The 51,184-nt window shown below is 71.5% G+C and carries 47 protein-coding genes and 1 pseudogene; 26 read left to right on the top strand and 22 right to left on the bottom strand.

Going from position 1 to position 51,184, the window contains the following annotated elements; translation table 11 throughout:
* Nucleotides 1-481, bottom strand: a 481-nt coding sequence (gene zapE / locus AIIKEEIJ_RS17125) for an AFG1/ZapE family ATPase (protein ID WP_161996214.1), incomplete at its 3' end; no start/stop codon positions are given.
* A gap of 153 nt (nt 482-634) precedes the next feature.
* On the opposite strand from zapE, the gene AIIKEEIJ_RS17120 reads away from it, so the two are divergent.
* From AIIKEEIJ_RS17120 to msrB, 3 genes are read left to right on the top strand one after another with little or no spacing between them, the layout of a single operon-like run.
* A complete protein-coding gene (locus AIIKEEIJ_RS17120; RefSeq protein WP_202917158.1) occupies nt 635-2,191 on the top strand; it encodes an alpha/beta fold hydrolase in 1,557 nt (518 codons plus the stop codon).
* A gap of 46 nt (nt 2,192-2,237) precedes the next feature.
* On the top strand, nt 2,238-3,545 hold the full coding sequence (locus tag AIIKEEIJ_RS17115) for a glycosyltransferase 87 family protein (protein WP_161996213.1): 1,308 nt from the start codon (nt 2,238-2,240) through the stop codon (nt 3,543-3,545).
* Between the two features lie 10 nt (nt 3,546-3,555).
* Nucleotides 3,556-3,984 carry a peptide-methionine (R)-S-oxide reductase MsrB gene (gene msrB / locus AIIKEEIJ_RS17110; protein ID WP_161996212.1) on the top strand — a complete coding sequence of 143 codons (429 nt, stop codon included), beginning with the start codon at nt 3,556-3,558 and terminating at the stop codon, nt 3,982-3,984.
* Here msrB and AIIKEEIJ_RS17105 read toward each other — a convergent pair.
* Nucleotides 3,947-4,672: an HAD family hydrolase gene (locus AIIKEEIJ_RS17105; protein WP_006938076.1), complete on the bottom strand. Its 726-nt coding sequence runs from the start codon at nt 4,670-4,672 to the stop codon at nt 3,947-3,949. The genes msrB and AIIKEEIJ_RS17105 overlap by 38 nt on opposite strands.
* A 66-nt stretch (nt 4,673-4,738) precedes the next feature.
* On the opposite strand from AIIKEEIJ_RS17105, the gene AIIKEEIJ_RS17100 reads away from it, so the two are divergent.
* Nucleotides 4,739-5,704 carry an L-lactate dehydrogenase gene (locus tag AIIKEEIJ_RS17100; protein WP_202917157.1) on the top strand — a complete coding sequence of 322 codons (966 nt, stop codon included), beginning with the start codon at nt 4,739-4,741 and terminating at the stop codon, nt 5,702-5,704.
* 90 nt (nt 5,705-5,794) lie between these two features.
* On the opposite strand, the gene AIIKEEIJ_RS17095 is transcribed toward AIIKEEIJ_RS17100, so the two are convergent.
* Nucleotides 5,795-8,080 carry a molybdopterin-dependent oxidoreductase gene (locus AIIKEEIJ_RS17095; RefSeq protein ID WP_161996216.1) on the bottom strand — a complete coding sequence of 762 codons (2,286 nt, stop codon included), beginning with the start codon at nt 8,078-8,080 and terminating at the stop codon, nt 5,795-5,797.
* A 147-nt stretch (nt 8,081-8,227) separates the two neighbouring features.
* On the opposite strand from AIIKEEIJ_RS17095, the gene AIIKEEIJ_RS17090 reads away from it, so the two are divergent.
* On the top strand, nt 8,228-9,172 hold the full coding sequence (locus tag AIIKEEIJ_RS17090; RefSeq protein ID WP_161996211.1) for a lactate/malate family dehydrogenase: 945 nt from the start codon (nt 8,228-8,230) through the stop codon (nt 9,170-9,172).
* 49 nt (nt 9,173-9,221) lie between these two features.
* On the opposite strand, the gene hemQ is transcribed toward AIIKEEIJ_RS17090, so the two are convergent.
* The 3 genes from hemQ to hemE are packed head-to-tail and all read right to left on the bottom strand — an operon-like array spanning nt 9,222 to nt 12,381.
* Entirely contained in the window at nt 9,222-9,917 is a 696-nt protein-coding gene (gene hemQ, locus AIIKEEIJ_RS17085) for a hydrogen peroxide-dependent heme synthase (RefSeq protein WP_006938082.1), read from the bottom strand.
* A 5-nt stretch (nt 9,918-9,922) separates the two neighbouring features.
* Entirely contained in the window at nt 9,923-11,287 is a 1,365-nt protein-coding gene (locus AIIKEEIJ_RS17080; protein WP_102799922.1) for a protoporphyrinogen oxidase, read from the bottom strand.
* The gene (gene hemE, locus AIIKEEIJ_RS17075; RefSeq protein ID WP_043798170.1) at nt 11,284-12,381 is read right to left on the bottom strand and encodes a uroporphyrinogen decarboxylase; all 1,098 of its coding nucleotides are present in this window, start codon (nt 12,379-12,381) and stop codon (nt 11,284-11,286) included. The genes AIIKEEIJ_RS17080 and hemE overlap by 4 nt, the downstream gene beginning before the upstream one ends.
* Nucleotides 12,382-12,497: 116 nt before the next feature.
* Here hemE and AIIKEEIJ_RS17070 point away from each other — a divergent pair, with 116 nt between their 5' ends.
* The 7 genes from AIIKEEIJ_RS17070 to AIIKEEIJ_RS17040 all read left to right on the top strand — a co-directional run bounded on the left by AIIKEEIJ_RS17070 (nt 12,498) and on the right by AIIKEEIJ_RS17040 (nt 22,686).
* Nucleotides 12,498-13,073, top strand: a complete 576-nt coding sequence (locus tag AIIKEEIJ_RS17070; RefSeq protein ID WP_006938090.1) for a DUF3000 domain-containing protein — start codon at nt 12,498-12,500, stop codon at nt 13,071-13,073.
* A 76-nt stretch (nt 13,074-13,149) separates the two neighbouring features.
* Entirely contained in the window at nt 13,150-14,562 is a 1,413-nt protein-coding gene (locus AIIKEEIJ_RS17065; protein WP_029543440.1) for a WS/DGAT/MGAT family O-acyltransferase, read from the top strand.
* Nucleotides 14,563-14,681: 119 nt separating this feature from the next.
* Nucleotides 14,682-16,058 (top strand): wax ester/triacylglycerol synthase family O-acyltransferase, encoded by a 1,377-nt coding sequence (locus AIIKEEIJ_RS17060; protein WP_161996210.1) that lies wholly within the window; start codon nt 14,682-14,684, stop codon nt 16,056-16,058.
* Nucleotides 16,059-16,177: 119 nt separating this feature from the next.
* Nucleotides 16,178-17,416 (top strand): HRDC domain-containing protein, encoded by a 1,239-nt coding sequence (locus AIIKEEIJ_RS17055; RefSeq protein WP_161996209.1) that lies wholly within the window; start codon nt 16,178-16,180, stop codon nt 17,414-17,416.
* Between the two features lie 375 nt (nt 17,417-17,791).
* Nucleotides 17,792-19,000: an acetyl-CoA C-acyltransferase gene (locus AIIKEEIJ_RS17050; protein ID WP_161996208.1), complete on the top strand. Its 1,209-nt coding sequence runs from the start codon at nt 17,792-17,794 to the stop codon at nt 18,998-19,000.
* A gap of 2 nt (nt 19,001-19,002) precedes the next feature.
* Nucleotides 19,003-21,108, top strand: a complete 2,106-nt coding sequence (locus AIIKEEIJ_RS17045) for a 3-hydroxyacyl-CoA dehydrogenase NAD-binding domain-containing protein (protein WP_006938096.1) — start codon at nt 19,003-19,005, stop codon at nt 21,106-21,108.
* Nucleotides 21,109-21,246: 138 nt separating this feature from the next.
* Complete coding sequence (locus AIIKEEIJ_RS17040; RefSeq protein WP_161996207.1) at nt 21,247-22,686, top strand: sugar porter family MFS transporter; 1,440 nt, start codon at nt 21,247-21,249, stop codon at nt 22,684-22,686.
* On the opposite strand, the gene dxs is transcribed toward AIIKEEIJ_RS17040, so the two are convergent.
* Complete coding sequence (dxs, locus tag AIIKEEIJ_RS17035) at nt 22,599-24,638, bottom strand: 1-deoxy-D-xylulose-5-phosphate synthase (RefSeq protein WP_238406445.1); 2,040 nt, start codon at nt 24,636-24,638, stop codon at nt 22,599-22,601. The genes AIIKEEIJ_RS17040 and dxs overlap by 88 nt on opposite strands.
* Nucleotides 24,639-24,921: 283 nt before the next feature.
* Here dxs and AIIKEEIJ_RS17030 point away from each other — a divergent pair, with 283 nt between their 5' ends.
* Together AIIKEEIJ_RS17030 and AIIKEEIJ_RS17025 are read left to right on the top strand one after the other, a co-directional pair.
* Complete coding sequence (locus AIIKEEIJ_RS17030) at nt 24,922-25,896, top strand: daunorubicin resistance protein DrrA family ABC transporter ATP-binding protein (RefSeq protein ID WP_029543429.1); 975 nt, start codon at nt 24,922-24,924, stop codon at nt 25,894-25,896.
* Nucleotides 25,893-26,732, top strand: a complete 840-nt coding sequence (locus AIIKEEIJ_RS17025; RefSeq protein WP_006938118.1) for an ABC transporter permease — start codon at nt 25,893-25,895, stop codon at nt 26,730-26,732. Before AIIKEEIJ_RS17030 ends, AIIKEEIJ_RS17025 begins: the two co-directional genes overlap by 4 nt.
* Here the strand turns inward: AIIKEEIJ_RS17025 and AIIKEEIJ_RS17020 are convergent, their stop codons facing one another.
* From AIIKEEIJ_RS17020 to AIIKEEIJ_RS17005, 4 genes are all read right to left on the bottom strand, one after another.
* Complete coding sequence (locus AIIKEEIJ_RS17020) at nt 26,733-28,268, bottom strand: MFS transporter (RefSeq protein ID WP_161996215.1); 1,536 nt, start codon at nt 28,266-28,268, stop codon at nt 26,733-26,735.
* Nucleotides 28,269-28,327: 59 nt separating this feature from the next.
* Nucleotides 28,328-28,786, bottom strand: coding sequence for a MarR family winged helix-turn-helix transcriptional regulator (locus AIIKEEIJ_RS17015; RefSeq protein ID WP_006938121.1), 459 nt, complete (start codon nt 28,784-28,786; stop codon nt 28,328-28,330).
* 114 nt (nt 28,787-28,900) lie between these two features.
* Nucleotides 28,901-30,169, bottom strand: coding sequence for a TRAM domain-containing protein (locus tag AIIKEEIJ_RS17010; RefSeq protein WP_161996206.1), 1,269 nt, complete (start codon nt 30,167-30,169; stop codon nt 28,901-28,903).
* A complete protein-coding gene (locus tag AIIKEEIJ_RS17005; RefSeq protein ID WP_006938123.1) occupies nt 30,166-32,160 on the bottom strand; it encodes an APC family permease in 1,995 nt (664 codons plus the stop codon). Before AIIKEEIJ_RS17005 ends, AIIKEEIJ_RS17010 begins: the two co-directional genes overlap by 4 nt.
* A 185-nt stretch (nt 32,161-32,345) precedes the next feature.
* Here AIIKEEIJ_RS17005 and AIIKEEIJ_RS17000 point away from each other — a divergent pair, with 185 nt between their 5' ends.
* Nucleotides 32,346-33,011: a potassium channel family protein gene (locus AIIKEEIJ_RS17000; RefSeq protein ID WP_006938124.1), complete on the top strand. Its 666-nt coding sequence runs from the start codon at nt 32,346-32,348 to the stop codon at nt 33,009-33,011.
* A gap of 61 nt (nt 33,012-33,072) precedes the next feature.
* Nucleotides 33,073-33,726: a potassium channel family protein gene (locus tag AIIKEEIJ_RS16995; protein ID WP_006938125.1), complete on the top strand. Its 654-nt coding sequence runs from the start codon at nt 33,073-33,075 to the stop codon at nt 33,724-33,726.
* A gap of 4 nt (nt 33,727-33,730) precedes the next feature.
* On the opposite strand, the gene AIIKEEIJ_RS16990 is transcribed toward AIIKEEIJ_RS16995, so the two are convergent.
* The gene (locus AIIKEEIJ_RS16990; RefSeq protein ID WP_006938132.1) at nt 33,731-34,411 is read right to left on the bottom strand and encodes a DUF3159 domain-containing protein; all 681 of its coding nucleotides are present in this window, start codon (nt 34,409-34,411) and stop codon (nt 33,731-33,733) included.
* Nucleotides 34,412-34,480: 69 nt separating this feature from the next.
* A complete protein-coding gene (locus AIIKEEIJ_RS16985; protein ID WP_006938133.1) occupies nt 34,481-34,858 on the bottom strand; it encodes an OB-fold nucleic acid binding domain-containing protein in 378 nt (125 codons plus the stop codon).
* A 135-nt stretch (nt 34,859-34,993) separates the two neighbouring features.
* Between AIIKEEIJ_RS16985 and AIIKEEIJ_RS16980 the strand changes: the two genes are divergently transcribed.
* The gene (locus AIIKEEIJ_RS16980) at nt 34,994-35,722 is read left to right on the top strand and encodes an alpha/beta fold hydrolase (RefSeq protein WP_006938136.1); all 729 of its coding nucleotides are present in this window, start codon (nt 34,994-34,996) and stop codon (nt 35,720-35,722) included.
* 18 nt (nt 35,723-35,740) lie between these two features.
* Here AIIKEEIJ_RS16980 and AIIKEEIJ_RS16975 read toward each other — a convergent pair whose 3' ends face one another.
* Complete coding sequence (locus tag AIIKEEIJ_RS16975) at nt 35,741-36,559, bottom strand: DUF3710 domain-containing protein (protein ID WP_161996205.1); 819 nt, start codon at nt 36,557-36,559, stop codon at nt 35,741-35,743.
* A gap of 1 nt (nt 36,560) precedes the next feature.
* Nucleotides 36,561-37,037, bottom strand: coding sequence for a dUTP diphosphatase (gene dut, locus AIIKEEIJ_RS16970; protein WP_443217113.1), 477 nt, complete (start codon nt 37,035-37,037; stop codon nt 36,561-36,563).
* 13 nt (nt 37,038-37,050) lie between these two features.
* Here dut and AIIKEEIJ_RS16965 point away from each other — a divergent pair, with 13 nt between their 5' ends.
* Nucleotides 37,051-37,560: a DUF3093 domain-containing protein gene (locus AIIKEEIJ_RS16965; protein WP_006938139.1), complete on the top strand. Its 510-nt coding sequence runs from the start codon at nt 37,051-37,053 to the stop codon at nt 37,558-37,560.
* Nucleotides 37,561-37,696: 136 nt separating this feature from the next.
* On the opposite strand, the gene AIIKEEIJ_RS16960 is transcribed toward AIIKEEIJ_RS16965, so the two are convergent.
* Nucleotides 37,697-37,999, bottom strand: coding sequence for a DUF4193 domain-containing protein (locus tag AIIKEEIJ_RS16960; protein ID WP_029543409.1), 303 nt, complete (start codon nt 37,997-37,999; stop codon nt 37,697-37,699).
* Nucleotides 38,000-38,366: 367 nt separating this feature from the next.
* Here AIIKEEIJ_RS16960 and cei point away from each other — a divergent pair, with 367 nt between their 5' ends.
* On the top strand, nt 38,367-39,050 hold the full coding sequence (cei, locus tag AIIKEEIJ_RS16955; RefSeq protein ID WP_006938142.1) for an envelope integrity protein Cei: 684 nt from the start codon (nt 38,367-38,369) through the stop codon (nt 39,048-39,050).
* 15 nt (nt 39,051-39,065) lie between these two features.
* Here the strand turns inward: cei and AIIKEEIJ_RS16950 are convergent, their stop codons facing one another.
* Nucleotides 39,066-39,962: an inositol monophosphatase family protein gene (locus tag AIIKEEIJ_RS16950; protein WP_161996203.1), complete on the bottom strand. Its 897-nt coding sequence runs from the start codon at nt 39,960-39,962 to the stop codon at nt 39,066-39,068.
* A 122-nt stretch (nt 39,963-40,084) separates the two neighbouring features.
* On the opposite strand from AIIKEEIJ_RS16950, the gene ppgK reads away from it, so the two are divergent.
* Together ppgK and AIIKEEIJ_RS16940 are read left to right on the top strand one after the other, a co-directional pair.
* Nucleotides 40,085-40,870 (top strand): polyphosphate--glucose phosphotransferase, encoded by a 786-nt coding sequence (gene ppgK, locus AIIKEEIJ_RS16945; protein ID WP_161996202.1) that lies wholly within the window; start codon nt 40,085-40,087, stop codon nt 40,868-40,870.
* Nucleotides 40,871-41,004: 134 nt separating this feature from the next.
* Complete coding sequence (locus AIIKEEIJ_RS16940; protein WP_006938149.1) at nt 41,005-42,363, top strand: RNA polymerase sigma factor; 1,359 nt, start codon at nt 41,005-41,007, stop codon at nt 42,361-42,363.
* Between the two features lie 10 nt (nt 42,364-42,373).
* Here the strand turns inward: AIIKEEIJ_RS16940 and AIIKEEIJ_RS16935 are convergent, their stop codons facing one another.
* The 3 genes from AIIKEEIJ_RS16935 to AIIKEEIJ_RS16925 are packed head-to-tail and all read right to left on the bottom strand — an operon-like array spanning nt 42,374 to nt 44,470.
* Nucleotides 42,374-43,594, bottom strand: a complete 1,221-nt coding sequence (locus AIIKEEIJ_RS16935; protein WP_029543404.1) for a cation:proton antiporter — start codon at nt 43,592-43,594, stop codon at nt 42,374-42,376.
* Nucleotides 43,595-43,597: 3 nt separating this feature from the next.
* Entirely contained in the window at nt 43,598-44,080 is a 483-nt protein-coding gene (locus tag AIIKEEIJ_RS16930; RefSeq protein WP_029543402.1) for a cation:proton antiporter regulatory subunit, read from the bottom strand.
* 45 nt (nt 44,081-44,125) lie between these two features.
* Complete coding sequence (locus tag AIIKEEIJ_RS16925; protein ID WP_006938152.1) at nt 44,126-44,470, bottom strand: DUF952 domain-containing protein; 345 nt, start codon at nt 44,468-44,470, stop codon at nt 44,126-44,128.
* 255 nt (nt 44,471-44,725) lie between these two features.
* On the opposite strand from AIIKEEIJ_RS16925, the gene AIIKEEIJ_RS16920 reads away from it, so the two are divergent.
* Complete coding sequence (locus AIIKEEIJ_RS16920) at nt 44,726-44,926, top strand: DUF7455 domain-containing protein (RefSeq protein ID WP_003935586.1); 201 nt, start codon at nt 44,726-44,728, stop codon at nt 44,924-44,926.
* A 118-nt stretch (nt 44,927-45,044) separates the two neighbouring features.
* Here AIIKEEIJ_RS16920 and AIIKEEIJ_RS16915 read toward each other — a convergent pair whose 3' ends face one another.
* The gene (locus AIIKEEIJ_RS16915; protein WP_029543398.1) at nt 45,045-46,769 is read right to left on the bottom strand and encodes a DEAD/DEAH box helicase; all 1,725 of its coding nucleotides are present in this window, start codon (nt 46,767-46,769) and stop codon (nt 45,045-45,047) included.
* A 257-nt stretch (nt 46,770-47,026) separates the two neighbouring features.
* Here AIIKEEIJ_RS16915 and AIIKEEIJ_RS16910 point away from each other — a divergent pair, with 257 nt between their 5' ends.
* The gene (locus tag AIIKEEIJ_RS16910) at nt 47,027-48,208 is read left to right on the top strand and encodes a YihY/virulence factor BrkB family protein (RefSeq protein WP_006934997.1); all 1,182 of its coding nucleotides are present in this window, start codon (nt 47,027-47,029) and stop codon (nt 48,206-48,208) included.
* On the opposite strand, the gene AIIKEEIJ_RS16905 is transcribed toward AIIKEEIJ_RS16910, so the two are convergent.
* Nucleotides 48,181-48,417, bottom strand: coding sequence for a DUF3039 domain-containing protein (locus AIIKEEIJ_RS16905; RefSeq protein WP_003935590.1), 237 nt, complete (start codon nt 48,415-48,417; stop codon nt 48,181-48,183). The two genes, AIIKEEIJ_RS16910 and AIIKEEIJ_RS16905, sit on opposite strands and share 28 nt — an antisense overlap.
* A gap of 72 nt (nt 48,418-48,489) precedes the next feature.
* Here AIIKEEIJ_RS16905 and AIIKEEIJ_RS16900 point away from each other — a divergent pair, with 72 nt between their 5' ends.
* The 3 genes and pseudogenes from AIIKEEIJ_RS16900 to AIIKEEIJ_RS16890 form a co-directional block, all read left to right on the top strand.
* Nucleotides 48,490-48,849: a DUF3099 domain-containing protein gene (locus AIIKEEIJ_RS16900; protein ID WP_006935000.1), complete on the top strand. Its 360-nt coding sequence runs from the start codon at nt 48,490-48,492 to the stop codon at nt 48,847-48,849.
* A gap of 54 nt (nt 48,850-48,903) precedes the next feature.
* Nucleotides 48,904-50,385: a DUF7782 domain-containing protein gene (locus tag AIIKEEIJ_RS16895; RefSeq protein ID WP_161996201.1), complete on the top strand. Its 1,482-nt coding sequence runs from the start codon at nt 48,904-48,906 to the stop codon at nt 50,383-50,385.
* Nucleotides 50,386-50,566: 181 nt separating this feature from the next.
* Nucleotides 50,567-51,079: pseudogene (locus AIIKEEIJ_RS16890) on the top strand (sigma-70 family RNA polymerase sigma factor); the annotation flags it as partial.
* Nucleotides 51,080-51,184 lie beyond the last annotated feature (105 nt).

Here is a 51,184-nt window from a genome sequence, read left to right as displayed (position 1 = left end):
CGGACAGCTCGGTCAGCAGCCGGGACACCAGCATCGTGTCGCCCGGGTCGTCGAGCTCGAACTCGTCGATGCACAGCACGCTGTGGTTCGACAGCTCCTCGACGGCCTTGTTGAAGCCGAGAGCGCCGACCACATGGGTCAGCTCCACGAACGTGCCGAACGCCTTCGGCGACGGCGCCGCGTGGAAGATCGAGGCCAGCAGGTGGGTCTTGCCGACGCCGAAGCCGCCGTCGAGGTAGAGACCGGCGCCGGTGGACGGCGCCTTGCGGCCGAACAGGCCGCGCCGGCCACCGCCCCGGATCTTGGCGATCTTGTGGGCGAACTCCTCCGCCGTCCGGACGGCGGTCGCCTGGCTCGGCTCGTTCGGATCGGGAATGTAGGACGCGAAGCTCACGTCGTCGAACATCGCGGGCGGAACCATCTGGGCCACCAGTTGGTCGGACGGCACCACGGGATTGCGATCGACGAGACGTTCGTGCATTTCTCCAGGGTAGGGCCGGAGCTCGAGGCGACCGGTACACCGAGGGCAGATTGCGACCTACTTCACATCACGTACACCTGATCGTCACGTCCGGCGGATCGGACGATCCGGTCACGTGCGCGGCCCGCCGCACCGACCTGGCAGGCTGTGCCCATGCGCAGAACCGGTGTGCTCACGATGGGCATCGTCGTGCTCGGAGCGATGACCGCCGCGTGCGGGGCGGGCCCCTCGGTGCGTCCCGACGTCGCCGTGGTGCAGGAGGCGGACGGCCGGGCCACCCCCACCGGCGAGGACCCGGCCGCCGCGCCCGAGTTGCCGGTGCCCGCCCGGGACCTGGACTGGCGCGACTGCACCGCCGACACCCTCGCCGCGCAGGCCCTGCCGCCGGGCCCGACGGGTCTCGTCCTCGAGTGCGCCCAGATTCCGGCCGCGATCGACGCCGCGGGCACCGTGCCGGGCTCGTTCCCCCTCGACGTGCTGCGTGCCCGACTGGCGCAGACCCCCGCCGATGCGGCCCCGCTCGTCATGACGACAGGGGCGGACCTGCCCTCCACCCGGGCGCTGGCCGCGCTGTCGACCGGCTCGCTCGCCGAGCTCGTGGCCTCCCGGCCGGTCGTCGCGGTGGATCGGCGCGGCCTCGGTGCGTCCCAGCCGATCGAGTGCATCTTCGGAGCGGACCGACGCGCCCTGGCCGACCACGGACAGTTCGGTCGTACCGGCGACGGACCCGACCGGGTCGCCGAGCTCGGCCGGCAGGCCACCATCGCATGCACCGACTACCTGCAGCCGCAGGAACTGCTGTTCGGGGCCGCCCACGCCGCCGACGATCTCGAGCAGCTGCGCACCACGTGGGGGGTCGAGCGGATCGGTGTGCTCGGCATCGGCAACGGCGCCACGGTCGCCCTGGCCTACGCGTCGAAGTACCCGACGACCCTCGGCCGTCTCGTCCTCGACTCCCCCGCCGCGGCCACCGCCGACGCCGAGATGCTCGCCGAGAGCCGGGTGCGCGGCGCAGAGTCGGCGGTCGACGCATTCGCCCGCCAGTGCGTTGCGCTGGCGTGCTCGCTGGGCCCGGATCCGCGGGCCGCGCTCGAGGATCTGCACGCCCGGGCCGCGGCCGGCACGCTCGCCCCGCTGTCGTCGAACTCCCTGCTCACCGCGGTGACGTGGTTCCTGGGGACTCCCCGCAGCGACGCGCCGACCCGGGTCCGCGAGCTGTCCGACGCGCTGTCCGCGGCCGGCGCGGGCGACGTGACGCCGATGCTCGAGCTCGTCGGCGCCGCCGAGGCCGTGCTGTTGTCCGACGGGCAGTTCGTCTCCCGCTGCAGCGACGGGCAGCGGTGGCCCACGACGGCACGGGCCGCCGAACTGCAGCGGACGTGGTCGGCGAACTACCCACTGTTCGGTGGCGACGCGGCGATCGGTATCACCGCGTGCAGCGCCTGGCCGAGCATGCCGACCCCGCCGCTGCCGGCGGAAGTCCGCGTGCCCGTGCTGGTGACGACGGGCGCCGCCGACCCGCTCGTCGGCAGCGCGGGGCTCGACTCGGTCACCGGAGCCCTCACCGCCGTCTCGGCGCGGTGGGCGGCGCTGTCGTGGCAGGGCGCCGGATACTCCGCGGCCCTGCACTCCGGCTGCATCCAGACACGGGTGGCGGAGTATCTCGACACCGGTGCGCTACCGCCGAACGGCAGCCTGTGCCCGGCGTGACCCCGCGTCCGACGTGGCCCGGGCCCGGCGCCGCGAGGAGGGGACGGTGGGTGGCCACCACCGGCTCCCGGTGTACCGTGCCGTAGTGTTCCTCAGCCGCCTCGAGCCCCGCACCGCCCGCACCACCGCGGAGGTGGTCAAGTGCGTTGTGTGGCCGTTGGCCGTGCTCACGGTGCTGCACCGTGTGGCGGTCAAGGCCGTCAACGGATTCCGCACCGACGATTTCACCCCCGTCTACAACGCGGCCCTGGCGTTTCTCAACCGCCGGCCCGTGTACACCGCGAACTTCGAGTGGGTGGACCCGCACTACCTGTACCCGCCGTCCGGGACCCTGCTGATCTCCCCGATCGCGGTGATCGACCCGGAGCGATCGCGGTGGCTGTTCATCATCGCCAACGCGATCGCGATCATCGTGGCGCTGTACCTGCTGCTGCGGATGTTCGGCTACGGCCTCGACTCGGTGCTCGCGCCGATCCTGCTGCTCGCGGCGTTCAGCTCCGAGACGGTGACGAACACCCTGGTGTTCACCAACATCAACGGCCTCGTCCTGCTCGGCGAGGTCACCTTCCTGGCGCTGCTGCTCCGGCGGCGCGACCTGTGGGCGGGCGTCGCGATCGGGCTGACGTTCGCGGTCAAACCGATCCTCGCGCCGCTGCTGCTGATTCCGTTCGTGCGGCGGCAGTGGAAGGTGTTCGCCACCGCCGCGGCGGTCCCCCTCGGACTGACGCTCGTCGCGTGGCCGCTCTCGGTGGATGCGTGGGCGTTCGTCGAGCGCACCACGCCGTACCTGTTCGAGGCGCGCGACTACTTCAACAGCGCGATCGTCGGCAACGGCATGTACTACGGCCTGCCGGCGTGGTTGATCCTCGCGCTGCGCGTCGTGCTGGGTGTCATGGTCGTCGTCTCGCTGTGGCTGCTGTACCGGTACTGCCGCCACGACGAGCTGTTCTTCGTCGGCACGAGCACCGGGGTGCTGCTCACCGCGTCGTTCCTGCTCGGTTCGCTCGGCCAGATGTACTACTCGATGATGCTGTTCCCGCTGCTGATGACGGTGGTGCTGCCCAACTCGGTGGTGCGGAACTGGCCGGCGTGGCTCGCGGTCTACGGCTTCATGAGCTACGACAGCTGGCTGTCTGGGCGGTGGCCGGAGGCCGGCCGCGCCGCCGAGTACATGAAGACGACGTTCGGCTGGTCGCTGCTGCTCATCGTGATCTTCGCGGTGCTGCTCGACCGGTACCTGGCCGCCCGGCGGGAGGGCCGGCTGGCGGACGGCATCGAGCCGTCGTTCCTGTTGCCGGAACGCAAGACCGCGCCGCAGGCCGAGCTCGTGGCGACGAACCGTGGTGAGGGCTAGCGTGGAGCGCATGGCTGACCCTGTCCCGACCGAACCCGCGCCGAAGGTGTCCCTGAGCGACGACGAATGGCGCGCGCGCCTCACCCCCGAGGAGTACACGGTGCTGCGGCAGGCCGGCACCGAGCGGCCCTTCGTCGGCGAGTACACCGACACGGAGACCGAGGGCGTGTACGAGTGCCGCGCCTGCGGGACCGAACTGTTCCGCAGCACCGAGAAGTTCCATTCGCACTGCGGGTGGCCCTCCTTCTTCGATCCGGCGACGAGCGACGCGGTGATCCTGCGGTCCGACGACTCCCTCGGCATGCGCCGGGTGGAGGTACTGTGCGCGTCCTGCCACAGCCACCTCGGGCACGTGTTCGAGGGCGAGGGGTACCCGACCCCGACCGATCAGCGGTACTGCATCAACTCGATCTCCCTGCGCCTGGTTCCGAAGGACTGAGGCCGGCCGCGAACAGGGCCCGCCACAACCCCCGGCGACGCTCGGCGGTGGGCAGCGGCTCCACGAGGGCGAACGAGCAGCCGATGCGTCGGGCCGCGCCGTCGGCCTCCTCGCTGTCGCCCACCATCAGCGTGCGCTCCGGGGACACACCGAGCGCATCGACGGCGTGGCGGAAGATCTCCGGCTCCGGCTTGACCGCGCCGACCTCGAAGGACAACACGAACTCCGACACCAGGTCGTCGATGCCGAGCGCCGCGAACGCCGGCCGGATGTCGAAAGCGATGTTGCTCAGCACCGCCACGGCGAGGCCCTCGCCGGCGAGGGCCTCGATCACCGGGACCGTGTCCGGGTACACCGTCCAGCACCGCGGATCGGTCAGCTTCGCGTACAGGCCGAGGGCCTGCTCCTCGTCGGCGACCCCGGAGCGGCGCAGCACCGTGAGGTAGGCGTCGCGGTGCCAGCGGGGATCCCGGTCGCGGTTGATCCAGGCGTGATGCTCGGCGGCATCCATCTCGACGGGCTGGCCGGTCGGGGCGGTCATCCGGCGCATCAGCTCGGCCTGCCGGTGCACGTCGAACGGTCGGCCCCGGTCGTCGGTGACGTCGGCCAGCCAGGATTCGTCCTCCTCGAGCCGGAACAACGTGCCGGAGAAGTCGAACAGCACGGCGTCGAACGGTGGAACGCTCATGGTTCGAAGGCTAGCGGCCGCGGGGTCGGGCTGCGGATCGAGCGCGGAGCGACGACGATCGAGTCCATGTCGACGACCCGTGCGTCCCGCAAGTCCAAGGTTTCGATCGTCGGTGCCGGCAGCGTCGGCACCGCCGTCGCCTACGCGTGCCTGATCCGTGGCTCCGCGGATTCGCTGGCCCTGTTCGATCCGAACACCGACAAGGTGCGGGCCGAGGTGCTCGACCTGAACCACGGCACCCAGTTCGCCCCGGCGTGCCGCATCGACGGCGCCGACGACCTCGCCGTCACCGCCGGCTCCGACCTGATCGTCGTGACGGCGGGCGCCAAGCAGAAGCCGGGCCAGTCACGGCTCGAGCTGGCGGCGGCGAACGTGCGCATCGTGCAGGAGCTCACGCCCGCCCTCCTCGCGCTCTCCCCCGACGCCGTGGTGCTGTTCGTCAGCAACCCGGTCGACGTGGTGACGTATGCGGCAATCCGCGCGACCGACGCCCCCGCCGGACAGATCCTCGGGTCCGGCACGGTTCTCGACTCCGGACGGTTGCGCTTCCTCGTCGCGCAGCACGTCGGCATCGCGGTGGAGAACGTGCACGCCCTCATCGTCGGCGAGCACGGCGACTCCGAGATCACGCTGTGGTCGAGCGCGACGGTGGGCGGGGTGCCGGCCACGGAGTACCGGGACGAGAACGGTGCGCCGGCGTTCGACGCGGCGATCCGGGAGCAGATCTCCACGCGGGTGGTCCGCAGCGCCTACGAGATCATCCTGGGCAAGGGGGCCACCAACCTGGCCATCGGCCTGTCCACCGCCCGGATCGTGGAGGCGGTGCTGAGGGACCAGCACCGGGTGCTGCCGGTCTCGACGCTGCAGCGCGGCGTGCACGGGATCGACGGGGTGTGCCTGTCGCTGCCGACGATCGTCGACGGCCGCGGGGCCGGCCGGGTGCTCGAGATCCCGCTGTCGCCCGACGAGGCCGCCGGGCTGCGGGCGTCGGCGCAGACGCTGCGGGAGGTGCAGCGCTCGCTGGGGCTGTGACCGCCGGGCCCGGCTCCGAGCGAATGTATCGTCGATCTCCGTAGCGGTAGCGAGCGATACATTCGCTCGGCGCACGGGAAGCCGGGAGGGTCAGCGCGTGCGGATCACCGGCGGGTCGAAGGCCCGGACCGGCGGCAGTTCCCCGTCGAAGCGCTCGATCTGCACGAGCACGTGCTGGCCCGTGCAACCGCGTGCGAGACGCGACGTGCCGATGTCGGCGGTGAGCACGTTGGGGTTGCCGTGCACGCACATCGAGCCGGGGTCGGCCGGGTCGAGGGGGTCGTACCAGGCGCCGGTGCCCAGCTGCACCACGCCGGGCAGCAGGCCGTCGTCGAGGACGGCGCCGGCCAGGCAGGCGCCCCGATCGTTGAAGACCCGCACAACGTCGTCGGCCGCCACGCCGCGTGCCGCCGCGTCGTCCGGGTGCATCCGGATCGGCTCACGCCCGCGGATCTTCGAGGCCTGGCTGGTGGCGCCGTGGTCGAGCTGGCTGTGCAGGCGGGTCTTCGGCTGGTTCGCGATCAGGTGCAGCGGGTAATGCTGCGCCCGCGGGCCCCCGAGCCACTCCTCCGGCTCGAACCAGGCGGGATGCCCGGCGCAGTCGTCGTATCCGAAGCCGTCGATATCGGCGGAGAAGATCTCGATGCGCCCGCTGGGGGTGCCCAGCGGATTGCGCTGCGGGTCGGCACGGAACTCCTCGAACAGGGTGAGCCCGTCCTCGCTGCGCATCCGCACGTGGCCGCGCCGCCAGAACTCGTCGAACTCGGGCGGTGTCTCGACGCGGTTCTCGTCGGCGAGAACGAAGCCACGCCACTGCCCGTACAGGTGCTCGAGCCACTCGCGGGCGCTGCGACCCTCCGTGAACCGCTCACCGAAGCCGAGCCGGTGCGCCAGGGCGGCGAACGTGTCGTAGTCGTCGCGGGCGTCGGCGAATCGGGGGGCGGCGGCGTGCATCGCGACGAGCAGCGGGTCGTTGCGGGTGCAGCTGAGATCCTCGCGTTCGAGAGACGTGGTGGACGGCACCACGATGTCGGCGTGCTTGGCCGTCGCGGTCCAGTAGGGGTCGTGCACGACGATCGTGTCCGGCCGGGTCAGAGCGTGGCGCAGCCGGCCCAGGTCCTGGTGGTGGTGGAACGGGTTGCCGCCGGCCCAGTACACGAGCCGGATGTCGGGGTACGTCAGGCGCCGGCCGTCGAAGTCGTACTCCTGCCCCGGCCGCAGCAGCAGGTCGGAGATCGCGGCCACCGGGATCAGGTCGTCGACCGGGTTGTTGCCCTGGAACAGGGTCGGCAGCGGATACGGGACGGGCGCGATGCCGGGTTCGTTCATCGAGCCGTAGCCGTGCCCGAAGCCGCCGCCGGGCAGACCGATCTGGCCGAGCATCGCGGCGAGGGTCACCCCCGCCCACGGCGCCTGCTCGCCGTGCCGGACCCGCTGCAGCGACCAGGTGACCGTGATCAGGGTGCGGCCCGCGGCCATGCGCCGGGCCAGCGCGGCGATGGCCTCGGCGGGCAGGCCGGACAGGCCGGCTGCCCACCGCGGGGTCTTGGCGACGCCGTCGGTGCGGCCGAGGAGATAGTCCTCGAACCGGTCGTAGCCGACGCAGTAGCGGTCGAGGAAGTCGCGGTCGGCGAGGTCCTCGGTGGCGAGCACGTAGGCGAGGGCGAGCATGACCGCGACGTCCGTGCCGGGCCGGGGCGCGAGCCGCTCGGCGGCGCCGTGCAGGTCGTCGTGCAGGGGGCTGATCGACACCACGGTCCCGCCGCGGGCGCGCAGGGCGTCGAGCGCGCCGCGGGTGGGGTGGTGGCTGGTGCCGCCGTCGTTGACCGCCGTGTTCTTCAGCGGCACCCCACCGAAGCACACCATCAGGTCGGTCTCGCGGGCGATGACGTCCCAGTTCGTGGCGCGGGCGAACAGCTTCCAGTGCGTGCCGACCACGCGCGGCATGATCACGCCGGTCGCGCCGAGCGAATAGCTGTGCACCGATCGGGTGTAACCGCCGAGCATCTTCAGGAACCGGTGGACCTGGCTCTGCGCGTGGTGGAACCGGCCCGGCGACGACCAGCCGTACGAGCCGCCGAAGATCGCCCGGTTGCCGTGCGTGTCGACCACGCGCCGCAGCTCACCGGCGAGCAGCTCGGTCAGCTCGTCCCAGGACACCGCGACGAACTCGTCGACCCCACGTCGGTCGCTGGGGCCCGGTCCTGCTTCGAGCCAGCCCCGGCGCACCGCAGGTCCGGCCACGCGCGACCGGTGCCGCACCGAGCCGACGGCGTTGGCGAGAATCGGCGACGGATCGGTGTCGCCTTCGAAGGGGTGCACGGCGGTGACGTCGCCCTCGTCCGTCTCGACCTCGAACATCCCCCAGTGCGCCATGTGCTGGTGTCGCACGGCTCGAGAACTCATGGGGCACAGTCTGCCAGTGGGCGCGCAGCGTCCGATCGGCGAGCCGAGCGGCGCCCGGGGACCTAGCGTGGGCATCGACGGACGGCGACAGCCGTACCCGACGAGAGGGAGGCGTTGATGGCGGAAGGTGTCGAATCCGGCGGGGCCCCGGCCCGCGCGGTGGTGGTCGGAGCCGGGCACGTCGGCATGATCTCGGCGATGCGCCTGGCCGACGCGGACGTGTTCGACGAGGTCGTGCTCGTCGACGTCGAACCCGGCCTGGCGGCGGGGATCGCTCTGGACCTGACCCACACCGGCGCGCTGACGGGCTCCGGGACGCGGGTACGGGGGGCGGTGTCGCTGGAGGAGGCCGGTCCCGCGGACTACGTGATCATCACCGCCGGCAAGGCCCGCCGGCCGGGGATGAGTCGCAGCGACCTCACCGCGACGAACGCCCGGATCGTCGGCGACGTGGCCGGGCGCGCGGCGGCGGTCTCCCCCGACGTGGTGCTCGTCGTGGTGACGAACCCGTTGGACGAGATGACGTACCAGGCGTGGCGCAGCTCGGGGTTGCCGGCGGAGCAGGTGCTGGGCATGGCCGGGCTGCTCGACGCGGGGCGGTTCCGGGCGCTGGCCGCCGCGGACGGGGCCGGGGCGGCGCGGGAGCTCGGCGCCGTGGCGCTCGGGAGCCACGGCGAGGAGATGGTGATCCCGCTGTCGCAGGCACCGGAGATCGCCGCGCGTCTCGACGCCGCGCGCCTCGACGAGCTGGTCGACCGCACCCGCACCTCGGGCGCGGAGGTTCTGGGGCTGCTGAAGTCCGGCAGCACGTTCTTCGGTCCCGGCACCGCCGCCGCGCACATGGTGCTGGCGATGGTCGCCGACTCGGGAACGGTCGTGTCGGCGACGGTGCGCCCGAACGGCGAGTACGGCATCGGCGACGTGTTCGTCGGTCTCCCGGTGGTCCTGGGGCGCCGCGGCGTGCGGCGCATCGTCGAGCTGGACCTGACACCGGAGGAACTGGAACTGCTGCGCGAGGCGGCGAAACGGATCGGTGAGCGGATCGCGGGGCTGCCCGCCTGAGCACGCCCGGGCTGCGGCGCCGTCCCCGGTGGCGGCGCCGCGGCGCGGGTCAGGGCAGCGCGGTGATCAGCTTCTCGACGTCGACGCGAGGACCGGTGAAGAACGGGGTCTCCTCCCGGACGTGCATGCGGGCCTCGGTGGCGCGCAGGTCACGCATGAGATCGACGATGCGGTCCAGTTCGGGCGCCTCGAACGCCAGGATCCACTCGTAGTCGCCGAGCGCGAACGCGGGGACGGTATTGGCGCGCACGTCCGGGTAGCCACGGCCGGCCTTGCCGTGGTCGGCGAGCATCTTGCGGCGCTCGGCGTCGGGCAGCAGGTACCACTCGTACGACCGCACGAAGGGGTAGACGCAGATGTAGTTGCCGGGGTCCTCGCCGGCGATGAAGGCCGGGACGTGGCTCTTGTTGAACTCCGCCGGCCGGTGCAGCGCGACGTTCGACCAGACCGGAGCGCTGGCGCGGCCGAGGACGGTGGTGCGCCGGAAATCGGAGTAGAGCTTCTGCAGATCCTCGAGCCGCTCGGCGTGGGTCCAGATCATGAAGTCGGCGTCGGCGCGGACGCCGGCGACGTCGTAGATGCCGCGGACGATCACATCGGTGTTCTCGAAGGACGCGAAGAACTTCTGCGCGTCCTCGATCGCCGCGGTGCGGTCCTCGCCGAGGACACCGGGCCGGACCTGGAACACCGAGAACATCGCGTAGCGGAGGGTGGAGTTGAGCTTGTCGAAGTCGAGACGTGCCATGCCGCTCATCCTGCCACTCGCGTAGCGAGCCGCGTCGCGGCCGTCGTGCCTGATGCGACACAGGCGGGGACTCCGACGCCGTGAAGCATCGCGCCGGCGACCTCGAGGCCGTCGACGGTAGCGATCGCGTCCTCGAGGACGGCGACCACGTCGAGGTGCCCGGCCCGGTACTGGGGCAGGCCGCCGTGCCAGCGCTGGACGAACGTGGCCACGGGCTCGTCGGTGACCCCGGTGACGGTGGCGAGGTCGGCGCGAGCGCGGGCGATCAGCTCGTCGTCGGGGGCGTCGACGATCGCGGCTTCGCCGTAACGGCCGAACGACGCGCGGGCCAGCGCGACGTCGCGCCCGGCCAGGTGGGGCCACTTGCGGCTCGACAGGGTGAACGCCTTGGCGGACAGGTCCTCACCGGTGGCGACGAGGATCCCGGAGTTCTGCGGCAACGCGGCACCGCTCGGCAGTGCCAGCGCCACCACCGCGGACGAGGCGAGCGGGATCCGGGACGCCTGCGCGGCCGCCGCCGGGACGGCGTCGGCGAGCAGCTCGGCGGCACGGTCGGCCGGCACCGCGAGTACGACACCGTCGACGGGTCCGATCGGGTCGAGGTTCCAGCGGCCGCCGGCGCGGCGCAGACCGCTCGCGGCGGCGTGCCGGATCTCGGCGTCGGCGGCCTTCTCCAGCGCGTCGAGCAGCGTGCCGTAGCCGTCGCGCAGGGTGCCGAACACCGGCGCGTCCGAGGGCTCCGGCAGCGCACGGGTGACCGCCTCGCTCAGGCTCGGGGCACCCGCGTCGAGGGCTGCGGCCAGGGTCGGCAGGGTGGCCCGCACGCCCGCGGTGTCGGAGAGCCCGGAGTAGACGCCGCCGAGAAGGGGGTCGACGGAGCGGCGCACCACCTGCTCGCCGAACCGGTCGGCGACCAGGTCGGCCACCGAGACGTCGCCGGCGCGGTCCCAGTACAGCGGGACGGTGGGCTCGGCCGCTATCCGCGCAAGGGTGTCGGCGTCGACGAGACCGGTCAGCGACCCGGCGTCGGCGGGGATCCCCATCAAGGTGCCGCTGGGCAGCGGATGCAGCGCGGCACCGGCGTAGATCAGCGGCCGGGCCCCGGACGGGTGCACGAGCTGGTCACTCAGGCCCAGCTCCTCGAGCAGCGCGGGGACCTCGGGGCGGCGGCCGATGAACGCCTCCGCCCCCACATCGACCGGATCCCCGGCGAGCGGCACGGTGCGCAGCTTCCCGCCGAGCCGCTCGGAGCCCTCGAGGAGGACGATCCGGGCGTGCGCGCCGAGCAGGCGACGCAACCGGTACGCCGCGACGAGCCCGGTGATGCCGCCGCCGACGACGGCGACGCTCGGTGCTCCTGCACCGCTCACAGCGAGTGCACCAGTTCGACGACGGCGGTGAGGACGTCCGGATCGGTGTCGGGCAGGACGCCGTGCCCGAGGTTGAAGATGTGCCCGGTCGCCCCCGCGGCGCGGGCGCGGTCACCCTCGGCGACGATGCGGCGCACCTCGGCCTGGACCACCTCGGGTCCGGCGAACAGGATCGCGGGATCGAGATTGCCTTGCAACGCTTTTCCGGCCCCCACCCGGGTGACGGCGACGTCGAGCGGCACCCGCCAGTCCACGCCGACCACATCGGCGCCGGCCTCGCCCATGGCGCCGAGCAGTTCGCCGGTGCCGACACCGAAGTGGATGCGCGGCACGCCGGCGGACTCGACCTCGGCGAACACGCGTTCCGAATGGGGCAGCACGAATTCGCGGTAGTCGGCCAGCGACAGCGCGCCGGCCCACGAGTCGAACAGCTGGATCGCGTCGACGCCGGAGTGCAGCTGAGCCTGCAGGAACGCGATCGTGATGTCGGCGAGCCGCCCCAGCAGGGCGTGCCAGGTGCGCGGATCGGCGTGCATGAGGGCCTTGGTGCGCTCGTGGTTGCGGCTGGGTCCGCCCTCGACGAGGTAGGAGGCGAGGGTGAACGGCGCCCCGGCGAAGCCGATGAGCGGGACGTCGCCGAGTTCGCGAGTGAGCAGCCCCACCGCCCGTGCGACGGCACCGACCTCGTCGTGTTCGAGGGTGGGCAGCTTCGCGACGTCCGCCGCGGTGCGCACGGGGTTCGCGATCACCGGTCCGGTCCCGGCCACGATGTCGAGGTCGATCCCGGCGGCCTTGAGCGGAACGACGATGTCCGAGAACAGGATCGCGGCGTCCACCCGGTGCCGGCGCACCGGCTGCAGGGTGATCTCGCAGACCAGTTCGGGATCGAAGCAGGACTCGAGCATGCCGATGTTCGCCCGGATCTCGCGGTACTCCGGCAGCGACCGGCCGGCCTGCCGCATGAACCACACGGGCCGGTGCGCCGGCTCGAGTCCCCGCGCGGCGGCGAGCAGGGGCGCCTGCGGGAGCTGGCGCCGCGTCGGGTAATCCACACGCGGGGTGGAGCCGACGTTCGTGTTCTCCAGGCCGGTCATTGATCCTCGTTCGTCCAAGGGCACGGGTCGCTGCCCATGCTGCCACGCCCGGCCACCCCTCCGGAATCGGCGCGCCTCCCGCGTGGTCCCGGTCACCCGGTCTAACGTCCGCTGTCGTGACCACCTCGCCCGCCGAGCCGGCCCAGTTCCGCGCTGCCATCGACTCGATGAACGCGGCCACCGTGCGGCCGGAGATCGAGGTGGGTCCGATCCGGCCGCCGCAGCGGCTGGCTCCGTACAGCTATGCGCTGGGCGCGGAGGTGCTCCATCCGGACACCGACCTGGTGCCCGAGCAATCGGAGGGCGACGCGTTCGGCAGGCTGATCCTGCTGTACGACCCGGAGGGCGACGAGGCCTGGAACGGCACCATGCGGCTCGTCGCCTACATCCAGGCCGACGTGGACGCCACCCTGGCTGCCGATCCGCTGCTGCCGGAGGTGGCCTGGAGCTGGCTGGTCGATGCGCTCGACGCGCACGGCGAGCCGCTGACGGCGCTCGGCGGCACCGTGACGTCGACGAGTTCGGTGCGCTTCGGCGACATCGCCGGCCCGGCGCGGGCGCATCAGCTGGAGCTACGGGCGTCGTGGACCGCACAGTCCGGCGAGCTCGGACCGCACGTGGAGGCGTTCTGCGAGGTGCTCGCGTATGCGGCGGGCCTGCCCCCGGCGGGCGTGACGCGCCTGCAGCACTGAGCCGTCGCCGAGTCCCGAGTCGCCGACGGCACGGAGAGCGGTGCACCGGCGCACCCCGCGGTCCTATGATCGAGGCATGCGTCGGCTCAGCGGGCTCGACGCCGCGCTCCTCTACACCGACTCGCCGGGGCTGCCCGTGCAGATCGGCGGCTTGGCCCTGCTCGACGTCTCGACCGTGCCGGGCGGCTACTCCTTCGAACGGCTCGGCTCCGACCTGGAGGCGCGCGTTGCGGCGGTGCCGCTGCTGCGCCGGCGAGTGGTCGACTCCCGGCTCAATCCCGGCCATCCCGTGTGGGTGGACGACCCCGATTTCGACGTCGGCCGGCACGTGCGCCGGTTCACCGTGCCGCCCCCGGGCACCGCGGCCGAACTGGCCGTGCTCTGTGGGCAGCGTTTCGCCCAGCGGTTCGACCGGTCCGGGCCGCTGTGGGAGACCGCGGTGTTCGAGGGACTGGCCGACGGCTCGGTCGCGGTGCTGACGCGCATCCACCACGCCGTCGTGGACGGCCTCGCCGGGGCGACCCTGCTGGCGCAGCTGTGCGACCGCGAACCCGGCGCCCCGCCACCGCGGCCCGAGTCGCCCGGCGTCGGTGGGGCGAACCGCCTGACCGTCGCCGCGGGCGGCGTTGCCGATCTCGCCACCCGGCCGCTGGACCTCGCCCGCGCGGTGCGGTCCAGCGCGGCCATGGTGCCCCGGTGGGTGGGCCGGGCGCGGCGAGGGGAGGCGATGGCGGTGCCGCTCACGGCGCCGCGGACGTCGTTCAACCGCCGCGTCACCGGCCGTCGCAACGTCGCGTTCGTGACGCTGGATTTCGCGGCCGTGAAGGCGGTCAAGCGCGCGTTCGGCGTCACGGTCAACGATGTCGTGCTGGCCCTGTGCGCCTCGGTTCTGCGCCGATATCTCGCCGCCCGCGGCGAACTGCCGGCCTCTCCCCTGGTGGCCGCCGTCCCGGTCTCGGTGCACGGACGCGCCCGGGGGGACGCCGGCAACCAGATTTCGGTGCTGATGGGGCGGCTGCACACCGAGATCGCCGATCCCGTCGTGCGGCTGCACGCCGTCGCGGCGGACGAGACTGCGGCCAAGGCCCACCACGCCACCTTCGACCCCGACCTGCTCGGCAGCTGGGGCCAGGTGGCTCCGGGCGCGGCGTTCGGGGCGGCCCTGCGGTTGTATTCGGCGCTGCGGCTGCCCAACGTGCTCCCGGTGCTGAACAATCTCGTGGTCTCCGACATCCCCGGGCCGACGGACACGCTGTACTACCTCGGCGCGCGGATCACCGCGCTGTACCCGTTCGGGCCGATCTACCACGGCGCGGGCCTGAACATCACCGTCCTGTCGCTCGACGGCGGCCTGCACTTCGGTCTGCAGTCGTGCCCCGACCTGCTGCCGGACCTGTGGCGGCTGGCCGACGGCTTCCCGGCCGCTCTCGCGGAGCTGGCCGACCGGGTGCCGGGCGCTCCGCCGGCCCCGCTCGCCGCGCCGAGCTGACCGGCGCCCGTCGCGGCGCCCGGGGAACGGGTTCCGGACCGCCGGGGCGACGAAGACCCGCTCGGGCAGGTGGACCAGGCTTCCCCCGCCGATACTAGAACCTGTTCTAGAATGTGGCCATGCATCGACTCAGCGGCCTCGACGCCGGATTCCTGTACCTCGAGACGCCGACGCAGCTGCTGCACGTGTGCGGACTGATCGTCCTCGACACGACGACCGTTCCGGACGGGTACCGCTACGAGGCACTGCGCGCGGAACTCGCGGCCCGCCTCACGGCCGTACCGTTGTTCCGCCAGAAGATCGCCGACAGCCCGTTCAACCTCGACCATCCGGTATGGGTGGACGATCCGGACTTCGACCTCGACCGCCACCTGCACCGGGTCGCGGTCCCGGCGCCCGGGCGCCGGGAGGAGCTCGCGGACCTGTGCGGGCACATCGCCGCACAGCCGCTCGACCGCTCCCGGCCGCTGTGGGAGATGGTGGTGATCGAGGGCCTCGAGGACGGATCGGTCGCGGTGATGACGAAGATCCACCACGCCGGCGCCGACGGCGTCACCGGCGCGGACCTCGTGGCGCAGCTGTGCAGCCTCGAACCGGACGCGCCACGGCCCGAGCCCGTCACCGACGGGGCCGGCGGCGGCTCGGCGCTCGGGATCGCCCTCGGCGGCCTGTTCAACGTCGCCACCCGCCCGCTGGAGCTGGTGCGGGCGCTGCCCAAGACCGTGGAGCTGGTGCCCCGGTGGATCACCCGGGCCCGTCGCGGCGAGGCCATGCCGGCACCGTTCACCGCTCCGCGCACCTCCTTCAACGGCACGATCACCGGCCACCGCAGCGTCGGATTCGCGCAGTTCGACCTGGGCCGGGTCAAGTCCGTGAAGGACGAGCACGGGGTGAAGGTCAACGACGTGGTCATGGCCGTGTGCGCCGGTGCGCTGCGCCGTTACCTCGCCGACCGCGACGAGCTCCCCGACTCCCCGCTGATCGGCATGGTCCCGGTGTCGGTGCACGGCAAGTCGGACCGGCCCGGACGCAACCAGGTCTCGCCGATGTTCGCGAGCCTGCACACCCACATCGCCGATCCGATCGAGCGACTGCACGCGATCGCGGATGCGAATGCCTGTGCCAAAGAACATAATTCGGCCCTGGGCGCAAGCCTGCTGCAGGACTGGACGCAGTTCATGGCGCCCGCGGTGTTCGGCGCAGCGATGCGCACGTACGCGTCGCTGCGGCTCGCGGAACGCCACCCCGTGGTCCACAACCTGGTGGTCTCGAACGTGCCCGGCCCTGCGATGCCCCTGTACTTCCTCGGGGCCCGGATCCGGGCCATGTACCCGCTGGGACCGATCTTCCACGGGGTCGGACTCAACATCACCGTGATGTCGTTGGACGGCGCGCTCGATGTCGGCGTGCTCACGTGCCCCGAACTTGTTCCCGACGTCTGGGCGCTCGTCGACGCCTTCCCTTCGGCGCTCGACGAACTCGACACCGCACCGTAGAATCCGCGCAGCAGCCCGCGCGGTCGTGTGCCACTCGTCACACCGGGAATCGGCACGTCGACCGCGCGGTTGACCGGGTCGACGCCCAGACCACCGCCACCCGGATAGAGTCACGAACCATGTCGGTAGCCAACGAACACGAGCCCGCAGGGGCGACGGTCCCGCTGCTGACCCCGCGTGACGGCGTCCCCGAGGTCGTCACCACGGCAGCCGGGGTGGCCGCGGCGGCGGAAGCGCTCGCCGCGGGCAGCGGGCCGCTCGCCGTCGACGCCGAGCGGGCTTCGGGCTTCCGGTACTCCGCGCGCGCCTATCTGGTGCAGCTGCGTCGCGCCGGCGCCGGCACGGTGCTGCTCGACCCGATCCCGACGGCCGACGCGCTCGCGCCGCTCGCGGCGGCGATCAACGATCTCGAGTGGGTGCTGCACTCCGCCGACCAGGACCTGCCCGGCCTCGACGAGCTGGGCCTGCGGCCCGCGGTGCTCTACGACACCGAACTGGCCGGGCGTCTCGCCGGCTTCGATCGGGTGGGGCTGGCCGCCATCGTCGAACGCACCCTCGGTTTCGAGCTGCGCAAGGGCCACGGGGCGGCCGACTGGTCCACCCGGCCGCTCCCCGACGCCTGGCTGAACTATGCGGCTCTCGACGTCGAGATCCTCGTCGAGCTGCGGGACGCGATGGCGGCCGAGCTCGAGCAGCAGGGTAAGTCGGAGTGGGCCGCGCAGGAGTTCGAGCACATCCGTCGCGCCGGGCCTCCGGCCCCCAAGCCCGACCGCTGGCGCCGCACCTCCCGCATCCACACCCTCAAGGATCCGCGGCGGCTCGCGATCGTGCGCGAGCTGTGGACGGCGCGAGACGAACTCGCGGCACGCCGGGACATCGCCCCGGGCCGGGTGCTGCCGGACTCCGCGATCGTCGCCGCAGCCGAGGCCGCCCCCCGTACCGTCGACGAGCTGCGCGCCCTGCCGGTCTTCGGGGGGCCGCGGCAGCGCCGGTCGTCGCGGGTGTGGCTGGGAGCGATCGAGCGGGCCCGGGCGCTGCCGAAATCGGAGCTGCCACCCGTTACACAGCCGTTCACCGGCCCGCCGCCGGCCAACCGCTGGGCCCGGCACGATCCCGACGCCGCCGCGCGGCTCACCGCGGCCCGTGCCGCGCTCGCCGAGCTCAGCGAGCAGGTCCAGGTGCCGGTGGAGAATCTCGTCGGCCCCGAACTGGTGCGCCGGTTGTGCTGGGAGTGGCGGGTGTCGGCGGAGACCGACGTCGTCGCGTACATCGAGGAACGGTTCGCCACCGACGGGGCACGGCCCTGGCAGCGGGAGCTGACGGCGCCGCGCCTGGCGAAGGCGCTGACCGCGGACTGACCCGTTCCCACCGTCCCGGCCCGCGGACCCACGGTCGCGTCACGCCCGATCCCTGCATTCGCCACCGCCTCGGTGTCGAGCGCTTCCGCATACCCGCTGTTCAGAGCCACGTACTCGGGACCAGCGCGGCGAGTTCCCCTGATGGTCACGAGCGCGCCCCGCAACCCCGGCGACCACCGGCCTCGCCGCAGGACGCCCAGACCGCCGGTGAGACCGGTGGCTGCCCGGCGCGCGCACCCCTCCGGTGACGCCCGGCGCGGATGGTAAGTTACTGGTCGGTAACACGCTGGCGTCCGGGCTGCCCGGCGCCGGGATGTTCCCGGAACCCTGGCCTCGCCGGCGTCGGCGAGCATCGCTCCATCGGGAGGAATACGCGTGGCGTCAACCACCACAACTCAACGCAATGTCGTCTTCGTCGACGGCGTACGCACCCCGTTCGGGAAAGCGGGCCCGAAGGGCATCTACGCGGAGACCCGCGCCGACGACCTCGTCGTCAAGACCATCCGGGAGCTGCTGCGCCGCAACCCGCAGCTCGACCCCGCGCGCATCGACGAGGTCGCCGTCGCCGCGACCACCCAGACCGGCGACCAGGGCCTGACCATCGGCCGCACTGCCGCGATCCTCGCCGGCCTACCGGAGACCGTGCCGGGCTTCGCGATCGACCGCATGTGCGCCGGCGCGATGACCGCAGTCACCACCACCGCCTCCGGAATCGGCTTCGGTCAGTACGACGTGGTGATCGCCGGCGGCGTCGAGCACATGGGCCGCCACCCGATGGGTCAGGGCGCCGATCCGAACCCCCGGTTCCTCGCCGACAAACTCGTCGACCCCAGCGCCCTGGTGATGGGCAACACCGCCGAGAACCTGCACGACCGGTTCCCCGGTATCACCAAGGCCCGCACCGACGCCTACGCCGTCGCCAGCCAGAACAAGTTCGACGCCGCGAAGAAGGCCGGCTACATCGCCGAGACCCTCGTGCCCGTCGCCACCCGGTCGGCGACCGGCTGGGGCCTGGCCACCGAGGACGAGCCGCCGCGCCCGGGCACCACGCTCGAGGATCTCGCGAAGCTCAAGACGCCGTTCCGCCCCGCCGGCCGCATCACCGCCGGCAACGCCGCCGGCCTCAACGACGGCGCGACGGCCTGCCTCCTCGCCGGCGAGGACACCGCCCGCGAACTCGGTCTGCAGATCGGCATGCGCATGGTCGGCTTCGCCTTCCAGGGCGTCGACCCGGCCCTGATGGGCATCGGCCCGGTGCCGGCGACCGAGAAGGTTCTCGCCCGCACCGGCCTGACCATCGACGACATCGGTCTGTTCGAGATCAACGAGGCCTTCGCCGTGCAGGTGCTCGCGTTCCTCGAACACTTCGGCATCGACGACGACGACCCGCGGGTCAACCAGTGGGGCGGCGCCATCGCCTGCGGCCACCCGCTCGCGTCGTCCGGCGTGCGCCTGATGACCCAGCTCTCCCGGCAGTTCGCCCGGCACCCCGAGGTGCGCTACGGCCTGACCACGATGTGCATCGGCCTCGGCATGGGCGGCACGGTGATCTGGGAGAACCCCAACTTCGAGGGAGACAAGTAGTCATGAGCGAGCTTTCGTCCCTGTTCGCCGACGAGGTCGTCACGAACGCCTACACCAAGCTCGTCGAGGTGCCCGGCATCGACGGCCCCGTCGCGCTGATCACCCTCGACAACGGGTTCGACCACACCAAGCCGAACTCGTTCGGCCCCGCCGGCCTCGAGGCCTTCGACAAGGCCCTCGACGAGGCCTTCGCCGCGAACCCCGCTGCTGTCGCGGTCACCGGCAAGCCGTTCATCTTCGCCGCCGGCGCCGACCTGAAGGGCGTTCCCTCGATCACCAGCCGCGAGCAGGGGCTCGAGCTGGGCCGCCTCGGCCACCGCGTGTTCCGCCGCCTGCGCGACTCGCAGGTGCCGACGTTCGCCTTCGTGGGCGGCCTCGCCCTCGGCGGCGGCCTCGAGGTCGGGCTGCACTGCCACTACCGGACCTACGCCGACAACGTGCCGGCGCTCGGCCTGCCCGAGACGATGCTGGGTCTGGTCCCCGGCTGGGGTGGCACCCAGCTGCTGCCGAACCTGATCGGGCCCGACCACGCGGTGACGCTGATCCTCGAGAACCCGCTCAACAACGGCAAGGTCATCCGCGCGAAGCAGGCCGCCGAACTCGGCCTGGCCGACGCGGTGTTCGGCTCGGCCGACTTCCTCGAGCAGTCCCTCGCCTGGGCTGCGAAGGTCCTCGCCGGGGACATCACCCCGGCCCGCCCCGAGATCGACCGCGGCGCCGGCTGGGACGCGGCGCTCGGCCGCGCGAAGGCGCTCGTCGCGGCCAAGACCCGCGGCTTCGCGCCCGGAGCGGCCCGGGCGGTCGAGCTGCTCGAGCTGGCCCGTAACACCGACATCGCCGATCCCGAGTCGCTGTCGAAGGGCTTCGCCGCCGAGGACGAGGCGCTGGCCGACCTGCTGATGTCCGACGAGCTGCGGGCCGGGCTCTACGCCTTCGACCTGGTCAACAAGCGTGCCAAGCGTCCCGCCGGTGCGCCGGACAAGTCCCTGGCCCGCAAGGTCACCGGCGTCGGCATCGTCGGGGCGGGCCTGATGGCCAGCCAGCTCGCGCTGCTGTTCGTGCGCCAGCTGCAGGTGCCGGTGATCCTCACCGACGTCGACTCCGAGCGCATCGACAAGGGTGTGGGCTACGTGCACACCGAGATCGACAAGCTGCAGGGCAAGGGCCGGCTCTCGCCCGACGCCGCGAACCGCCTCAAGGCGCTCGTGTCGGGCTCCCTCGACAAGGCCGCGTTCGCGAACACCGACTTCGTCATCGAGGCCGTGTTCGAGAACATGGACGTCAAGAAGCAGGTGTTCGCCGAGATCGAGCAGTACGTCTCGCCGGAAACCGTCCTGGCGACCAACACGTCGTCGCTGTCGATCACCACGATGGCCGCGGACCTGAAGCACCCCGAGCGCGTCGTCGGCTTCCACTTCTTCAACCCCGTCGCCGTGCTCCCGTTGCTCGAGATCATCAGGGGCGCGCAGACGGACGACGCGACCCTCGCGACGGCCTTCGCCACCGCCAAGGCGCTGAAGAAGTCGGCCGTGCTGTGCGGGGACCTGCCGGGCTTCGTGTTCAACCGGCTCGTCACCCGCACCCTCGGCGAGGTGATGACCGCCGTGGACGAGGGCACCCCGTTCGAGGTCGCGGACAACGCCGTCGGCGAGCTGGGCATGCCGATGAGCCCTTTCACGCTGCTCGCACTCGTCGGCCCGGCCGTCGCGCTGCACACCGGCGAGACCCTGCAGGCCGCCTACCCCGACCGCTTCGTGTCCTCCCCCGGACTCGAGGCGCTCGTCGAGGCCCGCAAGCCGGGCGTGTGGACGTACGCGGACGGCAAGCAGGTCGTCGACCCGGAGGTCGCGGCGCTGTGGCCGCAGGGCGACAAGCCCTCCACCGCCGAGGAGGTGCTCGAGCGGACCCGTCGCGCCTTCGCCGAGGAGATCCGGATCATGCTCGAGGAGGGCGTGGTCGCCGCCCCCGAGGACATCGACCTGTGCCTGATCCTCGGCGGCGGCTTCGGATTCTGGAACGGCGGCATCACGCCGTACCTGGATCGCACCGGCACCTCGGAGGCCGTCAACGGCACACGCTTCCTCGCCCCCGGCGTGGCCGGCGTCTGACGAACCGGTAGCTCCGCACGGCGCCCCGGGACCCGCGCAACCGTCGTGGGCCCCGGGGCGCGTCCGTGCGTATCACCCCGGCCACGGTGCCCACCGAAGCGGCCCCCCCGACGCGGTGTCAGGCGTACCGTCCAGCCTGTGACCGACAGTTCCCACCTCCCCCATTCGAGGATCGAGCAGCAGCACACGGTGGCCCGCGCGGTGCTGTTCGCCGCCGTGGCCGCGCTCGGCGGATTCCTGTTCGGATACGACACCGCCGTCATCAACGGCGCCGTCGGCGCCATCCGCGAGCGCTACGAGGTCGGCGCCGGGGCCATCGGCCTGTCCGTGTCGCTGACGCTGGTCGGTGCGGCGCTCGGTGCGTGGATCGCCGGCAGCATCGCCGATCGGCTGGGCCGGATCCGGGTCATGCAGATCGCCGCGGTCCTGTTCCTTGTCGGCGCACTCGGGTCGGCGTTCCCCTTCAGCATCTACGACCTGACGTTCTGGCGCACCATAGGTGGCGTGGGCGTCGGCTTCGCCTCGGTCATCGCCCCGGCCTACATCGCCGAGATCTCGCCCGCCGCCATACGTGGCCGACTCGGCTCGATGTACCAGCTCGCGATCGTCCTCGGCATCGCCGTCTCCCAGCTCGTCAACTACGCCCTCGCCGCGGCCGCCGGCGGGGCCCGCGAAGAGCTGCTCGGCATCGAGGCCTGGCAGTGGATGCTCGCCCTCGGCGCGGTCCCCGCGACCCTGTACCTGATCATGACCTTCCCGATCCCCGAATCGCCGCGGTACCTGGTGCGGATCGGCCGGGAGGACACCGCGCGCCGCATCATCGCCACGGTCGAGGGCGGCGACGAGGTCGCCGTCGCCGAGCGGATCGCCACAATCCGCGAGACCCTGCACCTCGAGTCCGCCCGGCCGGGTGTGCGGGACGTGTTCTCCCGGCGGCTGGGCGTGGCTGCGCTGATCTACGTGGGCATCGCCCTGGCCGCGCTGCAGCAGTTCGTGGGCATCAACGTGATCTTCTACTACTCGTCGACGCTGTGGCAGGCGGTCGGATTCGGCGAGGACCGGTCCCTGCTCATCAGCGTCGTCAGCGCACTGGTCAACATCGTCGGTACCTTCGTGGCCATCGCGGTGATCGACAAGATCGGCCGCAAGCCGCTCCTGCTCGTCGGATCCGTCGGGATGGCGGCGTCGCTGGGCACCGCCGCCGTGTGCTTCCACTCGGCGACCTTCGTCGTCAACGAGGACGGGGAGAAGGTCGCGACGCTGTCCGACACCTACGGCATGATCGCCCTGCTCGCGGCCAACGCCTTCGTGTTCTTCTTCGCCCTGTCGTGGGGTCCGGTGGTGTGGGTCCTCATCAGCGAGATGTTCCCGAACCGGGTGCGTGCCGTCGCCGTCGGCATCGCGACCGCCTCCAACTGGATCGCGAACTTCCTCGTGTCCGCGACGTTCCCGGCGCTGGCGGACTGGAACCTGTCGTTCACCTATGCCGGCTACGCGGTGATGGCCGCGCTGTCTCTGCTGGTGGTGATCAAGTTCGTGCCCGAGACACGCGGACGGACCCTCGAGGAAGCCGGCTGAGCGACGACGTCGCCCGCGGACTCCTCCCCGGCGGTCCCGTCCACGGCCTGCTCCGCCTTCTGCGCGGCACCGAGCCCGACGACCCAGCCGGTCACCTGACGCGCGACGTCCTGCGCGGTCAGCCCCAGCTCACGATGGATCTGTTCCCGCGACGCATGATCCAGGAACCGTTGCGGCACACCGAGTTCACGGGTGGGAACGTCGACCCCGGCCGCCCGCAGGGCCGACGAGACCGCCGAACCCACACCGCCGTGCATGCCGCCGTCCTCCACGGTGACGACGAGCCGGAAGTCCCGCGCCAGCCGGGCGAGGGCCGCCGGGACGGGCAGCACCCAGCGCGGGTCGACGACGGCGGCGGTGAGGCCGTGCTGCTCGAGCCGCTCCGCTGCGTCGAGCGCCAGGCCCGCAAACGCGCCGACCGCGACGATCAGCACGTCACCGCGACACTCGGACGGCATCCGCAGCACGTCGACGGTGCCGTCGATGCGCTCCACCGCAGGGATGTCGGGGCCGACCGCGCCCTTCGGGAACCGCAGTACGGTCGGGCCGTCGGCGATGGCGAGCGCCTCGCCGAACTCCTCGCGCAGGGTCGCGCCGTCGCGCGGCGACGCCACCCGGATCCCCGGGATCACGCCGAGCAGGGAGAAGTCCCACATACCGTTGTGGCTGGCGCCGTCGGCGCCGGTGATGCCGGCCCGGTCGAGCACCACGGTCACGGGCAGCCTCAGCAGCGCCACGTCCATCAGCAACTGGTCGAAGGCGCGGTTGAGGAACGTCGAGTACACCGCGACCACCGGGTGCATTCCGCCGAGCGCGAGGCCGGCGGCGGAGGTGACGGCGTGCTGCTCGGCGATGCCGACGTCGAACATCCGGTCGGGGTAGCGTTCGCCGAAGGCCGACAGCCCGGTCGGTCCCGGCATCGCCGCGGTGATCGCCACGACGTCCTCGCGGCGGCCGCCCTGCACGAGCAGTTCGTCGGAGAACACCGACGTCCAGTCCGGAGCCGACGCCGCCGCGGTGGCGCGGCCGGTGACCGGGTCGATGACACCGGTGGCATGCATCTGATCGGCGACATGGTTCTCGGCCGGGGCGTACCCGGCGCCCTTGCGGGTGACGGCGTGCACGATCACCGGTCCGCCGAACGACTTGGCGCGGCGGAGGGCGGCCTCGAGAGCGGCCTCGTCGTGGCCGTCGACCGGTCCGAGGTACTTCAGGCCGAGGTCGGTGAACAACACCTGCGGGCTGACCGCGTCCTTGATGCCGACCTTCATCCCGTGCAGCACGGAGTACGCGGCCGCACCGATCCACGGCAGCCGCTTCACGAAGCGGCGGCCGTTGTCGAGGACACGCTCGTAGCCGGGCTGCAGCCGCAGCGCCGCGAGGTGCTCGGCCAGTCCGCCGATGGTGGGGGCATAGGAGCGGCCGTTGTCGTTGACGACGATCACGAGCCGCCGGTCCTTGCCGGCCGCGATGTTGTTCAGCGCCTCCCAGCACATCCCGCCGGTGAGCGCGCCGTCGCCGACCACGGCGACCACGGTCCGGTCCTGCTGGTCCGACAGCTCGTAGGCCTTGGCGAGGCCGTCGGCGTAGGACAGGGCGGCCGAGGCGTGCGAGGACTCGACCCAGTCGTGCTCGCTCTCGGCGCGGCAGGGGTAGCCCGACAGGCCGCCCGGCTTGCGCAGCGTGTCGAAGCCGTCCTTACGACCGGTCAGGATCTTGTGGACGTACGCCTGATGCCCGGTGTCGAAGATGATCGGGTCGTGGGGGGAGTCGAAGACCCGGTGCATGGCGATGGTCAGTTCGACGACGCCGAGGTTGGGGCCGAGGTGTCCCCCGGTCGCCGCCACCTTCTCGACTAGGAACTGCCGGATCTCCCCGGCGAGTTCCCTGATCTCCGGCTGGCTGAGCCGACGCAGGTCCTCGGGCGACTCGATGCGGGACAGGACACCCAACTGGAATTGCTCCCTCCGGCTCGGACTCGCGCGTCTCCGCGCGAGCGGTTCCACCCAGTCTACGGAGCGTCGGAGGTGGTCGACTCGCTTCGTCGTGCCGCCGCCCCGTCTCACACCGTGTCCCTCACCTCATTATGCCGATGATGTGACGTCGCCCACGGTGGCGCCGGTGTGGCACGCCGGGCCCCGCCGAGCGGGGTGGGCACTGCGCGGGGCGACCCCAGGCCGGTCGAATCCGACAAAACCGATTGCCGGGCCCGGCACCGTGGGCGAGGCTGGACCCATGCCCCCTGCACTGGCCATCGAGACCTCGGGCTTGATCAAGCGATTCGGCGCGGAGACCGCCGTGGCCGGAATCGACCTCGCCGTCCCCGCCGGCGGCGTCTACGGCGTCCTCGGCCCGAACGGCGCCGGGAAGACGACCACGATCCGGATGCTGGCCACCCTGCTCGCACCGGACGGCGGGACCGCGACCGTACTCGGGCACGACGTGCGTCTTCAGCCCGAGCTGGTGCGGCGCCGGGTCTCGCTCACCGGCCAGTTCGCGTCGCTCGACGAGGATCTGACCGGCGCGGAAAACCTGGTACTGCTCGCCCGGCTGCTGGGCTTCTCCAGGGCGGGTGCCCGGTCCCGGGCCGGACAGCTGCTGGCGGCGTTCGATCTGGAGCCGGCCGCGGGCCGTCAGGTGAAGCTGTACTCGGGGGGCATGCGGCGGCGCCTCGACATCGCCGCGAGCATCATCGTCGCTCCCGAACTGATCTTCCTGGACGAGCCGACGACGGGGCTCGACCCGCGCAGCCGCAACCAGGTGTGGGAGATCGTGCGGGCGCTCGTGGCCGCGGGGACGACGGTGCTGCTGACGACGCAGTACCTCGACGAGGCGGACCAGCTCGCCGACCGGGTCGCGGTCATCGACCGTGGCCGGGTGATCGCCGAGGGCACCCCGGGCGAGCTCAAGGCGTCCGTCGGGTCGGGTTCGCTGCACGTGCGGGTGGTCGATCCCGCGCGCCGGGACGAGGCGGCGGCGGTGCTGGGCGCCGCGCTGGGGGTGGCGGTGACGGCCGCGTCCGATCCGGCCGCGCTGACCGCGCGGGTGGACGATCCGCGGGCCGCGGCGGGGGCGCTGACGGCCCTCGCCGCGGCGGACATTCCGGTCACGACGTTCGCCCTCGGGCAGCCGAGCCTGGACGAGGTCTTTCTCGCGCTCACCGGCCATCCCACGGAAATTCCCGACGAAGACGAGGAGATCGCGTCGTGACCTCGACCGCCGACCGACGGGCGGGCACCCCCGCCGCCGTCGTGGACGTCCTCCATGTCCCCGGGCCGCGTCCGACGCCGGCGTCCGCGTTCGCCGCGTCGCTGTCGTTCGGGTGGCGGGCACTGCTGCGGATCAAGCACGTTCCCGAGCAGTTGTTCGACGTGACCGTCTTCCCGCTGATGTTCACGCTGCTGTTCACGTACCTGTTCGGCGGGGCGCTGGCCGGTTCGACCACCGCGTACGTGCAGTTCCTGATCCCCGGCATCCTGGTGCAGACGGTGTGCACCATCACGATGTACACGGGCATGACGCTCAACCGCGACATCGAGAAGGGCGTGTTCGACCGGTTCCGCTCGATGCCGGTGTGGCGGCCCGCTCCCCTCGTCGGCGCGTTGTTCGGTGATCTCGCCCGCTACACGCTGGCGTCGGTGATCGTGCTGGCCCTCGGGATGATGCTCGGGTTCCGGCCCACGGGCGGCCCGATCGGCACGATCGGGTCGGTGGCGCTCGTGCTGCTGTTCGCGTTCAGTCTCTCGTGGGTCTGGACGATGCTGGCGATGCTGCTGCGCACCGAGCAGGCGGTGATGGGTGTGTCCATGACCATCCTGTTCCCGCTCACCTTCGCGTCGAACGTGTTCGTCGACCCCGCAACGATGCCGAGCTGGCTGCAGGGCTTCGTGACGGTCAATCCCATCAGCCGGCTCGTCACCGCCATCCGGGATCTGACGGCGGGCACGCCGGACGCCGCGCACCTCGCGATCGTGTTCGCGTGGTGCGCGGCGCTGATCGTGCTGTTCGGGCCGGCGACGATGTGGTTGTACAACCGCCGGTCCTGATCAGTGCTCCGCCGGCGCGGGCACCTTCTCCTCGGTGACGATGTCGATGGTCTTGCGCAGCGGGCGGTTCGGGATGAACGCGACCGCCGCGACGGTGACCAGCGCGATGATCGCGGCGACGAGGAACAGCAGGCCGGTGGCGTCGCCGTAGGCGTGGCGGATGATCTCCGCGACCGGTTCGGGCAGGGCCGCGAGGTCGAGGTTGCCTCCGCCGCCGGCCGAGCCGGTGTCGATGCCGAGGTCGGCGAAGCCGTCCGCGGACAGCGCCGTCACGCGTGTGGCGAGGATCGATCCGAGCACGGACACACCGATCGCGCCGCCGAAGGTACGGAAGAACGCGACCGAGCTGCTCGCGGCTCCGATGTTGCGGACGCTGACGGTGTTCTGCACGGCGAGCACCAGGTTCTGCATGAGCATGCCGGTGCCGAGGCCGACGATCGCGATGTAGACCCCGATCAGCCCCATCGGGGTGGCGTGGTCGAGGAACCCGAGCAGCCCGAAACCGATCACCTGCAGTACGGCGCCGAGCACCAGGAACGGCTTCCACCGGCCGAAGCGGGTGATCAGCTGGCCGGAGACCACCGAGGCGAACAGCATTCCGAGCACCATCGGGATGGTGAGCAGGCCGGCGGCCGTCGGGCTGTAGCCGCGGGCCGTCTGGAAGTACTGGCCGAGGAACGCGGTGGCACCGAACATCCCGACGCCGACGGCGACGGACGCGATGATCGCGAGCGCGGTGGTGCGTTCGGTGACGATCTTCAGCGGGATGATCGGGTCGGCGACCTTGGATTCGACCACGACGGTGGCGGCGAGCAGTCCGACGCCGGCGCCGACGTACGCGAGGGTCTCCCACGACAGCCACTCGTAGTAGCCGGCCTTGCCGGCGAACGACACCCAGATCAGCAGGACGCTGACACCGGCGGTCAGCAGGGTGGCGCCCAGCCAGTCGATGCTCACGTTCTGCTTGCGTTCGGTCACGAGGTGCAGGGTGCGCTGCAGCAGCCACAGGGCGACGACGGCGATCGGGATCGAGATGAAGAAGCACCAGCGCCAGCCGAGCGGGCTGTCGACGATGATGCCGCCGAGGATCGGTCCGCCCGACATCGACACGGCCATCACCGCACCCATGTAGCCGGAGTACCGGCCGCGTTCGCGGGGCGGGATGATGCTGCCGATGACCGCGACGACGAGCGCGGTGAGACCGCCCATGCCGATGCCCTGGATCACGCGGGCGGCGAGCAGGACGGGCACGTTGGTGGCGAAGCCGGCGAGGATCGAGCCGGCCACGAAGACGACGATCGCCGTCTGCACCAGCAGCTTCTTGTTGAACAGGTCGGCGAGCTTGCCCCAGATGGGCGTCGAGGCGGCGTTGGCGAGCAGCGCGGTGGTGATGATCCACGCGAACTGGGTCTGGGTGCCGTTCAGGTCCGCGATGATCGTGGGGAGCGCAACCGCCACGATGGTGCTGCTCAGCAGCGCCGTGAAGAGGGCGGCGAGCAGGCCGGCGAGAGCCTCGAGGATCTCGCGGTGCGTCATGGTGGTCTCGGCGGCGCCGGGTCCGCTCGCCGAGGAGGGGGGACTGACAGCTGCGGCACTCACAGGCAGTTCCTTCCAGGGGGTTCGTGTACGGAAAGGGTGTGGTTCAGGTGCGCGAGCGCGTCGAGGGCGGATTCGGCTTGCGCCTGGTCCCAGCCGCCGAGCAGCTCGTGCAATCGGGAGGCGCGCCGGTCGCGGATCTCGCGCAGGGCTTTCTGCCCGGTCTCGGACACGCTGACGCGGTGGGCACGCCTGTCGTCCGGGTCACGGTGGCGGTCCACCATCCCCCGTTCGACGAGCTCCCCCAGCTGCCGGCTCAACGCGGACTGACTCATGCACAGCTCCGCGGCGAGTTCGGTGGGGCGGCACTCCCCCATTCGCCACAGGACGAACAGGACGCCGGTCAGCGCGTTGGGCAACGGGTCACCCGTCGAGTTGGCCAGGGTCGTGCGCAGCGTGCGACCGAACAGGAAGATCGCGTCGACGAGCGCGTGCGCGGTGTCGGGCTGGACAGCCACGGAACACCTCCGAATCGAAATTATTTGCGTGCGACACGCAACTATACATTTAGTTGCATGCCGCAAGCAACCGCGGAGGACGCGCGAGACGCCCTGAATCCGTGATCGGCCTGCTCAGCGGGTGAACAACGCCAGGCACTCCACGTGATGCGTCGACGGGAACGCCGCGTAGACGCGCAGCTCGGCCAGCTCGAACCCGTGCTCCCGGTACAGGCCGACATCCCGGCCGAACGACGCCGGATCGCATCCGACGTGCACGACGCGCTCCGGCCCGGCCGCCGCGACGGCCGCCACCACCTCGCGCCCGGCGCCGGCCCGAGGCGGATCGAGCACCACGACCTGCGGGGCGGGGAGATCCGGCAGCAGCCGTTCCACCCGGCCCGCATGGAACCGCACCTGCCCGATATCCGAGAGCGCTTCCGCGCCGTCCTGCACCGCCCGGCGCGACAGTTCCACAGACTCGACCCGGCCACCGTCGCCGACCTGATCGGCCAGGACGGCCGCGAACACCCCGACACCGCCGTAGAGGTCCCACGCCGTCGCCCCCGGCGACGCCGCGGCCCACTCCCCCACGGTGTCCGAATAGGTCTGCGCCGCGCCGCGGTGTGCCTGCCAGAAGCCGGTCGCGGCCAGGTGCCAGTCCCGGCCGCCGACCCGCTCCACCGCCCGCCCCGAGCCCTCGATCACCTTCTCGGCGCGGGGCGCACCGGCCGCCGCGCGGCGGGCGGACGCTCCCCGCCGGCCCGGACTGCGACGTCCCGTGCGGGAGACCGGCGGCGGTGCGATCTCGACCACGTGCCGCGTCCCGTCCGCATCGAGGACCACCTGGACCTCGGAACCGGGCTGCCACACCCGCTCGGCCAGCCCCTCGTAGGCGCGCGCCTCGATCTGCGGACACGCCAGTTCGGTCTCCAGTTCGTGGCTCCGGTAGCGCCGATACCCCGCTCGCCCGGCGGCGTCGACGGCCAGCCGCACCCGGGTGCGCCAGCGGGTGCCGTTCGCCGCCCCGCCCGGCACCTCCTCGACGACCACCTCGCGGTCGATGCCGCCGAGACGGCGCAACTGCTCCGCGACCACCGCAGCCCCGAATGCCCGCTGGGCCGGCACCGTCGCGTGGGACAGGTCGCAGCACCCCGATCCGCCGGGACCGGCGATGGGACACACCCGCTCCACCCGGTCCGGCGACGCTTCGAGGATGTGGACGGCGTCGGCGCGGCAGAACGAGCCGCCACGGTCCTCCGTGACCAGCGCGACGACGCGCTCCCCGGGCAGACCGTGCCGGACGAACACGACCCGCCCCTCGTGCCGGGCGACGCAGAAGCCCCCGTGCGCCGGGCTGCCCAGCGTCACCTCGAGCCGACGGCCGGACCAGTCGATGCTCACCGCTCCTCCTCCTCGAATCCCCGCCGCACCGATCCCGGCGCGGAGTCCAATCGTTCGCCGCGGGCATGGGCCGACGAGCTCAGCTGCCACGGGACGCTGGTGACCATGACACCGGGCTGGAACAGCAGCCGGCTCTTCAGCCGCAGCGCGCTCTGGTTGTGCAGGATCTGCTCCCACCAGTGACCCACCACGTACTCCGGGATGAACACGGTCACCACGTCGCGCGGCGAGTCCCGTCGCACCCGCCGGACGTATTCGAGGACGGGGCGGGTGATCTCCCGGTACGGCGACTCGACGACCTTGAGAGGGACGGTGATGTCGCTGCGTTCCCATTCGCGCACCAGCATCCGCGTGTCCGCCTCGTCGACGTTGACGGTGACCGCCTCGAGCGTGTCCGGCCGGGTGGCCCGCGCGTACGCCAGCGCCCGCAGGGTCGGCATGTGCAGCTTGGACACCAGCACGATCGAATGGGTGCGGCTGGGCAGCACACCGTCCCATTCGGTGTTCTCCAGTTCCTCGGCCACGCTGTCGTAGTGACGGTGGATGGCCTTCATCACACCGAAGATCGCGACCATCGCCACGATCGCGATCCACGCGCCCGCCGCGAACTTCGTCACCAGCACGATCACCAGGACGGATGCGGTCATGATCAGGCCGATCGTGTTGACGATCCGCGACCGTCGCATGCGGGCCCGCTGTTCGGGGTCGGTCTCGGACGCCAGATGCCGCGTCCAGTGCCGGATCATGCCGGTCTGACTGAGGGTGAACGAGACGAACACCCCGACGATGTAGAGCTGGATCAGCTTGGTGACCTCGGCATCGAAGGCCCACACGAAGACGATCGCCACGCCCGACAGGAACAGGATGCCGTTGCTGAACGCCAGCCGGTCGCCCCGGGTGTGCAGCTGCCGGGGCAGGTAGCGGTCCTGCGCCAGCACCGAGGCCAGCACCGGGAAGCCGTTGAACGCCGTGTTGGCGGCCAGCACCAGGATCAACGCGGTCACGATGGTGATCAGCAGGAACCCGAGCGGGAAGTCGTCGAAGACCGCGTGCGCGAGTTGCGCCACGAGCGTCTTCTGCTGGTAGCCCTCCGGGGCACCGCGCAACTGGGTCTCGGGATGTTCGGCGATGACCACCCCCAGCTTGTTCGCGAGCAGAATCATGCCGAGGAGCAGGACGATCGCGATCCCGCCGAGCATGAGCAGGGTCGTGGCGGCGTTGCGGGACTTCGGCTTGCGGAACGCGGGCACCCCGTTGCTGATCGCCTCGACGCCGGTCAGCGCGGCACACCCGGACGAGAACGCACGGGCCAGCAGGAACACGAACGCGATCCCGGCCAGATCCGACTGCTCGGCGACCAACTCGAACCCGGCCGACTCGGCCTTGACGTCGTCCCCGAACACGAAGACGCGCACCAGACCCCACCCGAGCATGACGATCATGCCGATCATGAAGGCGTAGGTCGGGACGGCGAACGCGGTGCCGGCTTCCCGCAGGCCACGCAGGTTGACCGCGGTCAGCACGACGATCGCGGAGATCGCGAACAGTACCTTGTGCTGCGCCACGAACGGCACCGCCGATCCGATGTTCGCCGCGGCCGAGGAGATCGACACCGCGACGGTGAGCACGTAGTCGACCATCAGGGCGCTGCCGACGGTCAATCCCGCGGTCGGACCGAGGTTCACGGTGGCAACCTCGTAGTCGCCGCCGCCGGAGGGGTACGCGTGCACGTTCTGCCGGTAGCTGGCGACGACGACGGCGAGGACGAGCGCCACCGCGACGCCGATCCACGGCGTGAACACGTACGCCGACAGACCCGCGACGGACAGGACGAGGAAGATCTCCTCCGGGGCGTACGCCACCGACGACAACGCGTCGGATGCGAACACCGGCAGGGCGATTCGCTTGGGTAGCAACGTGTGACCGAGCGTGTCGCTGCGGAACGGCCTACCCAACAACAACCGCTTCGTGGCGGTCGAGAGCTTGGACACTCGCAAAGCCTAAGCCGTCCCACCGGCCACCCGCCGGGCACCCGTGGCCGTGTCCGAAATGCACCTCTGCGGGGAGCCCGTTCGGCCGGCACCGCACGCCGGTCCTGCGCGGGCGGTACGGTTCGGTTCTGCGCGTCGCGATCGGGACGCGCGGCGACACGGAAAGAAGCGGAACGGAGCGAGCGGTGTACGTGGTGGTCATGGGCTGTGGCCGGGTGGGTTCCTCCCTGGCCGCGGCGCTCGTCCGACTGGGCAACGAGGTGGCCGTCATCGACCGCGACCCGAGCGCGTTCCTGCGGCTGGGTCCGGACTTTCCCGGGCACACGATCGTGGGTATGGGCTTCGACCGGGACGTGCTGGTGCGGTCCGGCATCGAGCGGGCCGACGCGTTCGCCGCCGTCTCCTCCGGGGACAACTCGAACATCATCTCCGCCCGTGTGGCCCGGGAGACCTTCGGCGTCGAGCGCGTCGTCGCCCGCATCTACGATGCCAAGCGCGCCGCGGTGTACGAGCGACTCGGGATCCCGACCGTCGCGACGGTGCCGTGGACGACCGACAGGTTCCTGCACAACCTCACCCATGAGAGCCAGACCGCCAAGTGGCGGGATCCGACCGGCACCGTCGCCGTCGCGGAGGTGTCGGTGCACGAGGACTGGATCGGCCGCAACGTCACCGAGTTCGAGGCCGCGACCCACTCGAGGGTCGCGTTCATCATCCGATTCGGCACCGGGGTCCTACCCGACCGCAAGACCGTGCTGCAGGCGGACGACCAGGTCTACATCGCGGCTGTCTCGGGCACCGTCGCCGAGGCGATCGCCCTCGCCGAACAGCCCCCCGCGGCCGACGACTGACCGTGCCGCGCCCGCAGGCGCAGCCGCAACACACGACCCGGAATCACCGAGAGGAACGCCGATGAAGGTGGCCATCGCGGGAGCGGGAGCCGTCGGGCGCTCCATCGCGCGCGAACTGATCCGCAACAACCACGAAGTGATGCTGCTCGAACGCAAGCTCGAGCACGTCGAGCCCGAATCCGTGCCCGACGCCAAGTGGGTGCACGCCGACGCGTGCGAGCTGAGCCTGCTCGAGGCCGCACAGCTCGAGCAGTACGACGTGGTGATCGCCGCCACCGGCGACGACAAGGCCAACCTGGTGCTGAGCCTGCTCGCCACCACCGAGTTCGGCGTCGCCCGCGTCGTCGCCCGCGTCAACGATCCGCGCAACGAGTGGCTGTTCGACGAGTCCTGGGGCGTCGACGTCGCCGTGTCCACGCCGCGCATGCTGGCGTCGCTGGTCGAGGAGGCCGTCTCGGTCGGCGACCTGGTGCGGCTGATGACGCTGCGCAAGGGCGCGAACCTGGTCGAGATCACGCTGCCGGACACCACCGTGCTGGCCGGCAAGCCGGTGCGCAAGCTGCAACTGCCCCGGGACGCGGCCCTGGTGACGATCCTGCGCGGCGGCCGGGTCATCGTCCCGCAGCCCGACGATCCGCTCGAAGGCGGCGACGAGCTGCTGTTCGTCGCCGCGGCCGAGGTGGAGCAGGAACTGCGGGCGGCCATCGGCCTCTAGCAGGTCACCGCGCGTCCTGGTCGGGGCCGGCTTCGGCGGCCCGGCCCGGGCCGGTCTCGACGGGCTCGTCGACAGCCTCGGGCGCCGGCTCGACGAGCCGATCGGCGCGGCGGACCGCCCACAAGGTCACGAGCAACGCCACCGCGGTCAGCGGCCATCCCATACCGATCCGGGCCACGGCGAGCCAGCCGGTCCGGTCGGCGTCGTACAGCTCGTGTTGCACGAAGTAGCGGGCCGCGAACACCAGCGCCCACGCCGCGGTCGCGATGTCGTAGGCGCGCACGGCGACGCGATGCCGCCGCCAGGACGATCCCTGCCCGTTGAGCATGCCCCAGATGACGCCGACCAGGGGCCGCCGCACCAGAATGGACAGGACGAAACCGGCGGCATAGAGCAGGCTGGTGTAGATGCCGAAGAGGAAGTAGCCCTTGGCGTCGCCGGTGCGGTAGGCGATGAACGCACACACGCCCACACCGAGGAGCCCCGAGACCGCGGGCTGGACGGGGGTGCGCTGGACGAGCCGCCACACGAGGATGACGGTGGCCACGGCGAGGGCCGCCCAGATCGCGGCGGTCAGGCCCCAGATGCTGTTGACCGGAACGAACACCAGCACGGGCACGGTCGAGTAGACCAACCCGCTGAGTCCACCGAGTTGTTCCAGGACCGTCTGCTGCTTGTCGCTCACTCCTACGAGGGTGCCACAGCCCCACGCGGGCGCGGGGCGGCGCCGGGCGCTGGGGCACCGGCGCTCGGGTCAGGCCCGCTCGCGCAGTTCGTAATACGGGTTGTAGATGACCTTCGAGCCGTCACGCTCGCCGACGCGCCCGCGCACCAGCAGGGTCTTGCCCGGCTCGATGCCCGGAATGCGGCGACGTCCGATCCATACGAGCTTGACGGCCTCGGTGCCGTCGAACAGTTCCGCCTCGACGGCGGCGCTGGCGGCCTTCGGGCACGCCTCGACACTGCGGAGACGACCGAACATGGTCACCTCTTCGCCGCGCGCACAGTCGCAGGCGCGGCGGGCACCCGTCGCCTGGGCGGTTTCGGCGATCTCCTCGGCGTCGAGTTGCTCGAGATCTTCCGTGAGCCGACGGGTGAGTCGGCGGAAGTAACCGGCTGCGGCGGGTGCCATAGCGTGCTCCTGAGAAGGGCGCGGCACGGATCGCGGGCCGCGCATGGGGCTTTCCTGAGGGCCACTGTAGACCTATCCGCACAGGGCAACCACTCGGGTTCCCACCTGCTCGGACGGGTCCGGCAGGATCGGACCATGCGCTCCGCGAACACGTCCCCCGAACACGCCGGGGCCAGCACTTTCGTCGCCGTCGTCCTGCCCGGGACGGGCTCCGACGCCCGCTTCGTGGAGCGGGCGTTCGGCGGTCCGCTCGCCGCTGCCGGAATACGCACCGTCGCGGTCGACCCGGACCCGGCCCGCGTGGTCGGCAGCTACGTCGATGCACTCGAGCGCGCCGCCGCCGACGGTCCCGTGCTGGTGGGCGGGGTGTCGCTCGGGGCGGCCGTCGCGCTGCGGTGGGCGGCCGAGCACCCGGGGCGCACCGTCGGCGTGCTCGCAGCCCTGCCGGCGTGGACGGGCTCGCCGGAGGCCGCGCCGGCGGCGGCGAGCGCCCGTTGGACGGCCGGCGAGCTGCGCGCCCACGGACTTGCTGCGGTCACCGCGGCGATGGTGGCGTCCAGCCCCGCCTGGCTCGGGGTCGAACTGGCCCGCTCCTGGCGGTCGCAGTGGCCGGGCCTGCCGGCGGCGCTCGACGAGGCGTCCCGCTACCGGGCGCCGGACCGGGACGAGCTGCGGACCGTCGAGGTGCCGGTCGGCATCGCCGCCGCCGTGGACGACCCGGTCCATCCCCTCGCGGTCGCGCAGGAATGGTGTGCGCACCTGAGGCGGGCCGCGCTGGGCACCGTCACCCTCGCCGGGATCGGCGCCGATCCCGCCGTGCTCGGAGCCACCTGTCTGGAGGCACTGCGCCGCGTCGGGGACTGACCCCGGCGGACCGGACCGTCAGAAGCCGAGCTGCTGCATCGCAGAACCCGACTCGCCGTGCCGCGGCCGGGGCGGTTCGGGCTGCTGGGGCGGCGCGGGCTGCTGCTGTTGCGCGGACTGCTGCGGCGGCAGGGGCTGCTGGGCCGCCGCCTGCTGGGCCGCCTGCTGGGCTGCCGCCTGCTGGGCTGCCGCCTGCTGTTGCGCGGCGGCCAGTTGCTCCGCGAGGGCCTTCGGGAGCACCACCGGCAGCGGCGTCCGCACCGGATGCGGATCCTGGCCGCGCCGCACGACGGTCTCGGCGACGATGGCACGTGCCGTCTCCACCAGCGGCGAGTCGGCCGTCACCGAACCTGCCGGTCCGGCGACGACGCAGCGGATCATCCACCGGTAGCCGTCGACACCGAGGAAGCGCAGGTCCGCGTTCGGGGTGCTGCCCTGCAGCTCCCGGCCCCACGGTCCGCTTTCGATGCTCACCGTCGCGTTGTCGCGGCGCAGCGACTCGGCCAGCTCGGCGGCCACCTCCCGCCACTGCCCCGGGGACTTCGGTGCCGCGTACGCGGAGACCGTGATCCGGCCGTGCTGGGTCACCAGATGCACGGCCTGCGGTTGGCCGTTCGGTGCCATCTCCACCTGGATCTGCCCGCCCGGTGGCAGCGGGACGAGCACCGACCCGAGGTCGAGCCGGCTACCGACCGCGTCCTCGCCGATGTCGTCGATGTCGTAGGGACCGCCCTCGGGCGCCTGCACCTCGTCGTCCACGGGCGCGGAGTCGAAGTTGCCCTCGTCCGCGAGGCCCGGAGCCTCGGCGTCCCGGTTCTTCCGGCGTCGTCCGAACATGTCAGGAACCTTCCTTCACCAGACCGGCGTGCCCACCGCTCGACCCGTATCCTCCGGCGCCGCGGCTGGTGTCGTCGAGGGAACCGACCTCGACGAAGTCGACGAGCTCGACCCTCTGCACGAGCAGTTGCGCGATGCGGTCACCACGACGCAGTTCGACCGCGCGGTCGAGGTCGTGGTTGATCAGGCACACCTTGATCTCCCCCCGGTAGCCCGCATCCACCGTCCCGGGAGTGTTGACCACGGAGAGCCCGTACTTCGCGGCCAGACCGGAGCGCGGATGGATCAGACCCACCGTGCCGACGGGCAGGGCCACCGCGATGCCGGTCCCCACCAGCGCTCGCCGCCCGGGCTCGATGGTCACGTCCACCGTGGTGCACAGGTCCACACCGGCGTCGCCGGCGTGTGCCCGCGCGGGCAAGGGAATCCCCGGGTCCAGGCGGAGCAGGGGGACGGCTGGAAGATCGGTCACGTGCACCGAGACTACTCTGATGGACGTGTCTCGAACCTCTCGACCCGATGCGGATGCGCAGCAGACGACCGGCGCACCGGTCTATTCCGAACGGATGTGGGTGCCGCTGTGGTGGTGGCCCCTAGGCCTGGGCGTCGCGGCGCTGCTGGCCGCGGAACTGCACATGGGGGCGCCCGGCCTGTACGCCTGGCTGCCGTACGTGCTGCTGTTGCCGTTCCCTGTCTGGGCGCTCGTGTGGCTGTCCCGGCTGCGGCTGGAGGTGACGGGCGGGGAGTTGATCGTCGGCCGGGCGCACCTGCCGCTCGAGGTGATCTCCCGCGGTGTCGTGGTGCCGGCGTCGGCGAAGAGCGCCGCCCTGGGGCGCCAGCTCGACCCGGCGGCGTACGTCCAGCACCGCCCGTGGATCGGGACGATGGTGCTCGTCGTGCTGGACGACCCGGACGACCCCACCCCCTACTGGCTGATCAGCACAAGGCGGCCGGCAGAGCTGCTGGCCGCCTTGGGGTGTGCCGACAAGACCGAACGCTGAACCGGGGGCGGCCGGTCAGCGCCGTCCCTACGGGACTCAGGCCGCGCCGTCCCTCCGGGACTCAGGCCGCGCCGTCCCTCCAGGACTCAGGCCGCGCCGTCCCTCCAGGACTCAGGCCGCGCCGTCCCTCCAGGACTCAGGCCGCGCAGTCCCGGCAGATCATCACTCCGTTCTCGTCGCTCGCGAGCCGGCTGCGGTGGTGCACCAGGAAGCAGCTCGAGCAGGTGAACTCGTCGGCCTGCTTCGGCACCACCCGCACCGACAGTTCCTCGCCGGACAGATCCGCCCCGGGCAGCTCGAAGGACTCCGCGGTGTCCGACTCGTCGACGTCCACGACGGCGGACTGCGCCTCGTTGCGTCGCGCCTTCAGTTCTTCGAGTGAATCCTCCGACACATCATCGGTTTCGGTTCGCCTCGGTGCGTCGTAGTCAGTCGCCATTTCCTCTACCTCTAGTCCTCGTGCAGGTGCCCTGCCGAAGGACACTGTTCATGTCCTTCGGCCCGGGCAACGCCCGACCGTCTCCGGAAGTTCCCACCGGCCGTATCCGGGTCCCGGACACGACCCGGGCCTTCCGCTGTCGAAAGCCTCGCCGTCGCCTCTTTCGACGACCTGGGCCGCCGAACAATAGCGGAAGTACCCACGGAAGCCGTAACCGATACACCCGGTCCGGGGAATTGTCGGTCAATTGTCACCAACACCACAGCAACTCGAGACATTCCACCGGTCGCCCACCTTCGCGGACCCCACCGGGAGGCCCTCTACAGTGGTCGCACACAACCCTTGGAGATGCGAGAGGCAGGGCGCCGTGGTTTCCCTGATCACCGAAGGCCGCGCGCGGGACGAACGCGGCCGGCCGTTCCCACGGCGCCGCGTCGTGCCCGCCGCGGCCCTGTTCGCGGTCCTGGCGACGATCGGGATCGTGGTGTGGACATCGGTGTTCGCCGGCTCGGACCCGGTGTCCAGGACCGTGGCGTGCAACGCCCCGCCGACCGTCCCGTCGGAGCCGGGCGGACCCCAGCCGGCCCCCCTCGGCGAGGTGGTCGATCGTTCCGTCCTGCTCGACGTGGAGCCCGCTCCCCTGGCGGCGACGCGGGTGCGGGTGTTCAACGCCAACGGCGAACGTGGCCAGGCCACCCACGTGGCAACCCAGCTGGCCGAATACGGATTCGCGAGCGCACCGGATGTGCAGGCCGGCAACGACCCGGTCTACATCGACCAGAACATGCAGTGTCACGGCCAGATCAGGTTCGGGGCGGCCGGGACCGCGGCGGCGAGCACGGTGTGGCTGGTCGCGCCGTGCGCCGAACTCGTCCGCGACGACCGCGCCGACGACACCGTCGACCTGGCCCTGGGCACCTACTCCAAGGAGATCGCGCCCAACGCCGATGCCGAGGAGGTGCTGCAGTCGCTGCGGGAGGCGCCGGTGGGCGCGGCCGCCGCGCCGCTCGACATCGACCTGCTGGCCGCGGCCCGCGACGCCCGCTGCTGAGCGCGCCGCGGACCGTCAGGCCGGGATCGGCGCGTCGGCGCCGAGCGCGGCGAGCAGGTCCGCGAGCTGTGTCGCGATGCCGGGCGCGGCGGCGACGGTGATCTCGCCGGCGTCGCCGGCTCCGGCCGGGAGTTGCACCCACGCGCCCGCCTCCGCGGCGATCAGCGCACCGGCCGCCCAGTCCCACGGTTGCAGGCCGTGTTCGTAGTGGGCGTCGACGCGGCCCGACGCCACCATGCACAGATCCAGGGCGGCCGCACCGATGCGGCGGATGTCCCGCACCCTCGGCAGCAGCCCGGCCACCAGCGCGCCCTGCCGTTCGCGACGGTGCGGCGCGTAGGAGAAGCCCGTCGCGACGAGGGCGCGGGCGACGTCGTCGACCGGGTTGCAGCGCAGGCGCGTCACCGCTCCGCCGACGTCGGTGCGGGTGGCTCCGCGCCCGCGCGCGGCCGAGTACACGTCCCCGGCGGCGACGTCGACCACCGCTCCCGCCACGGACCGCCCCCCGACCTGAGCTGCCACCGACACCGCGTAGGCCGGGATGCCGTAGACGAAGTTCACCGTGCCGTCGATGGGGTCGACGACCCAGCGGACGCCGCTCGATCCGGTGTGGGCGCCGCCCTCCTCCCCGAGGATCGCGTCGCCCGGCCGCAACCGGGTCAGCAGCCGACGGATCAGGTCCTCGGTCTCGGTGTCCGCCACCGTCACGGGGTCGGTGTCGGTGCTCTTCGTCCGCACCGCGCCGACGCGGTCGGTACCCGTGTCGGCGGGTGGGAACAGGTCGGGCCGCCGGGCGCGCACGTGACCGGCGGCCTCGGCCGCGACGGACACGGCGATCTCGCGCAGCAGGGCCGGGTCCGTGGTGACGTCGGGGGACAGCGTAGAGGGGCGGGAGTCCGGGGTGTCGGGCACCCGAGTATCCGAACACACTGTGCGGCACGGCACCACCCGCGCGGCGGCCACGTTCGGATTAGGGTGACGTCACGACAGCGGTCGCCCGCGGTGACTGTTCCGGTGACGAGAGGGAGCGCGAGATGACGCAGACGATGCACCCGGCCACGCCGGACCCGGACCTTCTCGGATTCGGCGTCGACGTCGGCGGCAGCGGCATCAAGGGCGGCGTCGTCGATCTGTCCTCAGGCCGGTTGGTGGGCGAGCGCATCAAGATCCTGACCCCGCAGCCGTCCACCCCGCAGGCCGTCGCCGACACGGTCGCCCGGATCGTGGACGAGGCGCAGTGGACGGGACCGGTGGGGGTCACCCTGCCGAGCGTGGTGACGGGCGGCGTGGCGCGCACGGCCGCGAACATCGATCCGGCGTGGATCGGCACCGACGCCCGGACGTTGTTCTCGTCGGTTCTGGGCGACCGCCCGGTGAGTGTCCTGAACGACGCGGACGCCGCCGGCCTCGCCGAGGACCGCTTCGGTGCGGCCAAGGACGCGACCGGGGTGGTCATCCTGCTCACGTTCGGGACCGGGATCGGCTCGGCGGTATTGCACAACGGCGATCTGCTGCCGAACACCGAGTTCGGGCACATGGAGATCGACGGGATGGAGGCCGAGCACCGCGCGGCGTCATCGGTCAAGGAGAACAACGAGTGGACGTACAAGCGGTGGGCGAAGGAGGTCTCGCTGGTGCTGTCGCGGTTCGAGGCCCTGTTGTGGCCCGACCTGTTCATCGCCGGCGGCGGGATCAGCCGCAAGCACGAGAAGTGGATCCCGTTGCTGACCAACCGCACACCCGTCGTTCCGGCCGCATTGCGCAACGCGGCCGGCATCATCGGGGCCGCCTATGCTGCGAAAACAGGTGTACTCCCCTGAGTCCTGCACATCGCGCGCGGCGGCGATCGTTACAATGGTGCACAGCCGGCTGCGAACCGGCCTGATCCCGACAGACCTCTCCGCCGGAAACACTCTGGCGCGACGCCGCACTACCTCGTCACGAAAGGGCGTACGTGGCAGCCACCGAAATCCACACGGCTGATTCCCCGAACGAATCGGCAGCCTCCGCGGACGCCGCGGATACCACGACCGGTACCGCACCCGCCACGAAGCGGCCGGCGAAGAAGGCCGCGGCCAAGAAGGCCCCGGCGAAGAAGGCGGCCGCCAAGAAGGCCCCGGCCAAGAAGGCCGCCGCCAAGAAGACCACGGCGAAGAAGGCCGCCGCCAAGAAGGCGGGCAAGCCTGCCGGCGACGAGTTCGAGGGCGAGGAAGCCGAGCTCGAGGATCTCGACGTCGCCGAGGCCGACCTCGAAGGTGCCGAGGACGTGGTCGTGGAGGTGACGGAAGCCGACGACGAGCCCAGCGACAAGGACAAGGCGTCGGGCGACTTCGTCTGGGACGAGGAGGAGTCGGAGGCGCTGCGGCAGGCCCGCAAGGACGCCGAGCTGACCGCCTCCGCCGACTCGGTGCGCGCCTACCTCAAGCAGATCGGCAAGGTCGCGCTGCTCAACGCCGAGGAGGAGGTCGAACTCGCCAAGCGCATCGAAGCCGGCCTGTACGCCACCTACCGGCTGCAGGAGTACGCCGACAAGGGCGAGAAGCTGCCGGTCGCGCAGCGCCGCGACCTGAACTGGATCTGCCGCGACGGCAACCGCGCCAAGAACCACCTGCTCGAGGCCAACCTGCGTCTCGTCGTCTCGCTCGCCAAGCGCTACACCGGCCGTGGCATGGCATTCCTGGATCTGATCCAGGAGGGCAACCTCGGTCTGATCCGTGCGGTGGAGAAGTTCGACTACACGAAGGGTTACAAGTTCTCCACGTATGCCACGTGGTGGATCCGCCAGGCGATCACCCGCGCGATGGCCGATCAGGCCCGCACCATCCGCATCCCGGTGCACATGGTCGAGGTGATCAACAAGCTCGGCCGCATCCAGCGCGAGCTGCTCCAGGACCTCGGGCGCGAGCCCACCCCGGAGGAACTGGCCAAGGAGATGGACATCACGCCGGAGAAGGTGCTGGAGATCCAGCAGTACGCGCGTGAGCCGATCTCCCTCGACCAGACCATCGGCGACGAGGGCGACAGCCAGCTCGGCGACTTCATCGAGGACAGCGAGGCCGTGGTCGCCGTCGACGCGGTGTCGTTCACGCTGCTGCAGGACCAACTGCAGTCGGTGCTCGAGACCCTGTCCGAGCGCGAGGCCGGCGTCGTCCGGCTGCGGTTCGGCCTGACCGACGGTCAGCCCCGGACCCTCGACGAGATCGGGCAGGTCTACGGGGTCACCCGCGAACGGATCCGGCAGATCGAGTCGAAGACCATGTCGAAGCTGCGGCACCCGTCGCGGTCGCAGGTGCTGCGCGACTACCTCGACTGAGGATCGTCGTCTAGAACTCTTCCGCTTCACGGCGATCGGCCGTCGGCTCCGCAGCCGACGGCCGTTCGCGTAGCCGGGGCACCACGGTGCGGGTGACGGGCTCGACGATCCGTGCCGCGACGGGTCCGAGCACCGCCGTGATCAGCACGTACGCCGAGGCGAGGGCGGCGAGCTCGGCGTCCACCTGGCCGGAGGTGACGGCCAGTCCGGCGATGACGATGGAGAACTCGCCGCGGGCGATAAGTGCAGCGCCCGCGCGGGCCCGGCCCATGGTGCCGATGCCGTGCCGGCGGGCCGCCCACCAGCCGGTGGCGATCTTCGTCAGCGCCGTGACGACGGCGAGCAGCACCGCCCACCCCAGCACCGGGGGGATCGCGGTCGGATCGGTGTTGAGGCCGAAGAACACGAAGAAGATCGCCGCGAACAGGTCCCGCAGGGGCTCGAGGACGCGAGCCGCATTGTGGGCGGTCGACCCCGAGATCGCGATGCCGAGCAGGAACGCACCGACCGCCGCCGATACCTGCATCGCCGAGCTGACGCCCGCGACGAGGAGCGCGGCCCCGAGCAGCTTGAGCAGCAGCGTCTCGCTGTCCGGGCTGTCGAGCACCGCGGAGACGTAACGCCCGTACCGCAGCACCAGCACGAGCACGATCGTGACCAGGCCCAGGGCGATCGCGACGGCCTCGAGTCCACCGATCAGGCTGACCCCGGCGAGCACCGCGGTCAGGATCGGCAGGTATACCGCCATCGCGAGGTCCTCGAAGACGAGGATCGACAGCACCACGGGAGTCTCCCGGTTACCCAGACGGCCGAGGTCGGTCAGCGTCTTGGCGATGATGCCCGAGGACGAGATGTAGGTGATGCCCCCGAGGACGAACGCCCCCGTCGCACCCCAACCGAGCAGCAGCGCGATCGCCGCCCCCGGCGCGGCGTTGAGCACGAGATCGAGCAGACCCGCCGCGCGGGAACGTTTGAGCCCGGTCATGAGCTCGGAGGCCGTGTATTCCAGCCCGAGAAGCAGCAGGAGCAGGACCACGCCGATCTCACTGGCGACGTGACTGAATTCGCTGATGTCGCCGAGCTGGACGAAGCCGCCGGTGCCGAACGCCAGACCGCCGAGGAGGTAGAACGGGATCGGCGACATGGCGAATCGCGCGGCGACCCGTCCGAGCACCCCCAGGGCGAAGAACACCGCCCCCAGTTCGATCAGGGCGAGCGTGGTCGAGTTCATCCGTCAGCCGTTGCGCAGGATCCTGGCCGCGGCGTCCAGCCCGTCGGCGGTGCCGACGGCGACGAGGATGTCTCCCCCGGTGAGCACGAAGTCCGGTCCCGGCGACGGCGTCACCTGCCCCGCGCGCATCACCGCGACGACGGACACGCCCGTGCGGGTCCGCATCGCCGTGTCCCCGAGCACCGCCCCGTCGAAGCGGGAGCCGTCGTGGATGTGCAGCTGCCGGGTGATGATCCCGGGCAGCTCCCGGTGGTCCTCCTGGAGCTGGGCGACGAGCTGGGGCGCGCCGAGCAGGTTGCTCAGTGTGGCCGCCTCCTCGACGGTCAGCGGTAGCGAGGCGGCGCAGGCGTCGGGATCGTCTGCCTTCGAGATGATCAGGTCCGAATGGCCGTCCCGATGCGTGATGACCCCGATCCGACGACCCGACGCCAGCTCGAAGTCCTTGCGCACACCGATCCCGGGAAGCGGCGTCACTTCGACGTTCATGCCGCCAGAGTAGGGCTCACGGCGGACACGGGTGACGGCGCACCGTCAGAGATGTCCGAACCGTCCGTTTTCGTCGGGGAGGTAGTCGACGACTGCGGTGACCGCGGCGACGGGGAGGGGACCGTAGAGGTGCGGGAACGCCATCCCCGCCGGATCGCCCGGCACCCCCGGCTCGAACCGCACCTCGTCCACGAGCCGGGCCGGGTCGATGTGCAACAGCACCAGGTCCGTGCGGCCGGCGAACAACCGGTTCGCCGGCAGGTGCACCTGTTCCGGGGCCGACAGGTGCACGAACCCCTGCGCGGCGAGCGACTCTGGGGTCAACGCCCCGCTGTGCTGCGCCCGCTCCCAGTCGGCCCGCGCGCAGATGTGTACCAGCCGATCCGTCACCGCGCCCCCTCTCGACGGCCGTTCCGGGCCCGCGACGGCGCCGAGGGCTCTGCGCTGTGAGCGAACACCCGCAGCCGCGAAACCGCACGTCGTCGGCATTCGGCCGGTTCCGGGGTGAAACGCGACACCATTTCCGGAGGATTGGAACAACGCATGAACGGGAATCGTCTGACACAGTAGATCCACCGCGCCGGCCCGGTGCGGCGGACCAGACCCCAGGCAACCGACGACAGTGGTGGCCAGTTTGGAGGAGTCATGCCCGGAACGTTGACCAGCCCGAAGTTGACCGCCGCAGACCGCTGCGATCGGTGCAGTGCAGCCGCTCGCGTCCGTGCCGTCCTTGCCACCGGTGGCGAGCTGCTCTTCTGCGGCCACCACGCCAAGGAGCACACCGACCGGCTGCGTGAACTCGGCGCCACGATCGTGACCGAGTCCGACGCCGAAGCCGCCGTCTGATCCACCGTTCCGGAGCCGACCGACTCCGAGACCCGACCCGAAACGGGCGACCACCGCGAGTGGTCGCCCGTTTCGCCGTTCCGGGAGTGTGCCCTCGGCCGGTTCACCGTCGGCCGGCTCACCACTGACGCAGCAGGGCGATGCGGTCGCCCAGCTGCTCGGCCGTGGCGATCGCGGTCGGCGGGCCGCCGCACTGCCGCCGCAGCTCCCCGTGGATGACCCCGTGCGGCTTGCCGGTGCGGTGGTGGTGCATGGCGACGAGCGAGTTCAATTCCTTGCGCAGCCGGGCCAGCGAGTCGGCGGTCGCCACCCGCTCGGCCACCTGCGGCGGCGGGACGGGGGTGGGCGGGGAGGCCGGCTTGTCCAGCTGCTCCTGCTGGCGGCGGCGCAGCAGCGCCCGCATCTGTTCGGCGTCGAGCAGCCCGGGAAGCCCCAGGTAGTCGGCTTCCTCCTCGCTGCCGGCGAACGTCGCCGTGCCGAACGAGGAGCCGTCGTAGATCACCTGGTCGAGCTCGGCGTCGGCGCCGAGCGCGGTGAACGCCTTCTCCTCCTCGCCGGGTTCGTCCTTGCGCCGGTTGGCGTCGGCGAGCAGGTCGTCGTCGAAGCCCTCCTTCTCGCGGTGGGGCTTGCCGAGCACGTGGTCCCGTTGGGCCTCGAGCTGGCTGGCGAGATCGAGCAGCACCGGCACGGACGGCAGGAACACGCTCGCGGTCTCGCCCTTGCGGCGCGATCGCACGAACCGGCCGATGGCCTGGGCGAAGAACAGCGGCGTCGACGCGCTGGTGGCGTACACGCCCACCGCGAGCCGCGGCACGTCGACGCCTTCGGACACCATTCGCACCGCCACCATCCAGCGCTGGGTGCTCGCATCGAACTCCGAGATGCGCCCGGAGGCCGTCGGGTCGTCGGACAGGACGAGTGCGGGCGCCTCGCCGGTGAGCTGCTCGAGGATCCTGGCATACGCGCGGGCCACCGTCTGGTCGCTGGCGATGACCAATCCGCCCGCGTCGGGCATCCCGCCCTGGCGCAGCTGCTCGAGCCGCGTGTTGGCGGCGGTGAGGACGGCCGGGATCCAGTCGCCGGCGGGATCGAGCGCGGTCCGCCACGCCCGGGCGGTCTGCTCGGCGCTGAGCGGCTCGCCGAGCCGCGCCGAGTACTCCTCCCCCGCGCTGTTGCGCCACCGGGCTTCACCGGAGTACGCGAGGAACACCACCGGGCGCACGACGCCGTCGGCGAGCGCGTCGGCGTAGCCGTACGCGTGGTCGGCCCTGGACTGCATGAGACCGTCGGCGTTCGGTTCGTACACCACGAACGGGATGGCGCTGTCGTCGCTGCGGAACGGTGTTCCGGTCAGGGCGAGGCGGCGGGTGGCGTCGCCGAACGCCTCCCGGATGCCCTCGCCCCAGCTCTTGGCGTCGCCGCCGTGGTGGATCTCGTCGAGGATCACCAGGGTGCGGCGCGCCTCGGTGCGGACCCGATGCTTGAACGGATGCGAGGCGACCTGTGCATAGGTCACCACGACGCCGTGGAAGTCGCTCGACGTCTGGCCCGTGGAGTTGGTGAAGTTCGAGTCCAGCGCGATGCCGGAGCGGGCGGCCGAGGCGGCCCACTGGTGCTTGAGGTGCTCGGTCGGGGCGACGACCGTCACCTGGTCGACGGTGCGGTCGCGCAGCAGCTCGCTCGCGACGCGCAGCGCGAACGTGGTCTTACCGGCGCCCGGGGTCGCGACGGCGAGGAAATCCCGCGGACCCGTCGCGAGGTACTTCGTGAGGGCCCGGCGCTGCCAGGCGCGCAGCTGTCCGGCGGGGGCGGAGGACGCTGTTCCGAGGGTCTCGGTGCTCACCGGCTACTCGTGCTCCTTCTCCGGTCGTGCAGGTGGTTTCGCTCTACGGCGACGTCGCCGGGCGGCGAACGGGCACCGCCGTGCGGTCGCCGGGCGGGCGACGGCCGTCGAGCAGCCTATCCCGGCCCGCGAGCCCGGCCCGCATCCGAACCGCCGTCCGTGACGCGGGCGACAGGAGACGATCATGACAGAATTCGCGGTCCCGTCGGCCCGCCGCCGCGCACCGCGGCGTGTCGTCAGGAATGCTGGAAGTACCCATGAGCGAGATATCCCCACCGGCCGGATCCACCGCCGCATCGAGCCCGCGACGGCGGCCGGTGCATCGCGGCCTACAGGTGATCGCCCGCACGGCGACCAAGGCGTGGGACGACTCCATCTTCAGCAAGGCCGCAGCCGCCGCCTTCTGGCAGACGCTGTCGCTGCCCCCGCTGCTGCTGGGCCTGCTGGGCAGTCTCGGGTACGTGGCCGGGTGGTTCGGGCCGGACACGGTGGAGATCATCCAGTCCAAGATCGTCACGTTCAGCCGCACGATGTTCAGCGAGAGCGTCGTCGACGACATCATCGGGCCCACGGTGCAGGACGTGCTGCTGCGGGGACGCGCCGACGTGATGTCCCTCGGGTTCCTGCTGTCGCTCTGGGCGGGTTCGTCGGCGATCTCGACGTTCGTGGACTCGATCGACGAGGCACACGACCAGCACGATCACCGGCATCCCGTCTGGCAGCGGTTCTTCGCGCTGCTGCTGTACGTGGTGTTCCTCGTGCTGGCGGTGTTCACGCTGCCACTCGTCGCGCTCGGGCCGACCATGATCGGACGCGCGCTGCCGGCGGCGTGGTACGACCTCGGCACCCGGCTGCTGGACACGTTCTACTACCCCGGCGTGGGACTGCTGCTGCTCGTGGGCCTGACGACGCTGTACAAGGTGGCGCTGCCGAGATCGCTGCCGTGGCATCGGCTGCTGGGCGGCGCGATCCTCGCGGGCACGTTCTTCATGGCGTCGAGCGCGGGACTGCGCTGGTATCTGCGGTGGGTCTCCGGGACCGGCTACACCTACGGCGCGCTCGCCACCCCGATCGCGTTCCTGCTGTTCACCTTCTTCCTCGGCTTCGCCGTCGTGCTGGGTGCCGAGTTCAACGCGACCGTGCAGGAGTTCTGGCCCGCCCGCGAGACCCGCATCGAGCAGATGCGCCGGTGGCTGGCCGAACGGGCCGCCGCGGCGCCCTCGCCGGCGGCGGCCGCGGTGACCGGCCTGACCCGGCGGCTCGGGACGGCGCCGATCCCGATCCGGCTACCGGACATCATGCGGCCGGACCAGCGGGAACCGGAGTCGTGCCCCGTGGACGCTCCGCACCCCCGCGCAGCGGAGAAGGCCGCCGGCGAACACGCCCCGGCGGCTCCGGACGAGACCGTCGATCAGTCGCCCTTGCGCAGGCCCTCGTAGACCTTCTTGCACTCCGGGCACACCGGTGACCCCGGTTTCGGGGAGCGCGTCACCGGGAAGACCTCGCCGCACAGCGCGACGACGTGGGTGCCCATGACCGCGCTCTCGGCGATCTTGTCCTTCTTGACGTAGTGGAAGAACTTGGGAGTGTCGTCGTCGGTGGTTTCGTCGGTGGTGGTATCCGGCCGTTCCTTGATGTCGGTGCTCACCGTTACATGATGCCGCACCCCCGGTGCAGATGCGCATGTGCATTCCGCGCGCGCGAGTGGGACAGTAGAGGGATGTCGAGAACTCCGGGTTTCAATGGGGACTACGACGACGGGTCACCCGAGAAACCGGTTCTGATCACCGAGGCGGCGTTGTCGCTGGAGGACCAGCACCGTGCGCGGGTCCGCAAGTACCTCACGCTCATGTCCTTCCGCATCCCCGCCATGATCCTCGCCGCCCTCGCGTACGCGGCGTTCGCCAATCCCTGGCTCTCGGTGGGCATCCTCGCCCTGTCCGTCCCGTTGCCGTGGGTGGCGGTGCTCATCGCCAACGATCGGCCACCGCGGTCGAAGGACGAGCCCAGCCGCTGGGACGGCCGCGGGGACGGGACCACCGCCCTGGAGGGCCCGCAGCCCCGCATCATCGAGGGCTGACCCGGCTCCCGGTCCCCCGGCGACGCGGCCTCGGGGTGCTGCCAGAATGCGGGGGTGGACCGCGACCTGCTGCTTTCGATCTGCCCCCCGTTGCGCACGGCGCTGACGCGCGCCCGGTTCGACACCGACACGCTGCTCGAGCTGCTCGGCCCCGACGCGCACGCCGCGCTCGGCCGGGGCGAGCCCGTGCCGGTGCGGCGGGCCGCGACGGACGGTGGTGATCTCGGCACCCTCGTGCGCCTGTTCCTGGTGTGCGACACGCTGCCTGCTGCGGAGGTGGCCGCGGCGCTCGCCCCGGTCGACGTGGCGACGGCGATCGCGGCCGGGCTGCTCGAACGCGACGGCGACGGCGTGCGCGCGGCGCTGGATCTGCGACCGCTCGACGCCGGCACCGGCACCCGCTGGATGCTGTCGGACCTCGACGGGGCGATGCGCCCCCGGCCCACCCGCGAGGACCACGTGCTCGGGGTCGGGCACGCCTCGCTGTCGCTGCTGCAGGCCATGCCCACCGACCCGGTCGGGTCGGTGCTGGACCTGGGCACCGGCTGCGGCGTACAAGCCGTGCGCGCCACCGACTTCGCCGGCACCGTCACCGCCACCGACGTCAACCCGCGGGCACTGGATCTGGCCGCCGCCACGGCCGCGCTCAACGAGGTCGAGGTCGAACTGCTCGAGGGATCGTGGTTCGAGCCGGTGGCCGGCCGCCGCTTCGACCGGATCATCGCGAACCCACCGTTCGTGGTGAGCACCGGACGGGTCGAGCACACCTACCGGGACTCGGGCCTGGACCTCGACGGCGCGAGCGAGCTGATGGTCTCCCGCGCCGCCGAGCACCTGAACCCGGGTGGGACCGCGGCGATGCTGGCCTCGTGGGTGCACGTCGAGGACGAGGACTGGCGACGCCGGATCGCCTCCTGGCTGCCCGCCCACGGGGTCGATGCGTGGATCGTGCAGCGCGACGTCGCCGACCCGGCCCTCTACGTGGGGACGTGGCTGCGTGACGGCGACGCCGACCCGCGGGATCCGGCGGTGGCGGCGCGCGCCGAGGCCTGGCTCGACCACTTCGAGCGGCACCGGGTCGAGGGCATCGGCTTCGGGTTCGTCTACCTGCGGCGCACCGACGCGCCCAGCGACGTGCTCGCCGAGGACCTGCGGCACGGCTTCACCGACCCGCTCGGGGCGGAGGCCGTCGGCTACTTCGAGCGGCTGGCGTGGTTGCGCGACCACGATGTCCTCGAGGCGCGGTTCGTCGTCCGGCCCGACACCGCCCTGGAGCGCGTGTACCTGCCGGGTGCGGACGGCTGGCGGCAGGTGGTGACGCGCGTGCACCGCGGCGGCGGCCCGAACTGGCAGCACGAGGTGGACGATCCCGCGGCGGCCCTGCTGGCGGGGATGCGGGCCGACGGCCTGCCGCTGTCGGAGCTGGTGGCGCTGCTCGCCGCCGCGCACGACGAGGACGAGCAGGCGCTGGCCGGGCAGGCGGTCCCCCTGGTGCAGGCGCTCGTCCGGCACGGACTCGTCGAACCCGTCCGGTAGGGCGGCCCGGCGGGCCGGAAAGTTACCCGCCGGTTCCCCCGGTGGTGTGTTCTCAGCAACTTCTCAGGACCTGTTCGCCATATACGCAGGTCAGGGCGGTTCCCACGGAGGAACCCCGGGAACTTTCCCAGGGGTCCTGCGCGTTGAACGCATCGAGACACCACCGATGAGGAGGCACGTCATGGCACGCCCCGATACCACCGCCCGCGTCGATTCCGACCTCGACAGCCAGAGCCCGGCCGCGGACCTGGTCCGCGTCTATCTGAACGGGATCGGCCGCACGGCCCTGCTGAGCGCTGCGGACGAGGTGGAACTGGCCAAGCGGATCGAGGCCGGCCTGTACGCCCAGCATCTGCTGGAGACCAAGAAGCGGCTCACCGCCGCGAAGAAGCGCGACCTGGCGATCGTCGTGCGTGACGGTCAGGCCGCCCGCAGTCACCTGCTCGAGGCGAATCTGCGTCTGGTCGTGTCCCTGGCCAAGCGCTACACCGGCCGCGGCATGCCCCTGCTGGACCTGATCCAGGAGGGCAACCTCGGCCTGATCCGCGCCATGGAGAAGTTCGACTACGCCAAGGGCTTCAAGTTCTCGACCTACGCCACCTGGTGGATCCGGCAGGCCATCACCCGCGGCATGGCCGACCAGAGCCGCACGATCCGGCTCCCCGTCCACCTCGTCGAGCAGGTCGCCGATCTTCTCGACCGGGATACCGGACTCCGCGGACAGTTCCTCGTCGGTCGCCTCCCGGCCGAGCTGCTGATGCAGTTCCCGCTTGATCCGGGCCAGCTTGTTGACCTGCTC

The organism is Rhodococcus sp. YH1, from assembly GCF_009939605.1.
Lineage (GTDB): Bacteria > Actinomycetota > Actinomycetes > Mycobacteriales > Mycobacteriaceae > Rhodococcus > Rhodococcus aetherivorans.
The sequence above is the reverse complement of the archived record's forward strand: the minus strand, read 5'-3'. Positions and strand labels throughout refer to the sequence as shown.

What these genes read in the sequence shown, in the direction of transcription:
- AIIKEEIJ_RS17120 (WP_202917158.1), top strand. Translation starts at nt 635, where the DNA reads ATGCGCAGAACCGGTGTGCTCACGATGGGCATCGTCGTGCTCGGAGCG.
- msrB (WP_161996212.1), top strand. Translation starts at nt 3,556, where the DNA reads ATGGCTGACCCTGTCCCGACCGAACCCGCGCCGAAGGTGTCCCTGAGC.
- AIIKEEIJ_RS17105 (WP_006938076.1), bottom strand. Translation starts at nt 4,672, where the DNA reads ATGAGCGTTCCACCGTTCGACGCCGTGCTGTTCGACTTCTCCGGCACG.
- AIIKEEIJ_RS17100 (WP_202917157.1), top strand. Translation starts at nt 4,739, where the DNA reads ATGTCGACGACCCGTGCGTCCCGCAAGTCCAAGGTTTCGATCGTCGGT.
- AIIKEEIJ_RS17095 (WP_161996216.1), bottom strand. Translation starts at nt 8,080, where the DNA reads ATGGCGCACTGGGGGATGTTCGAGGTCGAGACGGACGAGGGCGACGTC.
- AIIKEEIJ_RS17090 (WP_161996211.1), top strand. Translation starts at nt 8,228, where the DNA reads ATGGCGGAAGGTGTCGAATCCGGCGGGGCCCCGGCCCGCGCGGTGGTG.
- hemQ (WP_006938082.1), bottom strand. Translation starts at nt 9,917, where the DNA reads ATGGCACGTCTCGACTTCGACAAGCTCAACTCCACCCTCCGCTACGCG.
- hemE (WP_043798170.1), bottom strand. Translation starts at nt 12,381, where the DNA reads ATGACCGGCCTGGAGAACACGAACGTCGGCTCCACCCCGCGTGTGGAT.
- AIIKEEIJ_RS17065 (WP_029543440.1), top strand. Translation starts at nt 13,150, where the DNA reads ATGCGTCGGCTCAGCGGGCTCGACGCCGCGCTCCTCTACACCGACTCG.
- AIIKEEIJ_RS17060 (WP_161996210.1), top strand. Translation starts at nt 14,682, where the DNA reads ATGCATCGACTCAGCGGCCTCGACGCCGGATTCCTGTACCTCGAGACG.
- AIIKEEIJ_RS17055 (WP_161996209.1), top strand. Translation starts at nt 16,178, where the DNA reads ATGTCGGTAGCCAACGAACACGAGCCCGCAGGGGCGACGGTCCCGCTG.
- AIIKEEIJ_RS17045 (WP_006938096.1), top strand. Translation starts at nt 19,003, where the DNA reads ATGAGCGAGCTTTCGTCCCTGTTCGCCGACGAGGTCGTCACGAACGCC.
- AIIKEEIJ_RS17030 (WP_029543429.1), top strand. Translation starts at nt 24,922, where the DNA reads ATGCCCCCTGCACTGGCCATCGAGACCTCGGGCTTGATCAAGCGATTC.
- AIIKEEIJ_RS17020 (WP_161996215.1), bottom strand. Translation starts at nt 28,268, where the DNA reads ATGACGCACCGCGAGATCCTCGAGGCTCTCGCCGGCCTGCTCGCCGCC.
- AIIKEEIJ_RS16995 (WP_006938125.1), top strand. Translation starts at nt 33,073, where the DNA reads ATGAAGGTGGCCATCGCGGGAGCGGGAGCCGTCGGGCGCTCCATCGCG.
- AIIKEEIJ_RS16985 (WP_006938133.1), bottom strand. Translation starts at nt 34,858, where the DNA reads ATGGCACCCGCCGCAGCCGGTTACTTCCGCCGACTCACCCGTCGGCTC.
- AIIKEEIJ_RS16980 (WP_006938136.1), top strand. Translation starts at nt 34,994, where the DNA reads ATGCGCTCCGCGAACACGTCCCCCGAACACGCCGGGGCCAGCACTTTC.
- AIIKEEIJ_RS16975 (WP_161996205.1), bottom strand. Translation starts at nt 36,559, where the DNA reads ATGTTCGGACGACGCCGGAAGAACCGGGACGCCGAGGCTCCGGGCCTC.
- AIIKEEIJ_RS16965 (WP_006938139.1), top strand. Translation starts at nt 37,051, where the DNA reads ATGGACGTGTCTCGAACCTCTCGACCCGATGCGGATGCGCAGCAGACG.
- AIIKEEIJ_RS16960 (WP_029543409.1), bottom strand. Translation starts at nt 37,999, where the DNA reads ATGGCGACTGACTACGACGCACCGAGGCGAACCGAAACCGATGATGTG.
- ppgK (WP_161996202.1), top strand. Translation starts at nt 40,085, where the DNA reads ATGACGCAGACGATGCACCCGGCCACGCCGGACCCGGACCTTCTCGGA.
- AIIKEEIJ_RS16935 (WP_029543404.1), bottom strand. Translation starts at nt 43,594, where the DNA reads ATGAACTCGACCACGCTCGCCCTGATCGAACTGGGGGCGGTGTTCTTC.
- AIIKEEIJ_RS16930 (WP_029543402.1), bottom strand. Translation starts at nt 44,080, where the DNA reads ATGAACGTCGAAGTGACGCCGCTTCCCGGGATCGGTGTGCGCAAGGAC.
- AIIKEEIJ_RS16920 (WP_003935586.1), top strand. Translation starts at nt 44,726, where the DNA reads ATGCCCGGAACGTTGACCAGCCCGAAGTTGACCGCCGCAGACCGCTGC.
- AIIKEEIJ_RS16910 (WP_006934997.1), top strand. Translation starts at nt 47,027, where the DNA reads ATGAGCGAGATATCCCCACCGGCCGGATCCACCGCCGCATCGAGCCCG.
- AIIKEEIJ_RS16900 (WP_006935000.1), top strand. Translation starts at nt 48,490, where the DNA reads ATGTCGAGAACTCCGGGTTTCAATGGGGACTACGACGACGGGTCACCC.